Consider the following 57,671-nt stretch of genomic DNA (forward strand, 5'->3'; position numbering starts at 1 on the left):
TTGGCGGGTAAGGGTGAGCACCGGTTCGATATTGGTCATTGTCTGCAAGTATGTCGGCATTGCTAGGAACCAAAGCAGACTTAAGAGCAATGCCAAAGCGTAGCTGACGATACCTGTCCGCTTGACAATAATAGCAAAGCGTCGCCAGTCTTGTCGCCCTGCGGCCTGTCCTGCAAGTGTCTCTGCTGACACCGCTACGCCATCTAAAGCAAAGGCTGAAATACTGAGAACTTGCAGAAGAATAGCGTTAGCGGCCAAAACTAAGTCGCCACTTTGTGCTGACAGTCTTGTGACCCAAGCAAAGCTCAAAGTCAAAATAAGGGTGCGAATAAAAATATCTTTATTTAAAGAAAATAGCCTAAGCATCTTTGAGCGCGTAAAATACTCAGCGTCAGTACTAAATAGAGCTGACCACGACAGTTGTAAATGCTGGCGACTTAGCCAAAGTGCTAGCCCCACTCCTGACCAAAAGGCGATAGTAGTCCCTAAAGCAACACCGACTAATCCCAGCCCCATACCATACACAAAAAACAGCGTCAGTATAATGTTTAATAGCGCAATAAAACCTTGCTGATAGAGCATGTAACGCGTCTTACCTTGCCCTGCGAACCAGCCAATAAAAGCAAAATTCATCAGCTCAGCGATGACGCCCCAGAAGCGCACGTCTAAGTAAGTTTGGGCAGCGACGCCACTAGCAGGATTCGCCGATAACGCTTGCAAACCGTATTCGATCAGCCAAGGTTTTGCTAAGAGTAATAGCGCCCCGATGATAAAGGCGAGTACTAAAGCGCGCTGCAAAATAGAGAGTAGGGCCGAGGCCATTTGCTCTGAGCCTGAGCGGTTACTTGAGCCATTAGCAGTTGTATCCTCAGCTGCCGCACTGGCACTGAGCTGACCCAGAGCCTGAGCCGATAATCCAGAGGAGGCGTACTGCAAAAAGTTAAAACTGACTAATAATAGCGATAAAAGCTGGATTGCAAGTCCCATGCCCGCAAGATTGGCCGCCGCACTCATATTACCAACGACGGCAGTATCAATCAGGCTTTGTAGCGGCATGGCTAGGTTTGCCAACATAACAGGCACGGCGATAGAGATGATACGCCGATAGCGGGTATCGATAGGTTGGGGCGCTGCTGTTGAGGTTGTGGCCATAAAATATCGCTGTTACTGAGATAAAGGCTAAACGCTGTAATACATAATACAAAAATAAAAGCACCCAACACTCATCGATAATGAGTCAGGTGCTTTTATAATAACTTTTTAGCGAATAGCTATGAATAACTATTCGCCAATTCACTTATTTACAATAAACTATTCAAACATTTTTGGGTCATTAAAGCTAACGATCTCTTCTTCAAACTCAGGTTTTACTTTTACCACAAAGTCATCGCGTGATAGACCCATCGCTAGCGGAATAGAGCTTGCAATATAAGTAGAAGAATAAGTACCAGCAAGCAAACCGATAAATAACGCCACTGAGAACCAGTATAAGCCATCACCGCCTAAGAACATCATAGCCAGCACGACTAAGAGCACCGTTGAGATAGTCATGATCGTACGGCGTAAGGTTTCAGTCAATGACAAGTCAATCGTTTGGCGCGGCGTGATACCGCGAACCCGGCGGAAATTCTCACGGATACGGTCATAGACAACGATAGTATCATTCAGCGAGTAACCAATCAGCGCCAGTACCGCCGCCAAAACCGTCAAATCAAATGGGAAGCCAAAGAGTGCAAATACCCCAATTGTCACAATCGCATCATGAAATAATGATAATACCGCCCCTAATGAGAGCTTAAACTGGAAGCGTAGCGCGACGTAACCTAGCATACAGACTAAGGCAAGAGCTAAGGCCATCACTGAGTTCAGATAGACCTCGTTACCCACTTGGCTACCTATAATATTGACGTTGCTAATACTAGCTGGATTATTAGGCAAGTCTAATGCGGTATCCAAGCTAGTATTGAGCCCATCGATATTGTCAGATTGCGGCGGTAGGCGTACTAGCAGCTCTTTATTAGTGCCTAAGTACTGCACGACAGCGTCATCAAAACCGTTATCAGCTAAGGCCTCAACCACAGCCGCTTGCTCAACCGATTGCTCGTAGCTGACATCCGCTGAGACGCCGCCGGTGAAATCAAGACCTAGGTTTAAACCATTAACGGCGATAGCAATGATACTTGCGATAACCATAAAGATAGAGAGTAGGCCCATAGGCTTCTCTAATTTCATAAAGGGGATAATACGCTGATCGCCAATGGCTTTTATACCGCCTTCAGCTGCTGCTGCTGCGTCATCAGCGGCGTCGCCCTCGAAGTGACTAGGATCTACAGCATTAGCTGTTGCTAGGGCTTGTGAGCCTTTAGCATTGTCACGCTGAGCTCCTTTAGGCCTTTTAGTCGTTTTATTTAAATTATTGGTTTGAGTATTGCTACCTTTACCATCACGGCGCGGCTTATTACGGCGGCGACGCTTATTGCCTTGCGAGTTAGTATTCGAGCCGCTGTTACCTGACTGATTGCCTGAGCTGTTCGAGGTCGGCAGGTTGTCTTTATTGTTCGGGTTATTCTGATCGATCGCCATAGTAGTCTCCTAACCGATGCTCAAACGTTTGATAGATTTGCGCTTACCATAAGCGATTTGTACTAGCGCTCGTGTCACCAAAATAGCGGTGAACAGTGAGCTGACAATACCAATCGCTAAAGTAATAGCAAAGCCTTTGATCGGACCGGTACCGATAGCGAATAAGATAAAAGCCACCAGCAGTGTGGTAATGTTAGCATCGAAGATACTACTAAACGCACGATCGAAGCCGGCCACAATGGCGGTTTTTGGCCGCACACCGTTGGCTATCTCTTCACGTATGCGCTCAAATATCAGCACGTTAGCATCGACCGCCATACCTATGGTCAAGACGATACCAGCGATACCAGGCAAGGTAAGAGATGAGCCTAATATCGACATGATTGAGATGATAATGATGACGTTGACAGCTAACGCAACGTTAGCAATGACGCCAAACAAGCGATAGAAAATTATCATAAAGATGAACACGAGTAAGTAACCGACTTGGGTCGAAAATAAACCTTTATCGATATTTTCTTGACCAAGTGAAGGGCCAATAGTGCGCTCTTCGACAAAGTACATCGGCGCCGCTAGCGCCCCTGAGCGTAGTAGCAAAGCAAGCTCGGCCGCCTCAGCGCTACTATCTAAGCCCGTGATACGAAACGAGGAGCCAAGTACCGCTTGGATATTGGCACGGTTGATGACTTTAGTCTCCGCGTAAGGCGTCCGAACTTCAGTCGTCTCACCCGTCACAGGATCTTCTTCATAAGTGATGCGTTGTTTGTTTTCGATAAACAGCACCGCCATTTGCTCACCAACTGAGGTGCGCGTGGCGTTTTGCATGAGTCTACCGCCAGCGCTATCTAAGGTAATATTCACCTCAGGTGTACCGCTCTCATCAACGCCTGTCTGCGCGTTAGTGACTTTGTCACCGGTAACGATAGCTTGACGCTCTAACAGAACCGGCGGGCCATCTAGTGATTGAAAAGGGAAGGCCTCAGTGCCAGCAGGAGGAATACCGCCGGTGTAGTTTTCGGCATCTTTTGCTACCATGCGAAACTCAAGGTTGGCAGTACGGCCAAGCACTCGTTTGGCCTCGGCAGTATCTTGTACGCCCGGTAGCTCCACCACGATACGGCTAGCGCCTTGCGACTGTACTAATGCTTCTGCGACCCCAAGCTCAGCAATCCGGTTACGCAAAGTCGTCAAGTTTTGATTAACGGCGTAACTGTTAATCTCATCGACCATGGCATCGTTATAGGACATGACTAGCGCAGGGCCTTGGTCATCAATGGTTGATTGCACCGTAAAGTCATTACCCATTGACGCTTGTAGGATGTTTTGTGCGCGTCCGCGGGCATCAGTGTCAGAGAAGTGCAGAATGATGCTTTGACCTTCAGTTTTAGTACCGGTCACCGCTACGCGTTCAGCGCGCAGCTCTCGGCGCACGTCACGGCTAGCGCTGCTAAGACGCTGCTCTAGCGCCTTATCCATATCTACTTCTAGTACAAAACGCACCCCGCCGCGAAGATCCAAACCGAGCTTCATAGGCTTAGCGCCGATATCGCGTAACCACTGCGGCGTGGTTTGCGCTAAGTTGAGCGCGACGACATAATCATCGCCTAAGTTTTGGCGCAAGACTTCCTGAGCTTTTAGCTGCTCATCTGGAGTATCTAAGCGTACCAAGGCACTGTTGTCCTCAAAGCTACCATCGTGAAAGTCGATATTGGCTTCACTAAGCAGACGCTCAGACTCCGTTAATACGCTCTCAGACAGCTGAGTACCTGCTGCAGCACTCGTAATCTGCACCGCAGGCTCATCAGGATAAAGGTTTGGAGCCGCGTAAAGACCTGCCACGATAAGCACGACAATGATAACTAGGTATTTCCATGCGGGATATTGCATAATGACTTCTTTATATTGATAAAAGACTGGTGATGCAGACCATGAGTGAATAGATAATAGGGTAGCTAATAGCCAAAAATGACCGCAATTAGTGAACGGTCATTACAATATGTGTGACTATAAATGTGTGACTATAAATAAGTACTATAACCTATAGCTGACTACAATCTAACTCATCGTCAAGCAGCACTAAGGTAAGACTTAAACGCTCTCAATAGTGCCTGCAGGGAGTACTGAGATTACCGATGCGCGTTGCACTTTGACATCTGTATTGTTGTTTAAGCTCACAACAGCATAATCGCCTTCGATTTGCTTGATGCGGCCCATGAGGCCACCGGCGAAGATAACTTCGCTGCCAACGGTAAGCGAGCTTACCATCGCGCGGTGCTCTTTAGTACGCTTAGACTGCGGACGAATAACCAAAAAGTAAAAGATAGCAAAAAAAGCGACTGGCAGTAGTAGCTGACCAAATAGTGACGCGCCACCGGCGGCATCGCCTGCTGCTTCAGCAGCATGGGCTGACTGGATAAATAAGCTCATAATTTCTCTCGATAAGTGAGGTACAAAAATAAAATTAGACGCATAGTAACAAAAAATCTAACACTTAGTAACTGTTAATCATAGCACAAGCGCATTTTTCTTAGCCTGACAATAAGCGTAGCGCTAATGGTAGCAGCTATGACGGTACGCATTAGGGCAGATAAGTGCTTCTAAATACTAGTTTTAGTCTTAGGTTTTAGTCCTATATTGAGACTAACTATCAATGGCTCAAAATAGATAAGCGTTAGTATACCGATAAAACGGCTCATAGGACTGCAAAATTTAAGGCTGAATGGCCCGTGGTTTCATCGTATGAAGACAAAATATTGTGTAACCTGAGTATCAATGATAATATCGAATGCTTATAAAAGTGTTGGCTTTATAGCAGCGCTTTATTTTTCGCTCCACCTTTTATTAAATCATTATTTAGGTTACCCGACTTGCTGCTTACCTCTTTGGTTACTTCTCGTTTATATCGCTTACGCGCTTGTCGTAAACAAGCTTCAGCGGAGCCTCCCCCTATAAAAAACTCTAGCTCTTATCACTGGATTTTATCGGTTTGCACTGCCATATTCAGTGCGACATTGCTTTTGTTGCCGACATCTGTACTAGCAGCGAGCTCAGCTGCAGCGACAGAGGTCGCAGCACAAGCTACAGCAAGTAGTGTGCTACTACTAGTGCTGTTTGTACTCTTAGCAATTGGTGTCTCGTTTGTCTGCTCGCTTGCAGAGTCAGCGCTACTGACTATGACACCCTCTTACATCGCTGATGTACAAGAGAGGAACCCCAACAAAGCGGCCATGCTCAAACGTCTTAAGGTCGATAACATCGATCAGTCGCTGGCGGCTATTTTGACTTTAAATACCGTAGCGCATACCGTCGGTTCTATTGGCGCCGGTGCGCAAGCCACGATTGTCTTTGGTAGTGCTTGGTTTGGTGTGTTCTCAGCGTTTATGACATTGGCTATTTTGTTTATATCTGAGATTATCCCCAAAACCTTAGGGACCGTTTATTGGCGTCAGCTTAGCGGTGTAGTAGCGTACTTCGTTCGCGGTATTATTATGCTTTTATATCCGCTGATATGGATATCTGAGCGTATCACTAAGCTGCTGGTCAGAAGCAAAGAGACCGATGTCTTTAGTCGCCGTGAGTTTGCCGCTCTTGCTAGTATAGGTGAGGAGGCTGGTCAAATTGACCCGCTAGAGTCGCGTATTATTCGTAATTTGTTAGCCTTTGGGGCGATAAAAGTCGAAGACATCATGACGCCGCGCTCAGTAATGCTCGCTTTTGAACAAAACAAAACCGTCACTGAGCTATTAGCGGATCGCCCTAAGCTGACTTTTTCGCGCCTACCTATTTATGATGGTGATTTGGATAATATTACTGGGTTTGTGCTTAAAACAGATATCTTATTAGCAAAAGTAAATCACGCGACCCATAAGCCTCTGACGCAGTTTCAGCGAGAGATCACTTTTGTTTTCTCCAAGATGAAATTGTTTGACTTGTTAGAGCTGATGCTAAAAAATCGTATTCATATTGCCATTACTGTTGGCGAGTATGGCGAGGTTAAAGGACTTGTGACCTTAGAAGATGTGTTTGAGACCTTATTAGGCCTTGAGATTGTCGATGAGATTGACAGAGTTGAAGATATGCAAGCACTGGCTAGGCAGATGATGGATCGCCGTGTTGAGCGCTTGGGTATGAAACTTAGTGACGATGAGCATGACAATGACGTCAGAGTAGATGAGAGTCATAATACGGACAAATCTAAGTCTTAGTATGTTATCGATATTGTGTTAATGATATTAGGAGTTCGACTCTAGCACTAACAAGGACTTTTTTTAGATCAATCAATAAGATAAGCCTAGCCGATTAGATATGCAATTATCACACAGGGAGTTACATGACTGTGAGAAATTACTGATAGGCTAAAACTTTCAAGATAACCGCTAAGGAAGAAGATGAAACGTTTGGGGAATACACGTTTGGGGAGTACAAGATTACTAGCGTTGATAATCAGAGGCGCTAGTCTCACAGCATTAGCTACCGGCGCAAGTGTAGTCGCTGTTAACGCACAGGCCGCGACGATGAGCGAGGGCTTAGTACAAAACTATGCCAGCTCCATGAAGACGGCGGCGAATAATAAAAACATTAGCCAAGTCTCGCGTTTGGTGTCTGACGATGCGCTTATCTCTTTATCCAGAAAAGGTAAAACGACCAGCCTAGATAAAGAGGCGTATTTAAGACTATTACAAAACAGTTGGAATCAGACCTCAAACTACCGCTACGACATTAATATCGATAATATCGTCATTACTGGAAACCAAGCTAAAGCTAATGTCAACACCACAGAGAGCTGGGTTAAAGATGGTAATAATGTCTCATTCGTGACTAATTCAAGAGTAACCTTAACCTTATCAACGGGTAACGCCATACTATTAAGAGCGGTATCACAAGTGACTATTAATTAGTAGGTAATTAATAGCTAATTAATAAGTAGTCATTAAGTAAATAATTAGTAAGCGCTCATTAATAGATTGTATTTATAGGCTATGGTTTGACTAGTAACTTATGCGCCGTAACTTATAGGTCAAAGATCATAAATTATAAGTCACAAATCATTGTCGTTGTATGATAAGCCATGAATAATAATCAATGAGTTAATATGATTGATTGAGTTATTCGTTCAAGCTTGCGATAGTTATAATGTTTATCTTATGCTGCGTCTTACACTGTAATAGCGACAAGTTATCTTTACCAAAAGTTATCTAAGCTAGGGTGAATCAAGAGGGTAATGCTATGCTCTAATAAATGCTTACTGTTATGTAAAATATAAGCCTTGAGAATTTATTTTCAGTCAACTATTTTTATCCATTGTTATTTTTATCTATTTTTGTTGCTAGGAAGCCGCCATTATCATGTCTATCGTGCCGTCAAACTCTCGTTTACCTATCGCTTTGCCTTTGACCCTTGCCGTATCCGCTCTACTTGTCAGTGCTTGTAGTAATACGTCAGCGGTAAAAAACACTGGGGTTAAAAATACTCGTACGCCTGTGGTCACTAAGCGCCCAACTGCGACCCCGCAAACTCCTGCTAGCGATGACTATTCAACGGCATATTTAGATGAAGAGAGCTTAGATGAGCTCGCGGATTTATTAGAAGCCAGTGACATGGCTATGGTTGAGGGTAATAAACTTGCCATTCAACAATACGGTGATTTATGGAACCGCCTGCGTGCCGGTTATCGGATGAACGCTGGTCGCCCTATCTACAATCAACGTATCGAGGGGCAAAAAGGCTGGTTTACGAGTAGACAAGATTACTTAAACCGTTTGACCGCGCGCGCCAGTCGCTATTTATATCATACTGTGCGCGAAGCGGAGCGCCGCAATATTCCGACCGAGTTGGCATTATTGCCCGTTATCGAAAGCTCGTATGATCCTAGTGGTACGAGTAGTGCGGCGGCTGCAGGCTTGTGGCAGTTTATTCCAAGCACGGGACGCATCTACGGTCTCAATCAAAGCAGTACTTATGACGGTCGCCGCGATGTTATCGAGTCGACGCGCGCCGCTTATGACTTCTTGACGGCGCTGCATAACCAATTTGGCAGTTGGGAGCTGGCTTTAGCAGCTTACAACGCCGGTCCTGGACGGGTACAAAAAGCCATTGACGCGAATGCGGCGCGAGGATTACCAACAGACTATTGGTCGCTAAGACTACCTACTGAGACGATGAACTACGTGCCGCGCTTTTTGGCAGTTGCTGAGATCGTCGCTAACCCCTCACAGTTTGGGGTTTATCTACCAGCTATCGCCAACCGTCAGCATTTTCGTAGTGTTCCTGCCAACTACGGCGTCAGTCTGGCTGAAGTCTCACAGCTTACAGGCGTCAGCTACGACGAGCTTGAAAGATTAAACACCGCTCTCACTTCTGGCCGTATTGACGCCTCAGGCCCACAGCGAGTCATTATCCCGAACGATGTCGATGTCAACATCGACGCCAAACTCAGTGCACTGCGAGGTAATGGCAGTAGTAATGTCATCGCCTCTAGCACATCTGCTACGCCAAGTACCTCAGGATCAACATCTTATAATAACAAGCCCTATAGCAGCGGCTCCCTACCTTCAACGGGAAGTGGTCTAGCTGAATATGCGGCTAGTGCTAGTGTGCCGCAGCAAACGACCAGTTATATCTCTCCAGCTGCTACGCCGTCTAGTAGCTCAGTGTATAGCAGTAATAACAATGCCAGAACTGAGCCGCCTATTACTAGTAGTGAAACGCAAAAAATCAATGCGGAGCTAAAAAGCAGCAACAGCTTACCGACGACTTCTGCGCAGATCACAGGTAACAATACTATCGTACAAGAGCCGCCACTGAGCCAAGAAGAGCGCGACTTTATTGCTAGACAGATTCAATCACAGACTCCAGATCAGCGAGAGGTGGTCAGCGCGGTCGATGGTAATATTAAACTGTCCGCTGTACAGACACAGCAATCTGTGTTGGAGGCTAGCGGTAGAGAGAAAAAGCTTAGTTTTGCAACCAGCGCTAATAGCAAGGCAAAACCACAAGGCAAACGCAGCACCTATACCGTAAAACGTGGCGACACTTTGTCTAATATCGCTAGCCGAGCAGGGGTGAGCTGGCGTGAAATCGCCGAGTGGAACCAGATAGATCCTAAGGCTAACTTACTCTCTGGCAGTACTCTGTACTTGTATAATGCTAAACCTATCGAGCCTTTAAAGAGTAGCAATACGCCAGCTCAACCCGAAAGCTATGTGGTACAAAGCGGTGATACATTGATAGGTACAGCAAATCGTTTCGGCTTATCAGTCACTCAGCTAGCGACTTATAATAATCTCAGTAGCCGCGCTGATTTGCTGCGCGGTCAAAAGCTGTGGTTAGTGCCAGGTAAGGTTACTGCGCCTGCGGTGACTCCTGCTGCTCCTTCGCGTAAACGTGCACAGTCAACTACCGCTACTAAGAGCTACAAAGTCCAATCAGGTGACGGTCTCATCGCCCTTGCCAAACAGTTTAGTATCTCAACCCAAGCTTTAGCCGATCTCAATGGTATCGGTAGTACAGATTCGCTGTACGTCGGTCAGACGTTAAAGATACCAGCAGATGCCAATACGACATCTTCATCAAATAGCTCAGCTAGTCGTTCCAGTAGCTCGGCTGTAACCAGTAATTACAAAGTAAAATCTGGGGAGACGCTCATAGGTATTGCCAATAGTTTGGGTGTGAGCGCGGCGCAAGTAGCAGCGGTTAACAGTAGCTTTGATGAAAGAGCTCGCCTACAACGCGGTCAAACCATTAAGGTACCTGTCTCAGCGTCACAAGTGGACAATAAACTCAATGACAAACCCATCAGCTATAAGATCCGCTCTGGTGATACGTTAATTGGGGTAGCCAACCGCTACAAAATCGGCGTTAGTGACTTGGCTGCAGCCAATAATCTAAGCACTAACTCGAACCTTATCTTAGGACGTAGTTTGACGATTCCAGCAGCGGGTAATCGCTCTACTGCTACGAGCGCAACTAGCACGAGCAGCGCTGCATCAACGAGTACTACTAGTACAGGTAAAAAGCTAGACAACACTGAGAATTATAGAGTACAGTCAGGCGATGGCCTAATTGCGTTAGCTCGCCGCTTCGGAGTATCTGTATCCGATCTAGCAGCCACAAACAATCTATCGACTAAAGCGCAGCTACAGCGCGGTCAGACGCTTAAAGTGCCAAAAATGACGGTTAGCTACCAAGTGGCTTCTGGAGATAGTTTGATTGGCTTAGCGCGCAAATACGGCGTCTCGACAAAAGAGCTGGCTGATATGAATGATATCGCCCCTGATACGATGTTACAACGCGGTCAGCGCTTAACCGTGCCTAATCGCTAAGCATAATTTCAGTGAGTCCGTTAAGCTGATTGATGGCTCACTGAGCTAATGCGCATAGAATAAAAAGCTGCTCTTAATACTAAGAGCAGCTTTTTATTGCTAAATACATTTTAAATCAGATGCTTTATAAGCTAAACATCCTAGTTATTACACACTATAGGTCTTGATGGTTTCAAGATAGCTTCTGATATTACTGACGTAATGCATAGCTTGACCGTAGCGGCTATTCGAAGCTCTATTGTCTGATAAATAAGCATATACGTTCGCCCAGCTCTTATCATCGATGCCTTGCTCACGCAGTTTACGCTGAATACGTTTGACTGCATTAGGCCCCATATTATAGCCGGCAAGTGCGAACCAAATCCGATCCGACTTTGGCACATCAGCAAAGTCCGCTTTTACTTGCTCCAAGTAGCGAGCACCGCCGCCGATGCTTTGATACGGATCAACGCGATCAGAGACGCCCATCGCTTTTGCCGTGCTATTGGTCAGCATCATGATGCCGCGTACCCCAGTAGGGGAGACAGCGTTAGCATCGAGATGCGATTCTTGATAGCCCATTGCAACCAGCAGCTCCCAATCGTGATTATAGTTCTGAGCTTGCTGCTCGAACTGCGTCTGATAATCGGGTAGCTTCTCTGTCAGCGTCTGCTGAAAGTGATTTTGACTATAAGCATCTTTTAGCAGTTTTTGATTATAAAAAGCCGCTAATTTCTGGGTATTATTGATTTTGATATTATCACACAGATAGCTACTAGCCGTTTGTGACAGCAGATCACTGGAGTCCTTAAACGTCCAGCTCACTTTCGGGTTTAGACCGTTATTAGTCAAACTAGTATCATAACCACAGCTTAGATTCACTGAGGCAAGATTGAGCTGATTGGTAAGCTGAGTACTAGCCGTAGTCAAGGCCATATCAGCCTCACCATTTTTTAGTGCCGCAAGTGCTGTCTCTTCTGTTGCATAAGCTTTTAGGTCGATAGTAACGCCAAGCTCATCAGCATAGCTACGCACTAAATCATAACCAAAACCGTGCTGAAAACCATCAGTAGCAAAATAAGTACTATCACCAGGCACAGCGGCTATGGTTAAAGTCTTATCTAGCATGACCTGATCATAGGCCGGTACTGGTACCTCCATAGTGGTAAGACTTCTAGCAGGCAAAGATAATAATGCGATACTAGATACTTGGGCAATTTTTTTGGATTTGGCAAAACGAGTTACTTTAGCCGATGGAACGATCTTACTTTTGGTGCTAAGTGTGCGATTGGCTGGACGTAATAAGTATGAAATACGACGTCTAGCCCCTTGCGCGGATACTTTTACACGATAAGTAATACGCTGCATGGATGTCTCCTAATTGTAGCCATCCTACTTACCCTTAGACTGACATTCATACGCAAAGACATCTGTCTTTATATAAATGTCGATCTTTGACACTTTTATACTCATCGCTAAGATACTAGTTCAATTATAGTAGCTCGATAAGCAAAGTGTCGTTTGCTACCTATACAAGATAGTCGACTGAATAAGATTGTCGAAACTGCTGGTTAGAGCAGCACTATCGCTAGCCATTGATACCCCTAAGTTTCAAAACGCACTAAAATGGATGAAGAGAGTAACTTGGTATAGTTTCTTCACCAGTCGCTAAATACTTAGGTATCAAGACTAAAGGTACTAAGGTAAGGTCATGAAAAAGTTATTGCGATAACAGCAAGGGCGATAAAGTAAATTAAAAGTAAAGTCGTAAATAAACTTTTAACCAGTATCGCCTTATATAAGTAGCAGCTAATAGTATTGCGCTTGCTACCTATAAGCTCTTATCCAGCGGTGAGGCAAGCTCTTTATTAACGATAATCTACCCAAATAGACTATCTTCAAAGAACTGGCATCTCATGCAACATTGGGATGAATACCTATATTGCTATTAAAATAGTATAACAAAAAGTTAAAACGGTACTCAGCCAACGTCATAACCGGAGGCTATATTAATGGAAAGTCTCATGACAAAACATTCTCTTACAATTATACTTTATGAGGAATATATAGCAATTATTCAAGTTACGTTAACAAAGCAGTAATAAAACTTAACGCTCATGCAGGGTTGACAATATCGACAAAAGTAACCGGTAAATTAAACTGTTCAGAAACTAATTCTCCTAGCGCTTGTATACCGCCGCGTTCAGTCGCATGGTGACCACAAGCGAAGTAGTCAATACCCAATTCACGAGCACTGTGCGTGGTACGTTCAGATATTTCTCCTGAAATATAAGCGTCGCAATCCATAAGCGCGGCTTGCTCAATCATATCCTGCGCGCCCCCCGTACATATAGCGATACGCTCAATATGCTTGGACGCAGTTGTTACTGCAGAGGTAGTGTATATCTGCTGGTTTTCTTTACTAGAGATAAGTGACTGATAAGTATCGCTGCCAGAAAGCAAAAAGTCACTTGCAATATGCAGAGGTTTACGCTCTAGAGTCTGAGTAATCGTCTCTATCAGATCTGCTGCACTTTGCGGCTTGCCAATGGCTATATTGCCAACGGGATGCGTCTCATTAGGGTAGAGAGCACCAGTGATGGTGAGTCCTAAACTTTCGGCAAGCTTAGCGTTATTGCCTACGATTGGATGCGCGTCAAGGGGTAGATGATAAGCGATTAAAGAGATACCATGCTGCATAAGCTTGCGGATACGCTTGCCTTTCATTCCGGTGATAGGCTCAGGCTCACCTTTCCAAAAATAACCATGATGGACCATAATGGCGTCAGCGTCAGCATCAATGGCTGCATCTATTAGCGCTTCACAAGCGGTCACGCCCGTGATAATACGCTGAATAGGCCGTCCGCCGTCGACTTGTAGACCATTAGGGCAGTAGTCTTTAAATGCATTGGCGTCTAGATAATCATCACAAAATTTGGCTAAGGCCTGTGCGCTTATCGATGGCGCTGCACTAGAACTACTGTGATTAGTAGCCGGGCTAGTCGTTTCTAAATTATGCTTTTGGTTCTTTTGGTTCATGGGTTCTCCTTATTACTTTTTTATGCTTACTTTATTGCTTAAATTTTTAGTGGTTTGTCTTCTTTATATAAGTAGGACAGAGGTTTTATGTTGTAGCTGAAATGAGGCACTTAAATGAGGCTTAGTTTATCATATTGCTATTAAGCCAATTTATTACGCTTAGTTGGAGCAGCTAACTGAGCTGATAACTGAGCTGATAACTGAGCTAATAGTGTGATAGTGAATGTAGTGAGTATATTGAGTACTCATAGTTAGTTTAAGGTCTCATAAAACTACCTTTGAGCATAATAACTGAAAGGCTACACGATGCCGCAGTACTGTATAATAAGCCCAGTTATAATTGGTGAGCGCAGCTATGTCAGTAGATAGGTTCTATAGCTTAATTTCGTTAAGCTCTTGCCTTTAAAAAATTTTATTGCAGCCCTATCTAAACTATAATATTTACTAGCGCTTTATTCATTAGCATAACATTTACAGAGGTTCTCTATGTCGTCTTCCCCAAACGCCAATAACAAGGCATCGCTATGGCAGTGGTTGCCTTGGGTTTTATTAATAGTAGTAATTGCAGCGTTTGTTTGGCTATTTATGAGTATGAAGACGCCATCAGAGGCGACATGGGAGCCGCCAAGGACTCCGCCAGCTGAGCAAGAGGCCTCAGCGCCAGTTGCTGATACGCCAGAGCCGATCTCTTCTTATCATAATGCAGTAGCGCGCGCCTCCCAGTCAGTAGTGAACATTTATACGACGCAGGCGATGGCAGAGCATCCTTACATCGATGATCCAGTACTGCGCCGATTCTTTGAGAACCATGGTGACCAGCAGCAAGGCCCAGGATCTACTAATTTAGGCTCAGGCGTTATTGTCTCTGAGGATGGGTATATCGTGACTAATGCGCACGTGGTCGAAAAAGCCGATGAAATCACCGTTGCCTTTAGCGATGGGCGTAAAAGCCGCGCTAAGGTCATCGGTACCGATCCAGATAGTGATTTAGCAGTGATTCGCGTCGATATGACTGGGCTTACGCCATTAGGGTTTCGTGAAGAGCCTATTCGCGTTGGCGATCTTGCGCTAGCGATAGGTAACCCCTTTGGCGTGGGTCAAACGGTGACGCAAGGTATTATCTCAGCCACAGGTCGTACGGGCCTTGGTGTCAATAAGTTTGAGGACTTTATCCAAACCGACGCCGCTATCAACCCAGGTAACTCAGGCGGTGCGCTAGTCGATGCGAGCGGTGAGCTGGTCGGTATTAATACTGTGATTTTCTCGCGCTCAGGCGGCTCAATGGGTATCGGCTTTGCTATTCCAACCGCGCTTGTTGAGCAAGTGATGAACGCGCTGATCAAAGATGGCCGCGTCAGCCGTGGCTGGCTTGGCATTGAGATTCAGTCGCAGCTTCGTGATCCGACTCAGCTTGAGACCTCAACTGGTGTCGAAGTGCTTAATGTGGTTCCGCAAGGTCCTGCCGCGATTAGTGGCCTAAAGACCGGCGATATTATTTTGACTATTGATGGCGTTGAGATGACCGATGCCAATACGCTGATTCAGTATGTCGCACGCAAACCGCCCAACACGGTGCTCAATACTCAAATACTACGCAATGGTAAGCACGCTGAAGTTCCTGTAACCTTAGCTGAGCGCCCGTCACAAGAAGTCGTACAACGTCCCGTTATTATGGAGGGTGGCCCTGAACAGAACTATCACGGCGAGTCACAAGAGCGACCGATGATGAGTGAGGAGGAGCGTGACCGTATGCGCGAAGAGCTGATGAAGCTATTTGAAAACAATGGCGCACCTCAATAACCGCTTGCGTTACTTCAACGCTATTGTCTATGTAGCATTAACTAATAGCAACATGACTGAACATCAAAAAACGCGCTGTCTTTCAAAGACAGCGCGTTTTTTATGAACGAATTGTTTATGCACCACTCAGTCTTTTACCAGTTCATGATCGATATAGATAACACCTTGAACCCGGCAGCAGCAGGGCAGTATCTCATTATCCTCAATCATCGCAAGGGGAGCAAAAGGATACTCCACCACATGCGAGCTGGCGATACGACGTACGCGGCAGCTACCGCAGTAGCCTTCACGGCACTGATAGTTGATATCGTGCCCAGTACGCAGTAAGCCGTCTAGCAAGGTCTCGCTATCATGCAAATAAAAGCGCTGTTTGCTGGTCACTACCCACGTCATTGCCCAAGCTCCTGATGGTCATTTTTATTGGTGTTTTTTGCCTTGATGATAGCGCGCCTACATGACAGCGATATGTCATCGACGCGCTAATAACATCTAAAAATTACAGCTCAAAGTCATCAAAGTCGCTATCGGACAAGTCTGAATTGATCTGACCGACCAGATACGAGCTGATCTCAGTCTCTTGCGGCGCGACTTGCACGTTATCAGAGGACAGCCAAGTGTTAATCCAAGGAATCGGATTAGACTTCGAATTCGGAAACGCAGACGGCAGGCCAACCGCTTCCATACGCAAGTTGGTGATGTACTCGATATATTGGCAAAGGATATCTTTATTAAGTCCGATCATTGAGCCGTCTTTAAATAAGTATCCCGCCCATTCTTTTTCTTGCTCAGCGGCCTTACGGAAGATCTCAATGCCTTGCTCATGACATTCCTCGGCAATCTCGACCATCTCAGGATCATCTTTGCCATTACGCATGAGGTTCAGCATATGCTGTGTACCAGTCAGATGCAGTGCTTCATCACGAGCAATCAGTTTAATAATCTTGGCATTACCTTCCATCAGCTTGCGCTCGGCAAAGGCAAACGAGCAAGCAAACGACACATAAAAACGAATCGCCTCAAGCACGTTGACCGCCATGATGCACAGATAGAGCTGCTTCTTTAATGAGCGCAAATCAACACTGATCTCTTCGCCATTGACCTTATGCGTGCCGGCACCGTACAAGCTATACAGCTGCGAGTTACGATACAGCTCATCATAGTAGCCTGCGATGTCAGAGGCGCGCTCTAGAATATGCTCGTTCTGCATGATATCGTCGAAGACAAGGCCCGGATCATTAACGATATTACGAATGATATGCGTGTAGCTGCGCGAGTGAATGGTCTCAGAGAATGACCACGTCTCAATCCACGTTTCAAGCTCCGGTATCGACACCAGTGGCAGCAGCACGATGTTGGGGCTACGACCTTGAATGGAATCGAGTAGGGTCTGATACTTGAGGTTACTTAAGAATATATGCTGCTCGTGCGAGGATAAGTTACTAAAGTCGATACGGTCTTTTGAGACATCGACTTCCTCAGGACGCCAAAAAAACGACAGCTGCTTTTCAATCAGTTGCTCAAAGATAGGGTGCTTTTGTTGATCGTAGCGGGCGACATTGACCGGCTGACCAAAAAACATCGGCTCTGTAAGCGCATTATTCGGGGTTTGATTAAAGATTGAATAAGTCATGAAACTGCCTTTTTAAATATCTAGTTGATTGATATATTGATATAAACGTTAAATACATTCTATAGGGTGTCTTACCCAATAACCTACAAGTTCTCCAAAGAGATCTGCCCTTCGTTAACATAAGCTTTGAGCATTTCGCTGAGCTCACCGTCATCCAAAGCTTCCAATTCATCGATAGCGCTTTTACGCTGCGGGCTTAACCCTTCGTCTTGAAATTGTTTTGCCGCTGTTTTTTTAGTGACACGCATTACTGGTTTTTTCGCAGCTTTTGCGACCTCTTTTTTTGCGCTTTCTTGATTTGAGGCAACGCTTGGGTTCAATTGCTCGCGCACCGCTTCGATATCGACTTCTATTTGTACGATGTGCGAGCTACCGTCATTAATATCTGAAAATACGTTAGGGATAAACAAACCACCGTCTTTGATGATTGCGGTATAGTGCACGTCTATGACCTCCGTCATTTTTATTCTTTATGTGTTGCGATTATAGCGGTAAAGTTAAAGGGTTTTTTTTGATTATACTTGAGCTATGGTTGGCGTACTGCAAGGCTCTCATATACCTTATTGTTTTCTCTTTTGCCTACGGCTAGTACATAAACGACCACTACATCATCTTTGACGCTATAGACCAAACGATAGCCTACAGCACGCAATTTGATTTTATAGGTATCTGGATGCCCTGAGAGTTTTGACGCAGGCACACGCGGATTTGCTAGTCGCTGCTGCAGCTTTTTTTTAAATTGCTGCTGAATACTGGGCGCTAGCTTTTTCCATTCTTTTAATGCCAAAGGATGAAACTCAAGACTATAAGTCATCCAATGTAACCTTTATCGGTGTCTGCCCGTCATTCATGCGAGCATTAGCGGTTTGGCTAAGTGCCATATCGTCCATCGCTTCCATCATGCGCTCGTACATGTCTGTGGAAACTAAGTAAGCCACGGGCTTATTGTGGTTTAAAATGGCAATCGACTCACCATCTGACTGTTTAATCAAGGCGGAAGGATTGTTTTTTAGCTCTGAGATACTGGCTGTCTGTGTCGCAAATATCGGTTGCATGATTCATTCTCCCGCTAAAATTATGGCTCTAAATATAGGGCTAATTTTAGCACGAAAATTAGGTCTTATTTGTTAATCTATTAAACTTAACTATTTAGGTAGCCAATCCCGCCTTCCGCTTGTATCTGCCTAGCCGCTGGCGTGCAGTCTAGGGTGTCTGGTAGCGTTCCAACGTTCGAGCGACCGCTTCCAGCCACAGACTGCATCGCCATCGTCGTCAGCAGGATACCGCTATAGTCGCGGCTAAAAATCCTTGTTGTAGCAAGGTTCGTTTTTTTTAATAACTTTATCTTTTGAGCTTGGTCTGTAGGCTGGGTTAAAAACCCAGCCTACAAGGACTAAATATTTTTATCTTCCAAGATTTTACTTAGTGCTTCTGCTTTATTAGAGATTTCGAAATTAGATTTGCGAATAACAGAAGCTTGTTTTAACAGTTCCTTTAAGATCTGTTCTAAATCTGTTCTATTCAATTCGTCACTATTTTCTGAAGTCAGTCTTTCAATTATGCTATTTATTAAGGTTTCACTGCTTTTTAACAGCTCATATGGAGTATTCAAACCTTCACTGTATGTATGGTTTTCGCCTTCAATTACTGGACTTTCTAGATTCATTCCATATTTCTGAAGACCTTTTTCAAACTTTTCGAGAATCTCTTTTCGATAGCGAGTTTTAAAAATATTAATTTCTTCTTCATATTTAAAAGCCGTTTCTAAAACTCTAAGTTGCAAATTATATTTAGCTAATTCGTTACTATCTTGCCTTTGATTGTTAGCAATTAAAATCTGCTTCTTTGCGTATAGTGCTGCTTTGATACCAACTGAAATAGCTAAAACACTCAAGATAAACTGTAGCTGATTTGAGTTTTCACCCATACCTACCCATAGATCCATCAGCACATGCATAGTAAAATTCCATTAAATAGGACTGAAATATAGAAACATAGTATTAGCAACAAATTGCGTTTTGTTTAACCGATTCTACGCCTAGCTTATCTATGTCATTGGTGCGCTAAGCATACCCTATCAAAACCAAGTACTTTATTTTTTATAAAGATCATTCAAAGAATGTTTAAACTTATTATTACGAGTAATTTGATGAAACTCTATAGGAGTGGTTGGTTCAAAACTCATTGCATATTGATAGCAAACGTCTACCCATTGATGATTCTTATAGAAGGCTATAACAATCGCCTTTACTGTTTGATATCCAATCGCAAACTCATCCCGTAATTCATGTTCAAATTTACTCCAAACTATTTTTGATTTTGAATCAATAAGCTGGTCGTACTTTTGGAATATATCATGAGCTCTGTCAATTTGTTTTTCATTCCAGTTCATATTCAGTATTAAACTTTCTACTGGGTGTTCATCAGAGTCAATACAGTTTGCAAGGAGTTGCAAATGATACTGTAATAAGTTGACTTGATTTTCTAATTCATTCAAGTCCATTATTTTTCTCCAATGCTGTAAAGGGTTGTATTTGAAATAGATATAGAGTCTTGAATAAATGATCTGATTTCTAACAATTCATTGCTATTTACTCTACCTTGCGTGTAAGAAATTTCGTAAGAATGAAGTGTTGTTTGAGCTTTTACAAGATTTTCACGAATTTTATTATCTGCCCCAATTGTGCTTAAAACACCTATTGAATTGTCTAGTTGACTCTTAATATCTTTGATAGTGTTAGATACCTTATTGCCCCTAGGCATTTTTTTTGGATCAATTGGTAATTGATTGCATGTGTCTAAAATACCTTCCATGTCTCGAGTACATTTAGCTAAGCTAATTTTTCTGACATCAGCTCTTATCTGTTCCCTATAATTTTTAGCACTTGATGCTTGTTTTATTGCAACAAACATAGAAATCAAAGTGACTATAGTACCTACTAGTGTAATTATACTATCCGTAGTCACTTTTACTCCTTATCCTGTACTAAATTTTAGTAGCTTACGCTAATGTTTTATCGACGTTCTATATATTAACACTAACCTAAATCTTACATGCACCACCAGCACAATCATCTTCCATATCCGCTTGCGCATCGTTCGCACCATCACGAGTGTTATGGTAGTACAACGTCTTCACTCCAAGCTTATAGGCGTTGAGTAAATCTTTAAGCAATATTTTCATCGGTACACGGCCGCCTTCATAACGCACCGGATCGTAGTTGGTATTGGCAGAGATACTTTGATCGACGAACTTTTGCATGATAGCGATAAGCTTGAGGTAGCCATCGTTATTTGGCATTTGCCATAGTAGCTCGTACTGATCTTTTAGCTTATCAATCTCAGGCACGACTTGCTTTAGAATGCCATCTTTTGACGCTTTGATAGAGACCAGACCACGTGGTGGCTCGATACCGTTAGTGGCGTTAGCGATCTGGCTTGAGGTCTCAGACGGCATCAGCGCGGTTAGGGTAGAGTTGCGTAAACCGTGCTCGGTAATCTCTTGACGCAAGCTTTCCCAATCCAAGTGCAGTGGCTCTTGGCAGATGTTATCCAAGTCAGACTTATAAGTATCGATCGGCAAAATACCTTGCGAGTAAGTGGTCTCATTAAAGGCAGGGCACGCGCCTTGCTCTTTGGCAAGTTTGTTTGACGCTTTTAAGAGATAGTACTGTAGTGCTTCAAAGGTTTGATGTGTCAGACCCAATGCTGAGTCATCTGAGTAGCGCACGCCATTCTTTGCAAGATAATAAGCATAGTTGATGACGCCAACGCCAAGAGTACGGCGGCGCATACTGCCATTTTCAGCGGCCTTAACTGGATAGTCTTGATAGTCGAGTAGGGCATCAAGGGCGCGGACGATCAGCTCTGCGGGCTCTTCGATATCGCTGACGCTCTCGACTTTACCTAAATTGACCGCTGATAGCGTACATAGGGCGATTTCACCTTCTTCGTCATTGATATTATCAAGCGGCTTAGTCGGTAGCGCAATCTCCATACACAGGTTGGACTGGCGAATCGGTGCAACGCTGGCATCGAACGGGCTATGAGTATTGCAATGATCGACGTTTTGGATGTAGATACGGCCGGTGCTGGCACGCTCTTGCATCATCAGGCTGAACAGATCTGCCGCTGGAATCTGGCGCTGACGTACAGAAGGGTCGCCTTCGTACTTGGTGTAGAGCGCTTCAAACTTTTCTTGATCTTCAAAGAAAGCATCATACAAGCCTGGGACATCCGAGGGCGAGAATAGGGTGATGTCTTGCCCTTTGATCAGGCGAGTGTATAGCGTTTTGTTGATTTGTACGCCGTAATCCATGTGACGCACACGGTTGTCTTCGACGCCGCGATTGTTTTTGAGTACAAGGAGTGATTCAACTTCTAAATGCCATAATGGATAGAAGAGAGTCGCGGCCCCACCGCGCACGCCACCTTGTGAGCAGCATTTCACCGCCGTTTGGAACAGTTTGTAGAATGGGATACAGCCAGTATGCTGCGCTTCACCGCCGCGGATAGGGCTACCCAAAGCGCGGATACGACCTGCGTTGATGCCGATACCAGCGCGCTGTGACACGTAGCGTACGATGGCGCTGGTGGTCGCGTTGATTGAGTCGAGGCTGTCACCGCATTCGATAAGTACGCACGAGCTAAACTGACGCGATGGCGTACGTACACCCGACATGATAGGCGTCGGTAGTGAGATTTTAAATTGTGAGGTCGCGTCATAAAAGCGTTTGACGTAACTTAAGCGCTCAGCTTTGTCGTAATTGGCAAATAGACACATACCCACGAGCATATAAAGGAACTGCGGGCTTTCATAAACGCGCTTGGTGACGCGATCTTGTACGAGGTATTTACCTGCCATTTGCTCAACAGCGGCATAAGCAAGGTTCATATCGCGCCAGTGATCGAGATAGGCGTCTAGCTCATCAAACTCGCTACGGCTGTAGTCGGCTAGGATATGCTCGTCGTATTTGCCTGCTTCAGTTAGAGTTGTAACATGATCGAATAGGTGCGGCGGCTCAAACTGGTTATAGGCAATCTTACGCAGATGGAAGATAGCAAGGCGCGCGGCGAGATACTGATAGTCAGGCGTGTCCTCTGAGATGAGATCGGCAGCTGACTTGATGATAGTCTCGTGGATATCACGGGTTTTGATGCCTTCATAGAACTGAATGTGCGATTTAAGCTCCACTTGTGACACTGACACATTATCTAAATCGTGCGCGGCCCATTCGATTACCTTATGGATTTTATCCAAATCTATAGGCTCTAGGCGTCCGTCGCGTTTGGTTACTTGAATATTGTCAATATGTGTCATACCGCCCTCGTAAATTATCAATAGTTAGTCGTATTACTCAGTCAAAACTGTCCTATAGTGTTATCGACTTCTTTTATTAAGCAAGCTATAACCAGAAAGCTTTTGTGCTTTTTTTAGGCAAAAGAATACCGAAGGCTCTAGTCAGGTAAAAAACCACTGAGCACTACATATAGCGTATTTGTTAGTAAGTAGACACAATATAGCGGGAATAATTTGAAAATGCTATATTGATTTTAGATTGAATTTATGTTGTTGAGGCGCTAAATTTCAGCAAAGAGCGATGGCATAAGGCCTAGAAGATATGTAAAGAATCATAAATTTTTTTATAAAAAACAGCTTGCTTTTCACTTTTGCCAATTTGATATCTTTGCTACTGATAATAGCAGTGGGAAGCGTAAAATAGCGGCACAAATTGTACCCGATAAGCACGGTCAATGCCATAAAAAATCGTCACCTAAACAGTGACGATTTTGGTTGTACTTTTCGATGTATTAAGAGGTAAGACTCGCCAAATAACAGCTTAGATAGAGCGCTGACTCGTTTTAGCCGCTTCTAGCAAGAGGTTTGCTGCTTATACCACCATACGTACTGTTTGCGCGTTATCAAGCGCGGCATAAAGCTCATTCACTTGCTCAGCGCTAGTCAGATACAGATTCACCCGCGCTGAATGAAAGCGGTTGGTCTTTGAAGGCTTAACTTCAATAGAGGCTAAGTCGAACTCAGGGAACTGACTGCCCAAAATGAGTTTTAGCTCATTGAGCAATGTTTCGTGTTCGCCTTCATGACCGATCACACTCATCGGATAGTTCATGGGAAATTCCCACAGCTCTGGGTTTTGAATATCCGTTTTTTTACCTTTTAAGATGCCGTTATTAGCGATTAATTCGGTGACTTTGACGTCTCTTTTGCTGGCTTGTTGATCGTTAGAGTTGTTTTTTGGATCGTTACTCATAATGAAACCTTTGTTGTTTTTTCAATATTAATGCTAGAGCCGCACACAAAAAAGCTGAGACTCGCTCAGCTTTTTTACTTATTGCCTGCTACTGTCTTGCCTCCTTTATGAGGCTAAAATAGCGTTTTTTCAAGCTGCTATATCAATCATTCTCAAGGAATGAACGCAAGTGTTCAGAGCGCGAAGGGTGGCGCAATTTACGCAGCGCTTTGGCTTCGATCTGACGGATACGCTCACGAGTGACGTCGAACTGCTTACCGACTTCCTCTAGCGTATGATCGGTTGGCATATCGATACCGAAGCGCATTTTGAGCACACGCGCCTCACGTTCGGTCAAATTGCCTAATACATCACGCGTCGCTTCACGCAAACCTGCAGATGTTGCATCATCGACAGGGCTTGAGATCGTCCCATCTTCGATAAAATCGCCTAAGTGCGAGTCTTCATCATCACCGATAGGCGTTTCCATAGAGATCGGCTCTTTGGCGATTTTTAGCACTTTACGGACTTTGACTTCGTCCATCTCGAGACGTTCGCCTAACTCTTCAGGCGTAGGCTCACGCCCCATCTCTTGCAAGAGCTGACGCGAAACGCGGTTTATTTTGTTAATCGTCTCAATCATATGCACCGGGATACGGATGGTGCGCGCTTGGTCAGCGATTGAGCGGGTAATCGCCTGACGGATCCACCAAGTGGCGTAAGTTGAGAACTTATAACCGCGGCGATACTCAAACTTATCGACCGCTTTCATCAGACCAATGTTACCTTCTTGAATGAGATCCAAGAACTGTAGACCACGGTTGGTGTATTTTTTGGCGATTGAGATAACCAGACGTAAGTTAGCCTCGACCATCTCTTTTTTGGCACGGCGGGCTTTGGCTTCACCAACTGCCATACGGCGCGCGACATCTTTCATATCAACGATTTCCATGTCGAGCTGCTGCTCGTAGTCGCGGATTTTACGCTGCAGTAGAATCACATCATCAGTGACTTTTTCTAAAGTTTCGGCAAAGGCTGGCTTGCCTTTTAGGCGCTCTGTGAGCCAATCGACGTTAGTCTCGTTACTTGGGAAGGTCTTACGAAACTCGCTACGCGGCATACGGCCACGGCGAATGACCAGGCGCATAATTTGGCGCTCTTGCTTACGCACATCATCATAGACATCGTGCATGATGGCCATGACTTGATCGGACATGCGATTGTTCAGTTTGAGCATCATAAAGCGCTCAGCGAGTAGAGCATAAGCGGCTTTTGCTTGCTCGCTACCACGGCCATATTCAACTAAGGCTTCTTTAGCAGTAACAAATAAGTCTTCGATCTCCTCGATACGCAGGCGTACGGCTTCTGGGTCGATACCGCCGCTTTCTTCTTCAGCTTCTTCTTCCTCGACGTCATCTTCGTCTTCGTCTTCATCGTCTTCGTCATCGAGCTTACTCTTATCTTTAGCTTTGAGGACAGGTGCTTTTTCTTTCTCCTCACGGGCCTTTTCTTTTTCTTCTTTAACGCGATCTTTTTCTTCTTTAGCTGCCAGACGATCTTCTTCAGTTTCAGGATCTAAAAAGCCGGTAATCACATCAGAGAGTTTTTTCTCACCCTCTTGAACCTTTTGGTATTCATCAAGCACAAACTGTACCGTACCAGGCCAGTAGGCCATCGCATGCTGCACATCGCGGATACCTTCTTCGATACGTTTAGCGATAGCGATCTCGCCTTCACGAGTCAGTAGATCAACAGTACCCATCTCACGCATATACATACGTACAGGGTCAGTGGTGCGTCCAGGTTCTGTCTCAACAGAAGCGAGTACGGCTGCTGCTTCATCCGCTGCCATATCATCATCGCTTGAATCATCGCTCATCAAGATATCATCAGCATCAGGAGCAGATTCAAAGATTTTGATCCCAACGTCCGTCAGCATCTGCACGATATCTTCGATCTGATCGCTTTCGGTAATAGAGTCTGGAAGTTGATCATTCACCTCAGCATAGGTGAGATACCCTTGCTCCTTACCCATCTGGATTAGGGTAGCTAGCTGGGAGGTGGAATTAGATAAGGACTTATCGTTCATAATTACTCGCTTGCATCGGGCATTGTCATAACAGATATAAAGGCTAAATGCTTGGATTGACCTATAAGCTTAGCGATTAGTCATCCTCTACTATGACAATGAGTTGATATGAATAAGGGCTCAAAAGCATCAATGCTATAAATAAACTACAATTCAAAATAGCAAAAAAATAAAAAATTGGTTCAAATTGCTCAAATCAAGCTGATAACGGCGTAGTTTAACACAGACCTATGAAAACAGAATACGGCTAATCAGCGCAGATACTAGAATCTCTTGTTTTTTTAACCGCTGATTTGAAAGCTTATTGAGCATTATCATAGATGATGGGGTCAGCTGCTAGGGTTTTAAAGGGTTTGGCTAGGATAAAAAATAAATTAAGCCCGTCCTAGATCATTTGTAGCGCCAGACTCGTCGCACCATCTACTTAGCTGCCCATCATTTGCGCGGATTGTTCGGCTTGCTGGGCCCGCATCCAATCATTGAGGTGCTGGGTTTGTTTTCTAACGATGGCGAGTTTGACATGATTGGGGTTTTTTATCAGCTCTTGGGTCTTTTTTTGCATATGCAGCTGTAGTAGCTGCATAACTAGTGTCTCAATCAGCGCATCCAAGCTTAAGATATTTCTGGCGTGTAAGGTCTTATAAAAAGGACCCCAGCTACGACTCAGCGACTCTTGGGTACTCGCGGTAAGATTAGATAATATAAAATGCGCTGCCGCATTGGGGTCTTTTGGCAAGTAATTGATACAGCGCTTGATGGTACTGACTACATCTATCAAAGGAGCATCTTGCAAATCCTCCCAAACCAAAGCGCGCATGGCGTCAGCCGAGGCTTTTTGCTTGATATGGGCAGGCAGGGATAAGCTTGTGAGCCCTGCTTGCTGCCAAATCATCTCAATCGGATCTTCGCTTAACGCTAAGGGCTGAAACAAAAAGCACAGCTGCAGCTGCTGACTGATGGTCATATCACCATCAAAGTCTAACAAGGCATCTTTAGCTTCACTGTTTTGACTGCGTTTGCCGCCCAGCTTTTGATAGATATCATTGTTGAGCAGATAACGAAAGCTACTGCCTTTTGGCAAAGAAGCTGTCAGTGTTCGCACTTGCGACATCAGCTTCGCTTTGCCTTCTGCTAAGCTCATATCATAACGCTCACTTAAGTAAGCGAAGATATATTGCGACAGCGGCATGGCGTTTTTGATCTGCTCGCGCATAGCTTCATTGCCGTGCGCTTTAATAAAAGTGTCGGGATCATGGTTGTTCGGTAAGGTCAAAAACCTAAGCTCTTTGTCATCGGCGAGTACCGGTAGCGCCACCTCAAGCGTGCGCCAAGCCGCTTTTTGTCCGGCGCTATCGCCATCAAAGCTTAAGGTGAGCGTCGGGTTCAAGGTCAAAAGTCTTGAGATTTGACTCTCATTAATCGCTGTACCCATAGAGGCCACCGCGCCATAAATGCCTGCTTGATACAGCGCGATGACATCCATATAGCCTTCAACGACGAGCCAATCATTAGCCCGCTGCTGGCGCGACTCATAATAACCATAGAGCACATGCTGCTTGTGAAAGACGGGCGAGTCTGAGGAATTAATATACTTTGGCTTGACCTCATCATCGAGCGCGCGGCCACCAAAGCCAATCGTGCGTCCTTGATTGTCACGAATCGGGAAGATGACGCGATCACGCAATAGATCATAATCACGACCTGACTCTGACTGGCGCACAAGCCCTAGCGCCTTTAGCCCTTCTATATCTTGAGGAAACTCATGCTCAAGGTGCTGCCAGCCAAAAGGCGCGTAGCCTAAACCAAAATCCTCAAGACTTTGCTCAGTGATACCGCGGGCGGCAAAGTAATGCTTGGCATGCGGATGCGTGTGCAGATTACGCTGATAAAATTGCTGAATCTGCGTCAACAGCTCGTATAAGTTGCCGTCTTGCTCACTGGCACTATCAGCATCGATTGGCATTGAGTAGTCATCAGCCATAAGCCAATCTGGCGGCTGTTGGTCATCGATAGGGTTGTAATCAGGATAATCCATAGCCGCGGACAAGTCGCTAGTATAGTTATCAAAATAATCACTACTTGCGTGGCTGGCATAGAATGCATCATCATTATGATAGTCAGGCGCGGTATCAGAAGTTTGCTGCACCGGCGAAGATGTGTTGTCCACTACCTTTGGAGGCATAGGCTGAGCAGTAGACCTCGGCTTGCTGCGCTGGTAGCTGACGTTTTTTTGCTCGTCTTTCGGGACTTCGATGCCGGTCTGCTTAGACAGCTCGTCAACCGCTTCCATAAAAGTGAGGTTTTCATAATCGCGCAAAAAACTAATCGCATTGCCGCCGACGCTACAACCAAAGCAGTGGTAGATGTTTTTTTGTGGATTGACATAAAAAGAAGGCGACTTTTCACCATGAAAAGGGCAGCAGCCTTTAAACTCGCTACCTGCTCGTTTGAGCGTAGTATGCCGACCAATCATGCTGATTAAGTCAGCTTGGCTATTTAATTGCTCGAGAATATGGTTAGGAATACTCATAAGGATAAATATTTTAGCACAGAGACTGAGCAAGGTTATGCTCAGCTTTTAATTTTGGTGAAATATTTAGAGGTGGCTTTACTGATACCTCATCATGAAGCGCGCTAGTATTTAATATTAGTTTAAAATAAATAAGGCCAACGATAGCGTTGACCTTATTTATTTGCATTTTTATCTACTGACATCGTACTTTGATACAGTATTAGTCAGCTGATTATATCAGTAAGCCGACTATTCAGTGTCTTCTTCAATGACATCCGTATCGGCAGGCGTGAGCTGAATACGCTCGCTAGTATTGTCATCAGGTAGGGTTGCGCGGCGCACAGGATTGGTGGTTTGCGGATTAACAATAGCGGATCTGGCAGTAGAGCCGGTGCTTGCTTGGTCAGTGATGCGCTCGCTTTCATTTTCAGGCAGACCTAGACCGATATTGACACCGCGATTGTCGCCGGTGACTAGGTTGCTTGAAGAAGCATTAGCATTGCTGGCAGCAGCATTGTCGCTTGGCAGGCGTAGCTGAGTGGCGCTACGAATGATCTGCTCTTTGGTTGCGCCAGTATATTGATCCGTCGCTATCGAGGACTCGCTAATACCTGCGCGACCAAGCTTACCAAAGGTTAGCTTGTTTAACCAAGAGCTATCACGTTTGGTATTGAGCTTAACGCGGCCATCATTGGTCAGCCAGTTTGGATAGTTAATCTGTAGGAGCGTTTGGTACTCTTGGGCCAGATCAGTGATACCAAGCTTTTGATGCGCGTAAGCTAAGATAGCTAGCGCTTCAGGAACAGACTCACTCAATGGATAATATTGTACGACCCATTTGGCACGGTTGACGGCCGCGACATAAGCTTCGCGCTCGATATACCAGTTAGCCGCTGTCAGCTCACTTTGTGCAAACTGATTGTAGATAAAGGTCATACGCTGAGCAGCATCAGGAGAGTAGGGGCTATTGGGGTACTTATTGACCAGCTCTTGGAAGTTGGCAAAGGCAAGACGTAAATAGGCTGTATCACGCTCTGCTTGATTGACTTTAAAGATTTTTAGGCCATCAGATGAGCCTTCCATATTGGCCACGCCGCGTACATAATAGGCGTAACTGACTTGCGGATTAGAAGGATAAAGACGAATGAACTGCTCGGCACTGGCAGCAGCGAGCTCATAGCTGCCACTAGCGTACTGGGCATACATCACATCGAGCAGTGCTTGCTCTGCATAAGGACCGGTAGGATAAAAAGTGCGCAAGTTATTTAAGTCTTCGATGGCTTGGTTGTAACGACCTTTGTCGATTTCTGCAATCGCATCATTATAATAAGCTTGTTCAGACTTTTCGGCCGTCTCGACGGCGTCTACGTCATCGCCTGTTAGGTTTTTAAAAGTCTGGCAGCCAGCCAAGCTCACACTTAAGGTAAGCAAGGTCATTGAAGATAGTTTGATAAACGTGTTGCCTACAGGGCGCATACTTCTCTCCGCACAAAAGGCATAATAGCAGCGACGCTACTATGCAACATAACAGGTTAATAATAAAAGTCAGTAGTAGCACCAATCGATAAGCTACTAGCAAAAGTTCTGCCTACTTTATAGAATAATGCAAGCTTCGTCTATTTTTTCACGGTTTATTTTCGCAAGCTGAGCGATTTTGCTGACTATAAAGTTGGCTCTAAACCATACTCGGCTCCAAATAAACTACAGCAAAGCGATTATCAATTATATCACTAAGTTTAATTTAAAACAGATAACTGAGTGATGCTGTAGGGTCTGAGCATTTGCCATGCTACAATATAGCCCTAGGGCGTGTTGAACATTCGACCATGGCACTGACAGAGACTATTTTTTAGCTGATTTGCAGATAAAAATGGTAAGTTTAGTCGTTCTAAGCGTCTATTTTTATCAATAAAGCGGCAAAAAATAGTCCTGTCCCTGTTGTTGTAGTTAGGGCTGATGCTAAAATCGCCCTAGTCGTTGTGAAAATCTAGCCAATGCAATAAGCATTACCTGCAATTTTCACTTAGACTAGAACTATTTTAGCGATCAGCAGTGCGCATTTGTGAATGTTCAACACGCCCTAATTAACGGATACTTTATTTTGATAGCCAGCGCGCTAAATTATCAAATAACTGTCTACATTTCTATAAAGTGCACTATGGTGACTTTACGACGACTGAATATGCTATGAATGATAATGCCACAAGTACAACACTAAATGCCGATAATGAGATGATTGAAAACGAAGCAGCGTTAGCAGAATTCGATGAGGACTCTCTTGCTGATGATGGTCTTATGGATGAAGAAATAGAAGACGATGATGAATCAGGCGATGAGGATCAAAGCTCTCAACTGCCAGGTCAACGCGTATTAGAGGTCATCGATGTGACGCATACCGTGACTGAAAAAGAGTCAGGCCTACGTATCGATAAGCTTGCTTCACAAGTCTTCACTGATTTCTCGCGCGGGCAGCTTCAAGGCTGGATCGCTGACGGTAGCTTACTGTGCAATGGCAAAGTAGAAAGGCCCAAATACCGCGTTAAGACTGCTGATGTATTGCATTTGTCCACGACGCTGCAGCAGCATAGTGAAGATCAGCCAGAGAATATCGCCATCGAAGTCGTCTATGAGGATGAGGCGGTACTCGTCATCAATAAGCCGGTTGGTATGGTGGTGCATCCAGGCGCTGGTAATCAAACCGGCACGTTAGTGAACGCATTATTATATCACTACCCGCAGCAGCACCATTTGCCGCGCGCAGGACTTGTGCACCGTATCGACAAGGATACCTCAGGGCTGCTATTGATCGGTAAAACAAAACCGGCACAAATGGCGCTAATGGAGCAGCTCAAAGATAAAAGTGTCTATCGCCATTACCAATGTGTGGTTGCCGGAGATCAAGCCAGTTTAAGGCGGCATCAAAGGATCGATGCACCTATCGGGCGTCACCGCAATCAGCGTACCAAAATGACGGTGATGACCGCTGGACGCGAAGCGGTCACCCATCTATTGAAGATTACCCCGCTCAATGAAAACTACTGCTTATTGGATGTCGGCCTTGAGACCGGACGCACGCACCAAATCCGAGTGCATTTAAGTCATATAGGTCATCCTATCGTCGGTGATCGCGTCTATGGCGGCCGTCGTCAGCTTCGTGCAGGCTTAAGCGAAGAGCAGCGCCAAACTATCGGCAACTTCCCGCGTCAAGCTTTGCATGCTTATGCCTTAGGGTTTGTGCATCCGATAACTGATGAAGACATCGAAGTCACCGTGCCGATACCAGAAGATATGCAGCGGCTCATAGCGGTGCTAAGCGACGATTATGATTTGGAATAATCGCTGAGCTGATTTTTGAGCCAATGTGCTGTGTCAATTTAGAGTAATGTCAGTTTGGACTTATATTAACTTAGACTTAGGTGAAGCGCAGAATATGACGAATAGGACAGCTGCTTTAGGCAAGCCACCAGTGCGATTAATCGCTCAGCTCGATGGTGTCTCTATTTTTCAGACAACAGCGCTGACAAAGACGATTGATAGTGATGATGGCGAAGCAGTTGCTGCAAGCAAGCAACAACTGCAAAAAGGGCAGGCAAGCTACGGCGAGTTTAATCTTGGCTTACATGTCAATGATGCTAGCCTGACGGTGTTGATGAACCGTATGCGTTTATTGAGCGCAATTAACGATCAGTTAAACGCACAACAGGCAAGCGCGCAACCTCTAATGGTTGAGCGCGTACATTGGCTCAATCAAGTGCATGGTAAGCATGTCTATGACGTTGAGCATAGCACTGATGAGGCGCATCGTAACGCCAAGCTGAGTATGCGCCCAGTAGATGCTGATGCGATGATTAGCCGGCAAACTGGTACGGCTTTAGCGATTATGACCGCAGACTGCGTGCCTATTGTTTTGTACCAGCCGGCGACTGAGCAGATTGCAGCGATTCATGCGGGCTGGCAAGGGCTGTCTTGCGGTGTTATCAAAGCAACTACTGAGCGTTTCGATAGCGATGCCCCTATCATCGCTTGGATAGGGGCTTGTATTAGCCAAGCCAATTATGAAGTCGGTCGCCCAGTATTAGAAAAATTAGTAGCAGGCTGCACTGATAATCAGTTACTAGACTCGGCAACTCTAAATGATTTTGACGCTTTATTTAGTTGCTCAGCTTTAATGGAAGGCGAGATAAGTAAAGACAGTAACTCAAAGCATAAGGTCGGTCGTGATGATTTACACAATAGCGAATTACATAAGAGCTATAAGAGCCATAAGAGAATTGATAAATTATCAAACCACGCTACTCTAAGCACAGAGAATATATCTGCGAATAAAGTCATGCTCAACTTACCGAAGCTCGCTGCTGCACAGCTCGAGCATTTAGGGGTAAATGTGGCGAATAACACCGCTATTGATTGTAGCTATGACGATATAAACTACTACTCTTATCGTCGTCAGACCCATCTACAACAGCCAGCGACTGGGCGTATGGCTTTACTCATTGTCCGCAGCAGCTATGGTTAAGCGAAAATAAAACTGTCATAAATTGAAAGGCACTACGGGTATAAATTTTCCTTGCGTGCTGCGTCCTTTCGATGCTGCGCAAAATTCATTCCCGTAGCGCTACAACATTTTTATATTGAATCTACTATAAGTGCTACGGAATCCATAAACCAATTTATTATTAGAGCTCGTATGACTACATCTATAGCCGCGACGGCAAATCTCGATAGAACATCTAACTTATCCATAGCGGTTGTTTATCACAGTAATTATGGACACACCAAGCGCGTTGCTGAAGCCATTGTTACAGGTGCTCGTCAGCAGTTAGCAGAGACACAAGTAAAAGCTATCGATGTCCATGATGTCGATTGGGACTTTTTGGATCAAGCCGATCTCATTGTGTTTGGTAGTGCGGTGTATATGGGCAGCTTGACTGCTGGACTCAAGATATTTATGGAAGAGACCTCAAAGCGTTGGTTCCATCGTGAGTGGGAAGGCAAGTGGGCAGCAGGCTTTGCCAACTCTGGTGGACTGAGCGGCGATAAGCTTGCGGTACTACAACAAATCAATCTATATTGTATGCAGCATGGGATGAATTGGATTGGCTTGCCGCTTATGCCGACAGGACACGGTGAGAATGATCTAAACCGTCTATCGAGCTATTTGGGCTTAATGACGCAATCTGCTGATGGGCCACCGGAGGAAACGCCTGGCAAGGGTGATATAGATACTGCGATATGGTTTGGCAACCACTTAGCCAAAACTATTATCAAGCACCAACCGGCAAATGATTGATAATAAATAACAGCCCACCACGCGGCTAGACAAACAAGAAGGCGGATATCTCATTGATATCCGCCTTCTTGTTTGTGACGCTTGTGACGTTTATGCCATTTATGCCAATGTCTAAGAAGTGGTTTTGAGCAATTGTCTAAAATTTAGGTTAAAGCGCTAAGCTAAAGTTATGGCTGAGCGTAGGCATTGTAAGAGATGACAGGAATGGGGCTAGCACCGAACTGCATAGACTGGCAACCGCTTTGCAGCGCTGCAGATACAACGACCGCACTTAGGGTAAGCGCGCGGATAGCGGTGGCTTTGAAGATCGCTTTCAAAATAATGAGTCTCTTAAAATTTAACAACAATAGATAAAGTATACCTGATAGCAGTAGATATGGGGTATTTGCTATTAAAACAAAACGTTTGTACAGAGATGGACTATATAAACTAGTCTAACTTTTGTAAAGTATTTAAACGAATACGTTAATAAACTAGCAATACTGCAGAAATAATATAAAGTTGAATCATAAGGTATTAAATAACGTTGACACGGCTCAGTATGCAAATGCGATAGCTTTTAAGAGCATTGTATTCAAAGCATCATATTGACAACCCTGTGCTGCTTCATCAACGCAAAACAACGAATTAAAAATCAAGCTGCTAGCTATACGAGGATATTATGAAGCCACTTTATCTGATGCTATCGATGTTTGCTATCGGTCTCACTTCTACCGCCGCATTAGCTGAAGCTACAAGTATTCCTGATGCTGCAAGCCTACCTAATGTTAGCCCTGCCAACAGCGATCTAGTCAACCGCGGTGCGTATATTGCCCGCGCTGCTGATTGTATGGCCTGCCACGGCGATGACTACGTCGGCGGTAACGCGATTGAAACGCCGATGGGTGATATTTATTCCACTAATATTACGCCCTCAAAACAGTATGGTATCGGTAAATATACTGAAAAAGATCTAAAAAATGCGCTGAAAAAAGGCCGCGCGCCTAATCATATGATTTATCCTGCTATGCCATATCCTTCTTATAGCGGCATGACGGATGAAGACATCAGCGCCTTATTCGCTTATCTACAAACCGTACCAGCTTATGATGAAGCCCCTGATTATAAAACCAGTTTGCCTTTTCCCTTTAACTTTCGCTTCTTAATGCTCGGCTGGAATGTACTCAATGTGCCTTCTACTGAAAATCGTGAAGGTCTGAGCGCAACCCAAGAGCGCGGTGAGTATTTGGTTAATAACCTTGGTCACTGCGGTACCTGTCATACGCCGCGTAACAGTACCATGGGCTTTGATAAAGATAACTACTTATCTGGTGCCGAGCTTGGCAATTGGTATGCGCCTAATATTACGCCGGATGAGTCAAGCGGTATCGGTAGCTGGAGTGAGCAAGATATTGTCACTTATCTGCGCACCGGTCAGCTGGATCAGCGCGCTTATGCTGGCGGGCCGATGGCCGAAGTAGTCGCCCATAGTACTCGCTACCTAAAAGATGAAGATCTAGGGGCTATTGCTTCTTATCTAAAAGCAGTACCTGCTGTACAAACGGAAGATAAAGTGCGCCCAGTTGATGCCTCGCGTTTACCAAGCCCAATCAATGAGTCTATTACTCATGATTTGCTCGCTCAAGATGACTATTTGACTCAAGCCAAAGCAGAAGTTACGGGCGGTAGTAACTCTCCTGAAGCGTTATATTTAGCAGAATGTGCAAGCTGTCATGGCGTCAATGGTTATGCCCAGCCAGATGCTCGCTACGCGCCTATCGTCGGTCTTAGCAGTATTCGCAGTGATAATCCTGATGCTTTGATTAATGTTATCGTGCACGGCGCAGAGGGCGCATCCGACACTACGCCTAAGATGCCAGGATTTGAAGAAGAGCTCAGTAGTGAGCAAATTGCTAATATTGCCAACTACGTCCGAGTTAAATTTGGCAGCTTGCCTAGTAGTGACTTGACTGCAGCTGATATTGATCGAGTGATCACTGCTGAGCCTGAGCAGCCTTTTTTAATCAAATACGCTGGATGGTTGGCTGCTCTGGGCATCATCGTTGCTATCGTGATTATTTTCTTTATTATTCGAGCCATTATACGCTCAAGACGTAGTCGCTAAGATGGACTTCGATGCTCAGTAAATGGTTTTATTGAGCTGACGAGGACAAGCTGCCACTGAGCTTATCGACACTGAGCGTCTGAATTATCGCAAGACTGCTATTAGGCTCTCAATACTCGCTCAATATTAACTCGCTTAACATTATGAGTAATACTGCAAATATTAAGAGATTCGTACCTCTATTCTCGTATTTAAAAACAATAATAGGGTAAATGACAAAGTAATAACTGATTTAGATACACTCACTTGATCTCTCATACACCCTTATAACCTTGAGATTATTGAGCTTATAAAGTAGGAGTATCAATCAGCTATGAGACAGTATGACCGTCATACCAAAAGGACAACATCATGAAAGATATGCTTCAATCACCAACCCGTCGCCAACTGCTCTCAATGATCGGCAAGACTGCTGGAGCCACGGCTATGTATCAGGCCATGACTACGTTAGGGTTTGCCTCAGAGTCTAGTTTTAAAGAAACGGTTGATCTCAAAGGCGCGCCTCCGGGCGCGAGTATCGTCATCCTTGGAGCCGGTCTTGGCGGCCTGACCGCAGCTTACGAGTTACGTAAAGCCGGTTATGATGTCAAAGTACTCGAATATCAAAATCGCGGCGGTGGCCGGAGTTGGACGCTGCATAGCGGTGATAAATATACAGAACTTGGCGGTGAAGAGGTGACTTGTGATTTTGCAGAGGGCAACTATTTTAATGGCGGACCTTGGCGTCTGCCTAGTCACCATTATGCCGTCTTTCATTATTGCAAAGAGTTTGGCGTAGAGATGCAGCCCTTTATTCAGACCAATGATCGTGCTTATCTACATCGTACGACTCATTTTAATGGTGCACCGCAGCGTCTGGGCGATGTAAAAAACGATATTCAAGGTAATTTGGCAGAACTACTATCAAAATCAGTGAATGTCGGCGGCCTTGATCGCTCAGTGAATACAGAAGATAAAGAGAAACTGCTTGAGGGTCTAAAGGGTTGGGGCGTGCTTGATAAAGACTATCGCTACCGTCCTAGTCATGCGACCACTAAGCATCGCGGCTATAGCGTCTTTCCAGGTGGCGGTTTGATGCCTAATGCCCAGCCCTCAAAGCCTTTACCTATCACTGAGATATTAGACTCAGGTATGTGGGCAGATATTTATAGTAACCACATGACTTACGGCCATCAGCCAACGATGTTTCAGCCTGTAGGCGGTATGGGCAAAATCGGCGATGCTTTTACTCGCGAATGCCGCGATATGATCGAATTCAATGCCAAAGTCACTAAGATTAACCAAGACGACACTGGGGTGACTGTAGATTATGTCGATAGTAATAGCCCTGATGGCGCTATCAAATCGGTACGCGCAGACTGGTGTATCTGTAATATACCGCTTACGGTATTGACTCAGCTCGATATCAATGTCTCACAGCCTATGAAACAGGCGATGGCAGCGGTACCTTATGAGACGTCTTATAAAGTTGGTTTGGAGTTTAATCGCCGCTTTTGGGAAGAAGATGAGTGGATCTATGGCGGTCTAACTTATACCGATATGCCTATTGCACAGATTGCTTATCCTTCAGAAGATATGTTCAAAGATGGCCCTGGCGTACTACTTGGAGCGTATGGCTATGGTCCAACTTCTTATAAGTTCAACACCCTAACGCCAAAAGAGCGTATCAATGTCGCGCTAGCCTACGGCAAATACATTCATCCTCAGTATCCTGAAGAGTTTAAAGCAGGGACGTCAGTCGTTTGGCACCGTATCCCTTGGACTTTGGGTTGCTATGGTATCTGGAATGAATCGACTCGTCGCCAGCATTACGACACTCTGTGCAGTATTGATAACCGTATTGTACTAACGGGCGAGCATTGCTCACATATTCCAGCATGGCAAGAAGGCGCTATATTATCTGGTATGGATGCTGCCAAGCGTCTTCATAAAAAAGCAAAAATGTTAGCGTAAATACATTAATGTTGGCGTAAATGCATTATTAACATAAACGTATTACTAGCGTAGACGCATTATTAGCATAAATACAATATAAGGCTAGATACTAGGTCAATGTGGATAACTATAAAAATTCAGAGGCAATCATGGACAATGCAATCGTGAAAACAACCATCATGAAAAACATGACACCTAAGCTGCTGACTGTGATGTTGCTGAGTGTAATAAGCAGTACAGCACTTCTAGGCTGTAGCCAGCAGTCAGACGATGTGGAGACTATAGCTAGTGAACAAGAGCAAGACTCTATCACGACTAATGACTATCAAGCAAGCCGTAACACGGGTGCTTGGGGCGCAGTGTATATGAGCCGTGAGGAGCTAACTGAACCTAACGTCAATATCGTCGATGTCAGCTCGCTTCCTAACATGGAGAACGACCCTAGCATTGCAAAGTGGGAGGCGAAGTTTGAGGGAGAAAATGCTTTTATCACCACTGATGGCAAAAAACTATACCACGACTCTTGTGCAGCTTGTCATATGCACAAAGGCGAAGGGGCTTATGGCGCAGGCTATTATCCGCCACTAGCTGATAACAGCAAAATGCAGTCAAAATATTATATTATTGATATCTTGATCAATGGCTTTCGTGGTATGCCATCTTTTCATGGCATGATGAATGATGAACAGATGGCCGCAGTGACACAATACATCGTTAATGATTTAAATGGTTTTAATGAGATAGTGACTGCTGAAGACGTCGCGCAGCTAAGACATGAAAAGCCACCAGCGAGTGATCCAAGTGATGAGTAGGGGCTAATTATTTAACTTATGCCGTCTAAGTATAAAGTTTAGTATATTTATGACGACAAGCTTTTTATCTGTTTGAGCTCAAACAACAAAGCGCCTAATAAACCATTAGGCGCTTTGTTGTTTTTAGGGTTATGAACCTGTAGAGCGAACGCTCATTTGCTATTTGATCCATCCGCTATTTCGGACTGGCTGACCAAACAGGTGAGCGCACGGTGCCACTACTAGGTACGTTTATAGCGCTACCACCAGCGAGAGACTTAATCGTCAACATGCCTTTGCCGCCTTGTCTTGAAGCATAGACCACGCGCTTGCCATTGGGTGAAAAGCTAGGTGCTTCATCGATACCGGTGTTGCCTAAATTTGCGGTGACCGCACCGCCACTATTCATAATAGCTGCAGAGCTGCCGTTCAAAAAGGCAATTTGTGAGCCGTCACTACTGAACTGTGGGCTTGTCGCGTAGCTGCTGTTAGAGACTTTAGTGACGCGCCCTGAGCCAAACTCATAACGATAGATTTGCGGTCTGTTAAAACCTGCTTTGTCGGAGACAAAAACAAACGATTGACCATCAGGAGCGTAGCTTGGCTGTACTTCGCTGCTCGGCCAACTGACAAGCTTTTGAAGGTTGCCGCCATTAGCGCTTATCTGATAGATATCCGCGCTACCCTCAAAGCTGCTAGAGAAGAGGATTTTGCTCCCATCAGGAGAGAAGGAGGGGCTTAGATTGCTACCTTGATAGTTAGCTACCGCAGTAGCGCCGCCGCCACTTACGTTTTGAACATAGATGATGGGATAGGACTTCTCGCGCTGGATGGAGTAAGCGATACGGTTGCCATCAGGGGACCAAGCTGGCGAGAAGATAGAGCCTTTTACCTCTGTCATGACTCTCGCATTCTCACCATCAGCGTCCATGACTTTTAAACGTGAGATTTTGTCACTGCCAACGCCAGTCTCTTCGATATAAGCAATACGGCCCGAAAAGTCACCTGGCGTACCAGTGATAAGCTCGTAGATTTTGTCAGCTATCACGTGACCGGCATAGCGCATACTCTGCGCGTCATTGTTAGCCGTCAAGCTTTGTTTGCCTTGGATGATACGACCAGACTTAACATCGATAACCTCATAATCTGTGATCACTTGACCGCGATTGCTGCGAGTACTACCGACGACTAAATAAGGGATACCTAAGCTTTGCCATACTGGCAGAGTGCCTGCAAGCTCACCACTATTACGTGGCTGCTGCGGTAAGCCTTGGCTGGTGACCTTTAATTCGGTTCGGCTCAAATCATTTAAGATAATAGAAGATAAGACATTGTCACCAGCAAAGGGGACAAAGGCGACTTGGTTTTGTTGTCTTGGCGCAACCACCGTGACGTCGATCTCCATAGGTGCAGCAGTAGCAGAATATAAAGGAGCGAACAGCAATGGCGTAACCAATAGCGAAGCCGAAGCTAGGTTTAACGCGGAGAAGGTAGTGAGCTTTGAGGTTGGTAGCTTTAAAGATAATAGTTTCATAGGTGAATACCCTAAGTTAAAAATTTTAAAATAATCGGCGGTATGAGATAAATATCAGAAAGCTCCAGTGTTGCCTTCTTTGACACTAGGCTTTAAATCCTTTTTACCTTAATCTATTGAACCATAACGTTGATAGTTAAAGCCGCAAATCTGGCAGGGTTGGTCAAATCAATAGGTAGAGGGCTTGCGGCAAAAGCGGCTTGTTCTGCCGCATCATTAACCGCACTATTAGCGCCGGTAGCTTTGGCGGATAATACGTTACCTTGATTATCTAATCTTAAAGCTACTTTAGCAGTAATACCTTGGGTTTCAAGCGGTGCTTTTAAGTTTCTCTGAATTTTAGCAGCTATGCTGTTCTTAAAATCGCCCGCAGAAGCCGAAGCGCTACTACGGGTACTGGCAGGCTTGCTATCAGCTGGTCTGCTATCAGCCGTGGATTGACCGTCTGATAAGTCAAAGGTTTTACCTGCGCTGCTGGGAAGTCCTGTTTCTATCTCTATATTACGATCCGTTTTGCTCGGGCGATTGATTCTAGGGTTTGTCGTATTTTTTTGTTTATCACGATACTCTTTGAGTCGTTCACGCTCTTTTGCGTCATCTTCTTGCTGACGTTGTTCGACTTGCTCAAGTCTCTCGCTCGCTAATGCCTCTGCCTGAGCGTTCCACTCTGCTAGGTTGCGCTCGTAAGCGGCCGATTGCTCAGCCAATCGTTGCTGCTGATTTTCGCTCATCAGTATAGGCTCATCGGCAGCGTCATCAGAGCGCATAAAAACAGGTACCCTTTGTGAGCTTGACGTCGCAGACTCTGAGGGGGCTGTAGGCGGGGTGCTAGCCGTACTAGCTGTACTTTCAGAGGTTTCAGCGGGTAAGATGCTGTTCGCTTGACTGGCCGCTTGGGCTGCTGCGCGGTTACTCAATATCTGAGCCTGCATCTCAGCTAACTGCTCAGGCGATACCATAGTGGTCTCAATCGCGCCGCTTGTCTCTAGACTTGGCTGCTGATAGGTGTAGATCAGCAGGCCGATCACTATACCGTGCGCCAGCAAGCTGAGCAGCGTAGGCAAGGTTAGCCCATCACTGTCAGGCGGAGTAGGTATATAGACGAGAGGTGCATTATTCATAAGTATGAGTAGTCATGTGAGCTTGAAGGTAGATATCTAGAACAATTCAGATCAGGCTAAAAAGTAGCCGTATAGACCATTATTATAAAGGATAACGGTAGCATTTACTTATTGCGGCTTCTTACTGCGGCATAGGTAAAGGCGGGCCGGTGAGTAGTCCGACTTTTTCAATACCCGCTTGCTGCAAGCTTGCCATGAGTGCCACGATAGCGCCGTATTGATTGTTTTGATCGGCATTGATCATAATCTGTATGGGCTGGCCTGTTTCATTATTACTTTGAGTTTGTAGATTGAATAAAGTGTTAATCAGCTCAGGCTCACTGACAGGCACATCTACATTATCCTCATAACTGATAAAAATCTCACCATTATCAGTTAAAGAGACGATAATTGGCAGCTGGTTTTGGCTCATGTTTGCTGCTTGCTCTTTGGGTAAGTCTACTTCTACACCTGTGGTCAGCATCGGCGCTGTCACCATAAAAATCACTAACAGTACGAGCATCACATCGATATAAGGCACGACGTTCATCTCGCTGTTGAGCGTGGCATTTTGGCGCTTATAAGGACTTGGCTTCATAGCGGATTGCTCTGATTAATGTGCGCAGTACGAGGAGTCGCGATTTGACTTTCGGTACTGGTTTCGCGCTGTAGCATGCCGGTCATCTCATCACAAAATAAGGCACGCGACTCGTAAAGCCGTGCTGACTTAGCCGTGAAGTGATTGAAAGCTAACACTGCTGGAATCGCGGCAAATAGCCCCATAGCAGTGGCAATCAATGCCTCAGCGATACCGGGTGCGACAGAGGCGAGGGTAGCTTGCTCGGTTTGTGATAAACCTAAAAAAGCATTCATAATACCCCAAACGGTACCAAATAAACCGACATAGGGCGCGACCGAGCCGATACTTGCCAGCGTAGTCAGACCTGACTCTAAGAGCTGCTGCTGACGGCCAAGACCAACGCGCAGCTTACGCTCAACGCCGTCGATAATATCGTCTTTAGGTTGGCGCTTTTTGTGCATTCTTAGATATTCAGAGAACCCCACATAAAAAATCTGCTCAAGGCCTTGTCGATCAGGCGAGCCTTGAACGCCTTGGTAGAGCTTTGCTAGATCTTCGCCTGACCAAAACCAAGTCTCAAACTGCTCATCGAAGCGTTTGGCACTGCCTAAACGTGCGCTGAGCCGAAAGATAACCACCCAACTGAGCAGTGAAGCCAATAACAACAAAGCCATCACGATCTGTACCAGCAGGCTCGCTTGGGTGATAAGGTCGATAATATTTAAAGATTCAGGCATCTAATGGACTCGCATAATGGACGATAGCTAGCAATATAAAACAATAGTATTGACGATATAAAGCAAGTTCAGGCAATAAAGCCAAAAACAATCAGCATGAAAAGGCTTCTAAGTCATCTTCACTCGTTAGTGTACGTTTAAATGATAAAAAGGTCATTATTAATGTGTTTAATAATTGCTAATGATTGATTTTTCCAAATAACGAGTGACAAGAAGTCGTAAATATAATAGAGTTTCGCTTGCAGGTTGAATTGTAGTTTTAACTTACTAAATTGTCACAGAGTATGTTTTTTTATATACTAGGCCGTGAGGCAAGTTATCACTAATTTTTAAACGTGTTTATTCTACAAAGTACCACTGCCGATAGCGACAACCTTGTCATAGCTAAAGCACTGTAAAACGCAAAACCGGAGGTATCACCAAAGGTTTTGTCACTGAGAATGAGATCATAATGACGTCAACTTTATCTTAAAGACGGAGGCGAGACTTCTAAAGACGTTACGCTATCAACTCATTCGGCTAGAATGACTAAACTAGATAAGCTTCTTCTCGTATCGCTTAAAAACCATTCTACACCCCATCATGCATTAGCAGCATGATGATAAAGCATGTTTAAAAATACCTTCTCTGGGTTAACAGTACCAAAACAGTTTTTGGTAGAGATAACGCCTTGATTGACCTGTTAAACACTAAGGTTTTAGTTTGGATGCGATACTTAATTAATGCAACTGGGAAGCGACACTATGAACGCAATTAAAAGATATTATGGAATCACAGGTGACAACACCACCATAAAAACAGAACTACTCGCCGGTTTAACTACCTTTTTGACCATGGCTTATATTATCTTTGTCAACCCGAACGTCTTAGCAGATGCGGGTATGGATAAAGGTGCGGTCTTTGTCGCGACGTGCTTAGCTGCGGCGATTGGTTGTTTTATTATGGGTATTTATGCCAAGCTGCCAGTCGCGCTAGCTCCGGGCATGGGTCTTAACGCCTTTTTTACTTACGGCGTAGTGCTTGGTATGGGCTATACTTGGCAGATCGCACTTGGCGCGGTATTCTTATCTGGGTGTATCTTTGTACTTTTGAGTCTGTTTAAGATACGCGAAATCATTATCAACTCCATACCCAACTCACTAAAGCAAGGAGTGGTCGCTGGTATTGGCGCGTTTTTAGCTTTTATCGCGCTACAAAGTGCTGGCGTCATCGTCAATAACGATGCCACTTTGGTTGGCCTAGGGGATATGACGACCTTCTCTCCTGCTATGGCAGCTTTTGGTTTTATTGTTATTATCGCTTTGGCTTATAAAAAAGTACCAGGCGCGGTAACTATTGGTATTTTACTCGTCGCGCTTATTAGCCTATTAACTGGCAATACTCAATTCACCAGTATTGTCTCAGCGCCGCCTTCTATGGCACCGACTTTTATGCAAATTGATATTGCAGGCGCTCTAAACGTTGGCATGATCAGTGTTATCTTTGCTTTTTTATTCGTTGATTTATTCGATACTGCAGGGACTTTGATTGCGACTACCAGTCAAGCCGGCTTGGTCGATAAAAATGGTAAGATTCCTAATATGGGCAAGGCACTGTTAGCGGATTCTACAGCGACAGTTGCTGGTGCGGCGCTAGGTACTTCATCGACAACCAGCTACGTTGAGAGTGTCTCTGGTATTGCAGCGGGTGGTCGTACGGGCTTAGTTGCGGTGACGGTCGGGGTGCTATTTTTACTGAGTACCTTCTTTGCACCACTTGCTGGTATGATTCCCGCTTATGCTACTGCCGGCGCTATCTTTTATGTCGCAGTACTGATGCTAGCTACGCTAAAAGACGTAGAATGGGTAGATTTAACTGAGGCTGGACCCGTCGTTGTCGTACTACTATTTACGCCTTTAACGTATTCTATCGCCGATGGTATCGCGCTTGGATTTATCACTTACACGGCTGCTAAGGCGTTAACCGGTAAGTTTGCTGATATTAGTATAGCGGTCTGGATCTTAACGATAGTACTGCTTGCGAAGATTATCTTTGTTTAGAGTCTAGCGAGTCATTATAATTTTATAAACTTATAACTCTATCAAAGCGTTATCATTATCTAACCCTTTTTATCAGATCTTGATAAGAAGGGTTTTTTTATGCAGCTTTGAAGGCTTTTTTTTGAGAGGTTTACCGGATGAAACGCACTGATTTATAAGGTACAGTTGTCGTTTATTAGCCATAAACTGTCTGATTATGAAAATGGGTATAGACACAGAGTAGTCAAAGAGTAAATAGAAAAGGGTACCTTAAGCGTCAATAGCAAGATGAATATGGTATCTAACTGTTTTTAAAGGTAATAATGGTTGAAAATAAATGTTGGTTAGGCATAGTTTGAAAATTTTTTTCGTGATAATATGGCGACGTTAAGCGCATCACCTCAAGCAACGCCGTAGAGGTTTTTCTTACAGTGAATTGGCGACACCCTGATCATGTTTTTGCTGCTATTAGACCCATCCGCTCAGACTATGATCGCACTCCTTCACTACCGACAAGAAGAAGGCACTAATGCCGCTTAACGTTAATTTGCCTTTGTATTGTTAACGTAGTCCGTTTAACACGCAACGATCTACTTAACCGCATCCAGCTTTTGCTGGATTTGCTCGTTTTGTGATAGCGCTGTCTGATCTTTTATAATTTGGTTTTTTTGTCTTTATCTATAGCTATTTTACAGATCGCTTTTGGAGAGTTATTTATCTTCTCTATATAAGCGGATAGTTATATTTTATAACGTTTTAAATAACTAAAAATACCAGTATAAAGATATGAGATTATAAAAATCCTGACGCTCTATTTATCATAGTTTTTAGACGATAATTATGGAGTTGGTATGCACCCAATAGATCAGTTTACCCCGCAAGAGCCTATACTATTTCAGCCAACAGAGCTGCTTTCACCTGATTATATTAAGCAATCAAGCGATGAGCTGTATGCGCGTATCTCGCCATTATACAGTGTCGATGAAGAGCGCTGGCTATCAGAGCTACTACCTTTGGCAAAGCCGACCGAGGCTGAGCGCGATGCAGCAAGTGAGCAGACGCGCAAGCTCGTTGAGTATGTGCGCCGTGATAGTAAGTCAGTCAAGATGGTGGACTCGCTTTTATTAGAGTACAGCTTAGATACGCAAGAAGGTATCTTGCTGATGAGCTTGGCTGAAGCCTTAATTCGTGTACCAGATAACTATACGGCTGACGCGCTGATTCGCGACAAGATGAGCGTGGCCGATTGGAAAAAACATCTCAAAGATAATAATGGCATGATGGTCAACGCCTCGACTTGGGGGCTGATGATGACCGGGCGGGTGGTTAGTATAGATAGCAGTACGACCGCGTCAGGGTTTTTGGATCGCATGACCAAAAAGATGGGCGAACCTATGATTCGCGCGGCCATGCAAAAAGCGATGCGCATTATGGGTTATCAGTTCGTGCTTGGCGAGACGATTGAGGAGGCGAATCGTAATAGTCAGCCTTATCGTAATAAAGGCTATACCTATTCATTCGATATGCTCGGTGAAGCGGCCATTACCAATAAAGATGCTGAAAAGTACTTCAATGATTATCTGCATGCGATTAAATCTACGGCGAATATCAAAGTAAAGGAGGGCATGCCTAAGCCTTCGGTTTCTATCAAGCTATCCGCACTACACCCGCGTTATGAGGCAACTCAAGAATCACAGGTGTTTGGACGCTTGCGTCAGCGCTGCCTGCTACTCATTGAGGCGGCACGCGAAGTCAGTGTTGATTTGAGTATTGATGCCGAAGAAGCCGATCGCTTAGAGATCTCTTTAAAGCTCTTTGAATCCCTATACCGCGATCCTATCACTGCTGGCTGGGACGGTCTGGGTCTTGTGGTACAGGGCTACTCAAAACGTGCCATCGCAATATTTGCTTGGCTTGCGCGCTTAGCGACTGAGGTTGGCGACCGTATTCCGCTACGTCTGGTTAAAGGCGCTTATTGGGATACTGAGATCAAGCTTGCGCAACAAAAAGGCCTATCAGGCTATCCGGTATGGACACGTAAAGAAGGTACAGATACTGCATATTTAGCCTGCGCACGTTTTTTACTCTCAGATCATCTGCGTGGTTTGATTTGGCCGCAGTTTGCCACTCATAATGCGCATACTCTGGCGTCTGTCATGACTATGAGTAGCCACAGAGACTTCGAGTTCCAGCGTCTACATGGTATGGGCGACGCACTCTATGATCATATTTTACAAACCTATCAGATACCAGTACGTATTTATGCCCCAGTCGGCGCGCATCAAGACTTGCTGCCGTACTTAGTGAGACGTTTACTAGAAAATGGTGCCAATAGCTCATTTGTACACCAGCTATTAGATAAGTCTTATCCGATCGATAAGCTCACTGTGCATCCGTATGATAAGCTCGTAGCGAATGAGCACTTACACAACCCAGAGATTCCCTTACCGCTAGAGATATATGGCGAGCGTGAAGCGAGCTATGGCCCTAATATATTTGTCGACTCCCAGTGGCAGCCTTTTGATGCGGCGATTGCTGAACAGCGCAAAAAGACTTGGACAGCGACCTCAATCATTGATGGTCAAGCGATTAGCGAATATACAAAAGAGGGCGCTACTCATCAGCTCGAGAGTCAAAATGTCCTTGCGCCTTGGAATCATAATGTAAAAGCTGGCGAGGTTCAGTATGCCAATGCTGAGATTGCCAATCAAGCCATTGAGGCAGCCGTTGCCGGTCAAGCCGCTTGGCAAGCGGTTCCTGCCGCAAGACGCGCTGAGATACTACGAAAGACGGCAGACTTGTATGAAGAAAACTACGCGGAGCTGATGGCGCTTTGTCAGCTCGAAGCGGGTAAAACTATGCAAGATAGTATCGATGAGATCAAAGAGGCGGTGGATTTTTGTCGCTTCTATGCGGATGAAGCCGAGCGTTTAGCAGCTGAGGTCCATGAGATAACTGACTTATCAGGCAAATCGCTTCGTCAAGTCTATAAAGCTCGCGGTACTTTTGTTTGCATTAGCCCATGGAACTTCCCTTTAGCGATTTATACCGGTCAGATAGTTGCCGCGCTCGCTGCGGGTAATACGGTGGTGGCAAAGCCAGCTGAACAGACCAGCTTGATCGCGCATTTCGGCGCTCAGCTCATGTATCAAGCAGGTGTGCCGTTCGAGGCATTACAGTTCGTCGTTGGCGCAGGAGAGGTTGGCGGTGCTTTGACGGCATCAGATCAGATTGCAGGCGTCATCTTTACTGGCTCAACGCAAACTGCTCAGCGCATTAACCAAAGCCTAAACAATCACGCGCAGACCAGTGGTGAGCTGCCGATATTGATTGCCGAAACTGGTGGGCAAAACGCAATGATTGTCGATTCAACCGCATTGCCTGAGCAAGTGGTGACTGACGCAGTATTATCTGCGTTTGGCTCAGCCGGTCAGCGCTGCTCAGCTTGTCGTATCTTATGCGTGCAAGAAGATGTCGCCGATGGCATTATCGAGCTGCTACAGGGGCATATGGCAGAGTTGGTCGTGGGCAATCCGACTTATGTCTCAACCGATGTCGGCCCTGTCATCGATAGTGATGCCAAAAAAGGACTAGAAGCCCATATCGAACGTATGCAGTCTGAGGCGACCGCGACTATCTTGGGGCAGACCCCTATGAGCGCAAGCTCAGTCGTTAGTGAAGATGAGGCAACCTTTGTACTGCCTACCGCGATTGAAGTAAACAGTATCGATGTTATCGGTGGTGAGCACTTTGGCCCGATCTTGCATGTACTACGCTATAAAGCGCGTGACCTTGATAAGCTAATAGATGCAATCAATGGTACAGGCTTTGGTCTGACTTTGGGTATCCATAGCCGTATAGAAAACATCGCCGAGCATATCGAGCGCCGAGTAGTCGTTGGCAACACTTACGTCAACCGTAACCAAATCGGTGCAGTAGTCAACGTTCAGCCTTTTGGTGGTACAGGTCTCTCTGGTACAGGACCTAAAGCTGGCGGACCACATTATGTTGCACGTTTAATGAAGCTTAGCACTGAGCAAGGCGCTGCAGGCAATACTACTCATAGCACAAACACTCAATCAACCACACAGACACAGCTCGCATAAGGAGTAGCAAGATGGCAAATGAATTCAAAAAAAATCATGCTGAGGTTTGTGAAGCTTGGCGATTATTAGGCGCAGTTGAGCGCTCGGTGTACTTAGAAGCTGCGATACCTAAGCTTGCGCTGTTAACAGGTGATGCCAATAAAGCGCGCAAGCTATTTTATCATTTACTTAGCAGCGCGCCGAAGCTTGATGAAGTGCAGCGGATGATCGGCGCTACGGGCGAGTCTAACGATCTATATGTCACCGCTCGCGGCAAAACTATGGTTATCGGCGGCGAATCTGCAAGAGCGATGGCGGTATTAGGTCAGCTCATTGCAGCACTACTGACCGGTAATGAGGTAATTATGCACTGCCCAAGCCAAGTCGATATGTGCGAAGAAGCAGCTAAGTTACTCTACAATGTCGGCATCAGCGATGATGTGCTGAGCGTTGCTAATGACTCACAAACGATCACCTTGTTGTATATTGATCGCCTTGCACAAGTAGCAGTCGCAGGTAGCCAAGCAGAGGTGCAAAGTATCAGTCAGGAGCTTGCCAACACAGATGGTATTTTGACACAAGTGATAGCAGTGACTGATATGGAGGGCTTCTCTGAGATGTTAAGCCTCGATTATCTGCACCGCTTCGTCACTGAGCGTGTTATCACTATTAATACGACCGCTATCGGTGGTAATGCCAGCTTACTTGAGCTTGGTAATGACTAATCGTTTAAAGAAAGGTCTGTAAGTTTAGAGGTTTCGGCCAGCGTTTGTTTATCAGTTGTTTTGATAAATGAGCGCTGGCCTTTTTATGCCTTGACCAATAATAAATGCTAAGCGTCTTAGAGTTTAGGCGTTTTATATGCCAAGCGTTTTAAGTTTTTTAATATAAATGCTGTTTTTGAGTTGTATAATAATTAAAGATAATGCTAACATTACAATGTTAACCAAATAGTCAGCTTTAACAAGTAGCTTTGATTGGTTAATCAAAATACGGAATAGTGATTGGCTACAAGCCAAAGTAAACGGACGTTTTTTCAATCTTCGTAGCTATATAAGCGCTTAAAGTGCATTGATAGATACTGAAGCTCCATCCTCAATAAAGATTAAGTCTGAACCAGTCAGCAGTCTCATAGGCAGTCAGCTTATTCAATACCTGTATAGCTATCAGTATTGATGTAGGTATGATGATCGTCGTCGTATAAATTTTATTATTACAATAATTGAATACTACCTTATGGCAGTGTCGCTGCGTGCGCCTGACCTTTGATATATTGATTGTTAACGTATTATTATCCGATTAAAGATAAATTTTATTTATCTCCTTTTTATCCAGACAGCCGAGTACAGCTATGATTCATTTTTATCTAAATGGCAAGCCGCATCAAGTGCGTGATCTTAACCCTAATACTACCGTGCTTGAGTATTTGCGCTTGCACGAGCGTCAAACCGATACCAAAGAAGGCTGCGGTAGTGGTGATTGCGGGGCTTGTACCATCATGGCTCAGCGCTTGCCGTCGCAAGCGGGTACTGAGAGTGAGCCTTTTTTTACTTTCAACTCTTGTATCACACTACTGTCACTAATGGATGGTCATCATTTATTGACAGCCGCCTACCTAGCAGATAACCCTGAAAACCATCCTGATCGGGCACTATTGCATCCTGCGCAGCAAGCGATGGTTGAATGTCACGGCTCGCAGTGCGGGTTTTGTACGCCAGGCTTTGTGATGTCATTGGCGAACCTATACGAAAACAATCGCCTGCAGACACAGGATAATGCAAACGCCGCTAATTTTAGCTACGATGAGATCGTCGCTTCTATATCTGGCAATCTATGCCGCTGTACCGGCTATCGGCCTATTATCGATGCTGGTTTAAAAATGCAGCAAATCGGTCAACAGCTCGATAGCGCAAATACGCCGTCCAAAGCGCTCACTCTAGCAACAGATGCTATGGCAAGTCATGCTGCTCAGAAAACCGATACTGATAAGGCCGAGTCGAACGCTCAACTACGTACTATAGAGCCTGCCTTGATTGATGGCTCAAAGCAGCTATTTATACCACGTACTGTCAGCGAGCTGAATCAATTACTCGCTGTGTATCCTACTGCCACGATATGGGCGGGAGGTACTGATTTGGGACTGACCGTTACTCAGCGCTTGATGGATCATGAGGTTATTATTCAGCTCTCAGCGCTCGATGAGCTACAGCAGTGGTCGCTCTCAGAGTCTGCCGATAATCAAGAGTTAACGTTCGGCGCGGGCATGACTTATAAGCAAATGCTGCCGATTCTAGAGCAGCACTTTCCTGCTTTTGCTGATTTATTTGCGCGAACGGCCTCACCGCAGATCCGTAATATGGGTACGCTTGGCGGCAATATTGCCAATGCCTCACCGATTGGTGATCTGCCGCCTGTGTTGTTAGCATTAGAGGCGCGAGTGCATCTACGCCACTGTGATGTCATCAATGAAGAGACGGATGCTGATAACGATAGTAAAAAATCATTTGCAGTCTCTGATGAAACCATCTCTTTGGCTGAGTTTTTCCTAGATTATAAAAAAACCAAATTGCGTCCAGGCAGTTATGTAGTCGGGGTGCATATTCCTTTAATGCAAGCGCATCAGCACCTATTTATTCACAAAATTAGTAAACGTTATGAGGACGATATCTCAGCTTGTCTATTGGCAGCGAGAATTGATTTATCAGCAGATAACTCATCGATTGCTAATGCCAAAATCGGTTTAGGCGGTATGGCTGCTATTCCTCTGTTAGCGCAGCATTGCCAAGACGCGCTTATCGGTCAGAAAGTTAACATCGCAAGTTTTAAGATGGCAGCAGATGCCATGCCTTTGGATGTGTCACCCATGACGGATGTTAGAGCTAGCCGCGAATATCGTATGCATGTGGTACAGCGCTTACTAGTCAAGTGCGCCAAGCAGTTAATGACTGAGTTACCAACGCAGGGAGCAGCATAATGAGTCATCATTCAAGCCTTTTTGATAGCTATAAAATTCGCCGAGTACGTCCACCCAAAAACAAAATCGGCAGCTCCGCTAAGCATGATAGTGCCATTAGTCACGTAATGGGAACGGCGACCTACGTCGATGATATCTTAAAGCCGCAAGGTACGCTGCATCTGGCAGTGGGCAAAAGCACGCACGCTCATGCGCGTATTATCAGTATGGACTTAGATGCGGTGAGAGCGGCTGACGGGGTGGTTGATGTTTTAGTGTTTAAAGACTTGCCTGCGGCAACGGATATCGGACCTGTGTTTGATGGTGATCCTTTGATGGTAGATAGCATCACTGAATACGTCGGTCAGACGCTATTTGCAGTAGTGGCAACGAGTCACCGCGCAGCAAAAAAGGCCGTTTTGGAAGCGAAAGTCGAATATGAGCCGTTGCCTGCGATAGTGACGGTTGAGCAAGCGCTTGAGCAAGAGCAGTTTGTACGTCCAAGCCACTTTATGACGCGAGGCGATACGCAGTCAGCTTTAGAGAATGCTCCTAAGCGCTTGCAAGGTCATATCCATATGTTAGGGCAAGAGCACTTCTATCTAGAGGGGCAAGTGTCTTATGTCACACCTTGTGATGATGGCGGCCTTGAGGTTTATACATCCTCTCAGCATCCAAGTGAGGTGCAGCAGCTAGTCGCTGAAGTCACCGATCTGCCTTTTCATGCAGTCAGTACGGTCGTGCGCAGAATGGGTGGCGGCTTTGGCGGTAAAGAGACGCAAGCGGCGGCTTGGTCATGTCTGAGCGCTATCGTTGCCAAACGTCATAATGTGCCTGTGAGTATGCGCTTGGATCGTCAAGACGACATGGTGGTCACCGGTAAGCGTCATGAGTTCTCTAATCGCTACGAGGTCGGTGTTGATGAGTCTGGACAGATCCTAGGCGTCGATATGCAGCTGTCAGGGCTGTGTGGTTATTCGCCAGATCTATCTGACGCTATTGTCGATCGCGCGATGTTCCACTGTGACAATGCTTACTATTATCCTGCGGCAAAAGTTGCCGGCCACCGCTGCAAAACGCATACGGTCTCAAACACCGCTTATCGCGGATTTGGGGGGCCACAAGGTCTAATGACTGCTGAATATATGATGGATCAAATTGCTTATACGTTAGGTAAAGATCCGCTAGAGGTGCGCCTAAATAATCTTTATCAAGATGGTCAAACCACCCATTATGGTCAGCCAATTGAGCATTTTGATTTGGCCACTTTGATGGACAATCTAGCGAAAGACTGTGATTACGATAAGCGTCGTCAGCAGATAATGGCGGCTAACGAAAAGGCTCAGGCTGAAGGTAGCGACAAGCGTTTAGGCATAGCTTTAACGCCTGTCAAATTCGGCATCTCTTTTACCGTGCAGCATCTTAACCAAGCAGGCGCGCTAGTGCACATCTATACCGATGGCACCATTCAAATCAACCATGGCGGTACAGAGATGGGGCAAGGCTTATACATTAAGATTGCCCAGATCGTCGCCAATGAATTCGAAGTGGACTTAGATACGGTCAAGGTCACTGCAACGCGCACTGATAAAGTACCGAATACTTCGCCAACCGCTGCCTCTTCAGGTACGGATATCAATGGTAAAGCCGCACAAAACGCTTGCCTTACCGTGAAAGGGCGCTTAGTTGAGTTTGCCGCTGAGCACTTTGCAGTATCGTCTGATAGTATCAAGTTTGAAAATAATCATGTGCAGATTGGCGATAAAGAGACCTTAACGTTTGCAGAGCTGGTACTCCTTGCCTATCAGCACCGCATTAGCCTCTCTGCTACTGGCTACTATAAAACGCCAAAGATATTTTACGATCGCTCCAAAGCTTGGGGTCGGCCTTTCTTCTACTTTGCCTTGGGCGCGTCTTGTGCAGAAGTAGAGATTGACACTATGACGGGCGAATATAAGGTGCTGCGCTGCGATATCTTGCACGATGTCGGGCAGTCAATTAATCCCGCTATTGATATTGGACAGATTGAAGGCGGTTTCGTACAAGGCATGGGCTGGCTTACCACAGAAGAGCTGACATGGGATGACAAAGGCACGCTAGCTTCGAACAGTCCTGCTAATTATAAAATTCCAACGTCGCATGATCTGCCAAAACAGTGGAGCGTCAAGCTATTCGATCGCAAAAACGAAGAGCAGACTATTTATAACTCAAAAGCGGTAGGCGAGCCGCCCTTTATGCTAGCCGCTAGTGTTTGGTGCGCGATCAACAATGCGGTGGCAAGCTTAGCGGATTATAAAGTAAACCCTGATCTGACTATGCCTGCCACTAGTGAAGCGGTGCTAAAAGCAGTAATGCGATTGCAAGGGGAGGAGTGGGAGATACCTGTAAGAAAAAATCCTACTGATGACATAAATACCGATAGTCACCCAGAAGTCAAAGAGCAGTTCAGCGCCGATGGCAAAGTGAAGATGGATAATAAAGATAAAGCGCAGCCAGTGCCACACGCTGAGGACACCAGTCCCCCTAAATCGGCAGGCGAGCACGATGACGAGCAGCCTGAGGCAATAAAAGATCCTAATGTCTCAGTCGCTAGGGGTCCGGCCCACAGTGAGTAATTTATCTGTATCGGCCATGCCGCCTGAACGTTGGTACGAGGCTCTAGCGCGCTATCAGCAGCAGGGGGCTGCGCATGTATTGGCGACTGTCGTTGCGGTGAACGGTTCAGCGCCAAGGGCGCTGCAGGCGAAGATGGTTGTGACCGGAGATGATTTTAGCGATACGTTAGGCGGCGGCGGTCTTGAGCATGATGTTATCAGCACCGCAAGACAGCTGCTCACTGGCGAGCTTGAAACCGATGTGGGCACAACCGCCAAAACATCACAAAAAGCGCGCTCTGAGAAGGCAAAAGCTGCGCGCCGTGATGCGGTCTACACTAAACACTATCCATTAGGCGCTAAGCTGGCCCAATGCTGCGGTGGTAGTGTGACCGTTATGTTTGAGTGCTTTAATATCACGCCGCCTTTGTCGATACTAGTATTTGGCGGCGGTCATGTGGCAGCGGCTTTGATGACGATATTAGCAGAGCTGCCTTGTCAGGTAGATTGGGTGGATAGCCGAGCTGAGAGGTTCGATCAGTATCTATCGGTTGAGTCTACGATTAAGAGTACACAGAGTGTAGATGAGCCTACTTATCGCTTGCCAAAGCACATTCGCGTACATATCGATGACGAGCCTGTGGATTTTGTTCGCCCTTTTATAGAGCAAGGCGGTAAACGCTTTATGCTGGTTATGACCCATGATCATAATCTTGATTTTGAGTTAGTGCGTGCAGCATTAGACGTACTCAAAGCGGACGACGAGATAACCTTTGAAGACAGCTCAATGCTTGATAAAAATAATACTGAGCTCATAAATAACTCTATCAAAGGATCATCTCCTTATATTGGCTGTATCAGTTCTGCGACTAAGGCTAAGCGCTTTTGTGATCGCTTGCTACAGCGCGGCTATAGTGAGTCATTGGTTAAGAGAATCACTATGCCCATAGGCTTGCCTATAGGGGGTAAAGAGCCGATGGCAGTGGCGGTATCTATCGCTGCACAAATTATGCAGCAGTATCATCAAGCGTGAGCAATCCATATACCACTCCCGGCTGTTTAACTTTACAATCTATCACTACTGAGCTATCTGTAAGTGCCAATTAAGAGTACAACATAGCCATAAAAAGTAACTTTTTAAACGACTTTAATCCTTTTTATACTGATCATAGCCTATGGACATCAGTGCTATGAATAGAGTGGTGAGACTTTTTTATGACTATCCATATTTATCAAGCGCAATTATTACATTACCTGACCCAAGATGATTATGACAAAAGAATAGCACGCACTAATTCTGAGAGCTCGGATGGTCTCGAGACTACAGTTGTCCAAAAAAACATAACGCTATTACCGGTAGTGGCTGGCGTAACCGTCTATCCTGAATATATCGCCAAGGGTGCATTAGTCGTCGATGACGCCACGGGTCTCGTGGTTGATTACGGTCATAAACACGCTATTTTATTGAGTTACGCTAATGATCAAGAAGGTCAGGAACCCGTAAAAATCCATGATTATCAAGATAAGCTAATCATGCCAGGTTTTATTGATACTCACGTACATTATCCGCAGATAGACATGATTGCGTCTTACGGTGAACAGTTGCTTGATTGGCTCAATAACTATACGTTTGTCACCGAAGCAAATTTCGGTGATCCAAAAGTTGCACATGATACGGCACAGTTCTTTTTAAATCAGCTTTTTGCTAATGGTACGACGACCGCGCTAGTATTTGCCACAAGCCACCCTGAGTCTGTTGAGGCGTTCTTTTTAGAGAGCGAAAAACTTAAGACACGGATGATTACGGGTAACGTACTGATGGACACCAATGCGCCTGAGCATCTGTGTGTATCTACAGAGCAGGGTATCCGCAATAGCCAAGATATCATCGATAAGTGGCATAATCGTGGTCGTCAGCATGTCGCTATTACTCCAAGGTTTGCGATTACCTCAACGCCTAGACAGCTGCAAATGGCAGGCGAGCTTTACGCCAGCTATGATGACGTGTACTTACAAACCCACCTAGCCGAAAACCGTGATGAAGTCGCTTTTGTCCGTGAGCTGTATCCCAATCACAAGGGCTACCTCGATGTCTATGCGGATATGTCACTATTAGGCCGCTATACGACGCTGGCACACGGTATCTATCTTGAGACATCGGAGTACGAAGTGCTGCGCGATACTGGCACTCAGATCGCTCACTGCCCAACGTCCAATTTGTTTTTAGGTAGTGGGCTATTTGATTTACCAAAGACGTTGAGCTACACCGGAGTCAGTATCGCCACCGACGTCGGCGCGGGCACCAGTCTATCAATGCTGACGACGTTAAATGAAGCCTATAAAGTCCAGCAACTCCAGAGCAATCCGCTATCCGCGCATCAAGGCTTGTATCAGATTACTTTAGGTAACGCGCAGTCACTAGTACTAGACGATAAAATTGGTAACTTTATGCCGAATAAAGAAGCCGATTTCGTGGTGATTGACTTAGCAGGCACAGCGTTATTAGAGCGCCGCATGAGTCAGACGAAAACTCTTGAGGAGCAGTTATTTGTCTTGATGATGCTAGGCGATGACCGAGTGATTGATGAGACTATCATTGCTGGGGTGAGTCGATATAAAAAGCTTAGCGCTTAAAAGGCGACTTTAGAGATAGGGTTTGGCATAGCGCTATAATTTGATATAGTCAGAGTATGTTTACTAGGGCGTGTTGAACATTCGCAAATAGGCACTGCTGATCGCTAAAATTGTTCCAGACAAGGCACAAAGCGACGATAATGCAGATGCCTTAACGAGACTTGTAACGCAGTATGGGGCAATTTTAGCATCAGCCCTCACGACAACAACAGGGACAGGACTCTTTTTTGCCGCTTCATCGTTAAAAATAAGCGCTTAGAATGACTAAACTTATTATTTTTAACATCGAAACGCCTAAAAAATAGTCGCTGTCAGTGCCATGGTCGAATGTTCAACACGCCCTAATCTACTTAGTAAATATGCTCTGGCTTTTTTGTATTTATAAGCTTGAAATTAGCTTTTTTCAAAGCGGTACTTTGTCTCAAATGACGGTCTCAAATGACGGTCTCAAATGACGGTCTCAAATGACGCCTAATCTACTAAATTTAATGAGTATCTATTAAATGCAAAAACGCTTAGTCAAAATTCTACTATTTGCTATTCTAGCCTCAGGCATTTCACTGGCTGTATTGATAGCCGTTTATTGGGCATCTGACAAAAGCGTTAAAGCGCTTAAAAAATGGCAACTGCCTAACAGCGAGTTTATCAAAATCGATGGCATGCAAGTTCATGTACTGCGATCGGCTAAATGCGCTAATGCAGATACCGCAGAGACTATCGTCTTACTACACGGTACTTCGGCGAGCTTACATACTTGGCAAGGCTGGATGGATGAGCTTAGTGATGAGTACTGTGTGGTGAGCATGGACTTGCCAGGATTTGGGTTGACCGGTCCTTATGCCAATGACGCCACCCAATACACTAGCGCCAATTATGCTGATTTTGTGATACAAGTTTTAGACCAGTTAAATGTAGATAAGGTAATCTTAGCGGGTAATTCTTTAGGCGGCAAAATCGCTTGGCGTACGGCAGCGCTTTATCCTGAGCGCGTTGATACCCTTATTTTAGTCGATGCCGTTGGTTATCGGACCACTCCCAAAAGCATTCCTATTGGCTTTAGGCTCGCCGCTTATCCTATCCTAAAACCTATTTTGAGCAATATTTTACCGCGC

Annotated in this window: 42 protein-coding genes (1 of these 42 only partly in view); 18 read left to right on the forward strand and 24 right to left on the reverse strand. The window is 45.2% G+C overall.

Annotated features, from left to right (window positions below; all coding sequences use genetic code 11):
- From W234_RS13590 to yajC, 4 genes are all read right to left on the reverse strand, one after another.
- The coding region (locus W234_RS13590; protein ID WP_227501982.1) for an MATE family efflux transporter at positions 1–1,152 on the reverse strand (1,152 nt) is incomplete at its 3' end.
- 159 nt (positions 1,153–1,311) lie between these two features.
- Positions 1,312–2,583 (reverse strand): protein translocase subunit SecF, encoded by a 1,272-nt coding sequence (secF, locus tag W234_RS0101825; RefSeq protein WP_025644177.1) that lies wholly within the window; start codon positions 2,581–2,583, stop codon positions 1,312–1,314.
- A gap of 9 nt (positions 2,584–2,592) precedes the next feature.
- Positions 2,593–4,470, reverse strand: a complete 1,878-nt coding sequence (secD, locus tag W234_RS0101830; RefSeq protein WP_025644179.1) for a protein translocase subunit SecD — start codon at positions 4,468–4,470, stop codon at positions 2,593–2,595.
- Positions 4,471–4,671: 201 nt separating this feature from the next.
- Positions 4,672–5,010, reverse strand: a complete 339-nt coding sequence (yajC, locus tag W234_RS0101835; protein ID WP_025644181.1) for a preprotein translocase subunit YajC — start codon at positions 5,008–5,010, stop codon at positions 4,672–4,674.
- A gap of 590 nt (positions 5,011–5,600) precedes the next feature.
- Between yajC and W234_RS0101840 the strand changes: the two genes are divergently transcribed.
- The 3 genes from W234_RS0101840 to W234_RS0101850 all read left to right on the forward strand — a co-directional run bounded on the left by W234_RS0101840 (position 5,601) and on the right by W234_RS0101850 (position 10,904).
- On the forward strand, positions 5,601–6,788 hold the full coding sequence (locus tag W234_RS0101840) for a CNNM domain-containing protein (protein WP_238062403.1): 1,188 nt from the start codon (positions 5,601–5,603) through the stop codon (positions 6,786–6,788).
- Positions 6,789–6,971: 183 nt separating this feature from the next.
- Entirely contained in the window at positions 6,972–7,481 is a 510-nt protein-coding gene (locus W234_RS0101845) for a nuclear transport factor 2 family protein (RefSeq protein ID WP_025644185.1), read from the forward strand.
- Positions 7,482–7,928: 447 nt separating this feature from the next.
- Entirely contained in the window at positions 7,929–10,904 is a 2,976-nt protein-coding gene (locus W234_RS0101850) for a LysM peptidoglycan-binding domain-containing protein (RefSeq protein ID WP_025644187.1), read from the forward strand.
- 147 nt (positions 10,905–11,051) lie between these two features.
- Here W234_RS0101850 and W234_RS0101855 read toward each other — a convergent pair whose 3' ends face one another.
- Together W234_RS0101855 and W234_RS0101860 are read right to left on the reverse strand one after the other, a co-directional pair.
- Positions 11,052–12,251 (reverse strand): transglycosylase SLT domain-containing protein, encoded by a 1,200-nt coding sequence (locus W234_RS0101855; protein WP_025644189.1) that lies wholly within the window; start codon positions 12,249–12,251, stop codon positions 11,052–11,054.
- 747 nt (positions 12,252–12,998) lie between these two features.
- Positions 12,999–13,922: a Nif3-like dinuclear metal center hexameric protein gene (locus W234_RS0101860; RefSeq protein WP_025644191.1), complete on the reverse strand. Its 924-nt coding sequence runs from the start codon at positions 13,920–13,922 to the stop codon at positions 12,999–13,001.
- 486 nt (positions 13,923–14,408) lie between these two features.
- Between W234_RS0101860 and W234_RS0101865 the strand changes: the two genes are divergently transcribed.
- Entirely contained in the window at positions 14,409–15,722 is a 1,314-nt protein-coding gene (locus tag W234_RS0101865; protein ID WP_025644193.1) for a S1C family serine protease, read from the forward strand.
- Positions 15,723–15,848: 126 nt separating this feature from the next.
- Here W234_RS0101865 and yfaE read toward each other — a convergent pair whose 3' ends face one another.
- The 13 genes from yfaE to W234_RS0101930 all read right to left on the reverse strand — a co-directional run bounded on the left by yfaE (position 15,849) and on the right by W234_RS0101930 (position 29,680).
- Complete coding sequence (gene yfaE, locus W234_RS0101870) at positions 15,849–16,115, reverse strand: class I ribonucleotide reductase maintenance protein YfaE (protein WP_025644195.1); 267 nt, start codon at positions 16,113–16,115, stop codon at positions 15,849–15,851.
- 103 nt (positions 16,116–16,218) lie between these two features.
- Complete coding sequence (gene nrdB / locus W234_RS0101875; RefSeq protein WP_025644197.1) at positions 16,219–17,352, reverse strand: class Ia ribonucleoside-diphosphate reductase subunit beta; 1,134 nt, start codon at positions 17,350–17,352, stop codon at positions 16,219–16,221.
- Between the two features lie 83 nt (positions 17,353–17,435).
- Positions 17,436–17,813 (reverse strand): hypothetical protein, encoded by a 378-nt coding sequence (locus W234_RS0101880; protein WP_227501922.1) that lies wholly within the window; start codon positions 17,811–17,813, stop codon positions 17,436–17,438.
- A gap of 65 nt (positions 17,814–17,878) precedes the next feature.
- Positions 17,879–18,166, reverse strand: coding sequence for a type II toxin-antitoxin system RelE family toxin (locus tag W234_RS0101885; protein WP_025644202.1), 288 nt, complete (start codon positions 18,164–18,166; stop codon positions 17,879–17,881).
- The gene (locus W234_RS0101890) at positions 18,156–18,407 is read right to left on the reverse strand and encodes a type II toxin-antitoxin system Phd/YefM family antitoxin (RefSeq protein ID WP_025644203.1); all 252 of its coding nucleotides are present in this window, start codon (positions 18,405–18,407) and stop codon (positions 18,156–18,158) included. The genes W234_RS0101885 and W234_RS0101890 overlap by 11 nt, the downstream gene beginning before the upstream one ends.
- Before the next feature lie 338 nt (positions 18,408–18,745).
- Complete coding sequence (locus W234_RS0101895) at positions 18,746–19,279, reverse strand: hypothetical protein (RefSeq protein WP_156923938.1); 534 nt, start codon at positions 19,277–19,279, stop codon at positions 18,746–18,748.
- A gap of 165 nt (positions 19,280–19,444) precedes the next feature.
- Positions 19,445–19,855 (reverse strand): hypothetical protein, encoded by a 411-nt coding sequence (locus W234_RS0101900; RefSeq protein WP_025644207.1) that lies wholly within the window; start codon positions 19,853–19,855, stop codon positions 19,445–19,447.
- On the reverse strand, positions 19,855–20,319 hold the full coding sequence (locus W234_RS0101905; protein WP_025644209.1) for a hypothetical protein: 465 nt from the start codon (positions 20,317–20,319) through the stop codon (positions 19,855–19,857). The genes W234_RS0101900 and W234_RS0101905 overlap by 1 nt, the downstream gene beginning before the upstream one ends.
- A 76-nt stretch (positions 20,320–20,395) precedes the next feature.
- On the reverse strand, positions 20,396–22,672 hold the full coding sequence (nrdA, locus tag W234_RS0101910; RefSeq protein ID WP_025644210.1) for a class 1a ribonucleoside-diphosphate reductase subunit alpha: 2,277 nt from the start codon (positions 22,670–22,672) through the stop codon (positions 20,396–20,398).
- Between the two features lie 571 nt (positions 22,673–23,243).
- Positions 23,244–23,624, reverse strand: a complete 381-nt coding sequence (locus W234_RS13595; RefSeq protein ID WP_025644212.1) for a YbeD family protein — start codon at positions 23,622–23,624, stop codon at positions 23,244–23,246.
- Between the two features lie 142 nt (positions 23,625–23,766).
- Entirely contained in the window at positions 23,767–25,692 is a 1,926-nt protein-coding gene (rpoD, locus tag W234_RS0101920) for an RNA polymerase sigma factor RpoD (RefSeq protein ID WP_025644214.1), read from the reverse strand.
- A gap of 424 nt (positions 25,693–26,116) precedes the next feature.
- Positions 26,117–28,222 carry a DNA primase gene (locus W234_RS0101925; protein WP_025644216.1) on the reverse strand — a complete coding sequence of 702 codons (2,106 nt, stop codon included), beginning with the start codon at positions 28,220–28,222 and terminating at the stop codon, positions 26,117–26,119.
- A 231-nt stretch (positions 28,223–28,453) separates the two neighbouring features.
- Complete coding sequence (locus W234_RS0101930; protein ID WP_025644217.1) at positions 28,454–29,680, reverse strand: outer membrane protein assembly factor BamD; 1,227 nt, start codon at positions 29,678–29,680, stop codon at positions 28,454–28,456.
- Between the two features lie 756 nt (positions 29,681–30,436).
- On the opposite strand from W234_RS0101930, the gene W234_RS0101935 reads away from it, so the two are divergent.
- The 3 genes from W234_RS0101935 to W234_RS0101945 all read left to right on the forward strand — a co-directional run bounded on the left by W234_RS0101935 (position 30,437) and on the right by W234_RS0101945 (position 33,494).
- Entirely contained in the window at positions 30,437–31,540 is a 1,104-nt protein-coding gene (locus tag W234_RS0101935) for an RluA family pseudouridine synthase (protein ID WP_227501924.1), read from the forward strand.
- A 94-nt stretch (positions 31,541–31,634) separates the two neighbouring features.
- Positions 31,635–32,720 carry a polyphenol oxidase family protein gene (locus W234_RS0101940; RefSeq protein WP_037058701.1) on the forward strand — a complete coding sequence of 362 codons (1,086 nt, stop codon included), beginning with the start codon at positions 31,635–31,637 and terminating at the stop codon, positions 32,718–32,720.
- A 171-nt stretch (positions 32,721–32,891) separates the two neighbouring features.
- Positions 32,892–33,494: a flavodoxin family protein gene (locus W234_RS0101945; protein WP_025644223.1), complete on the forward strand. Its 603-nt coding sequence runs from the start codon at positions 32,892–32,894 to the stop codon at positions 33,492–33,494.
- Positions 33,495–33,661: 167 nt separating this feature from the next.
- Here the strand turns inward: W234_RS0101945 and W234_RS14430 are convergent, their stop codons facing one another.
- Positions 33,662–33,811 (reverse strand): hypothetical protein, encoded by a 150-nt coding sequence (locus W234_RS14430; protein WP_156923939.1) that lies wholly within the window; start codon positions 33,809–33,811, stop codon positions 33,662–33,664.
- Positions 33,812–34,155: 344 nt separating this feature from the next.
- Between W234_RS14430 and W234_RS0101955 the strand changes: the two genes are divergently transcribed.
- From W234_RS0101955 to W234_RS0101965, 3 genes are all read left to right on the forward strand, one after another.
- Positions 34,156–35,598: a cytochrome c gene (locus tag W234_RS0101955; RefSeq protein ID WP_025644225.1), complete on the forward strand. Its 1,443-nt coding sequence runs from the start codon at positions 34,156–34,158 to the stop codon at positions 35,596–35,598.
- A 351-nt stretch (positions 35,599–35,949) separates the two neighbouring features.
- Positions 35,950–37,551 (forward strand): flavin monoamine oxidase family protein, encoded by a 1,602-nt coding sequence (locus W234_RS0101960; protein ID WP_025644227.1) that lies wholly within the window; start codon positions 35,950–35,952, stop codon positions 37,549–37,551.
- Between the two features lie 131 nt (positions 37,552–37,682).
- Positions 37,683–38,345, forward strand: coding sequence for a c-type cytochrome (locus tag W234_RS0101965; RefSeq protein WP_037058670.1), 663 nt, complete (start codon positions 37,683–37,685; stop codon positions 38,343–38,345).
- A gap of 175 nt (positions 38,346–38,520) precedes the next feature.
- Here W234_RS0101965 and W234_RS0101970 read toward each other — a convergent pair whose 3' ends face one another.
- The 4 genes from W234_RS0101970 to tolQ form a co-directional block, all read right to left on the reverse strand.
- Positions 38,521–39,858: a PD40 domain-containing protein gene (locus W234_RS0101970; RefSeq protein ID WP_025644231.1), complete on the reverse strand. Its 1,338-nt coding sequence runs from the start codon at positions 39,856–39,858 to the stop codon at positions 38,521–38,523.
- Positions 39,859–39,971: 113 nt separating this feature from the next.
- Positions 39,972–40,979: a TonB C-terminal domain-containing protein gene (locus W234_RS0101975; RefSeq protein WP_025644233.1), complete on the reverse strand. Its 1,008-nt coding sequence runs from the start codon at positions 40,977–40,979 to the stop codon at positions 39,972–39,974.
- Positions 40,980–41,100: 121 nt separating this feature from the next.
- Positions 41,101–41,556, reverse strand: a complete 456-nt coding sequence (gene tolR, locus W234_RS0101980; RefSeq protein ID WP_025644235.1) for a protein TolR — start codon at positions 41,554–41,556, stop codon at positions 41,101–41,103.
- Positions 41,553–42,275 carry a protein TolQ gene (gene tolQ / locus W234_RS0101985; protein ID WP_025644237.1) on the reverse strand — a complete coding sequence of 241 codons (723 nt, stop codon included), beginning with the start codon at positions 42,273–42,275 and terminating at the stop codon, positions 41,553–41,555. Before tolQ ends, tolR begins: the two co-directional genes overlap by 4 nt.
- Positions 42,276–43,018: 743 nt before the next feature.
- Between tolQ and W234_RS0101990 the strand changes: the two genes are divergently transcribed.
- From W234_RS0101990 to W234_RS0102025, 8 genes are all read left to right on the forward strand, one after another.
- Positions 43,019–44,314: an NCS2 family permease gene (locus W234_RS0101990; RefSeq protein WP_025644240.1), complete on the forward strand. Its 1,296-nt coding sequence runs from the start codon at positions 43,019–43,021 to the stop codon at positions 44,312–44,314.
- 830 nt (positions 44,315–45,144) lie between these two features.
- The gene (gene putA / locus W234_RS0101995) at positions 45,145–48,399 is read left to right on the forward strand and encodes a bifunctional proline dehydrogenase/L-glutamate gamma-semialdehyde dehydrogenase PutA (RefSeq protein ID WP_025644241.1); all 3,255 of its coding nucleotides are present in this window, start codon (positions 45,145–45,147) and stop codon (positions 48,397–48,399) included.
- A gap of 11 nt (positions 48,400–48,410) precedes the next feature.
- On the forward strand, positions 48,411–49,103 hold the full coding sequence (locus tag W234_RS0102000) for a 1-pyrroline-5-carboxylate dehydrogenase (RefSeq protein ID WP_025644242.1): 693 nt from the start codon (positions 48,411–48,413) through the stop codon (positions 49,101–49,103).
- Positions 49,104–49,729: 626 nt separating this feature from the next.
- Positions 49,730–51,352: a xanthine dehydrogenase small subunit gene (gene xdhA / locus W234_RS0102005; RefSeq protein ID WP_025644244.1), complete on the forward strand. Its 1,623-nt coding sequence runs from the start codon at positions 49,730–49,732 to the stop codon at positions 51,350–51,352.
- A complete protein-coding gene (gene xdhB, locus W234_RS0102010) occupies positions 51,352–53,946 on the forward strand; it encodes a xanthine dehydrogenase molybdopterin binding subunit (RefSeq protein WP_025644247.1) in 2,595 nt (864 codons plus the stop codon). The genes xdhA and xdhB overlap by 1 nt, the downstream gene beginning before the upstream one ends.
- Positions 53,939–54,958, forward strand: coding sequence for an XdhC family protein (locus tag W234_RS0102015; protein ID WP_025644249.1), 1,020 nt, complete (start codon positions 53,939–53,941; stop codon positions 54,956–54,958). Before xdhB ends, W234_RS0102015 begins: the two co-directional genes overlap by 8 nt.
- A gap of 182 nt (positions 54,959–55,140) precedes the next feature.
- A complete protein-coding gene (gene guaD, locus W234_RS0102020; protein ID WP_025644251.1) occupies positions 55,141–56,559 on the forward strand; it encodes a guanine deaminase in 1,419 nt (472 codons plus the stop codon).
- A gap of 503 nt (positions 56,560–57,062) precedes the next feature.
- Positions 57,063–57,671, forward strand: the 5' portion of a protein-coding gene (locus tag W234_RS0102025) for an alpha/beta fold hydrolase (protein WP_025644253.1). It continues 360 nt past the right edge of the window; 609 of the gene's 969 nt are visible here — the first part of the coding sequence; its start codon is at positions 57,063–57,065; its stop codon lies beyond the right edge, outside the window.

It is taken from the genome of Psychrobacter sp. TB15, assembly GCF_000511655.1.
GTDB classification, from domain to species: Bacteria; Pseudomonadota; Gammaproteobacteria; order Pseudomonadales; family Moraxellaceae; genus Psychrobacter; species Psychrobacter submarinus.

Coding starts and splice junctions, on each gene's coding strand:
- tolR (WP_025644235.1), bottom strand. CDS start 41,556: ATGAAGCCAAGTCCTTATAAGCGCCAAAATGCCACGCTCAACAGCGAG.
- W234_RS0101955 (WP_025644225.1), top strand. CDS start 34,156: ATGAAGCCACTTTATCTGATGCTATCGATGTTTGCTATCGGTCTCACT.
- W234_RS13595 (WP_025644212.1), bottom strand. CDS start 23,624: ATGAGTAACGATCCAAAAAACAACTCTAACGATCAACAAGCCAGCAAA.
- W234_RS0101850 (WP_025644187.1), top strand. CDS start 7,929: ATGTCTATCGTGCCGTCAAACTCTCGTTTACCTATCGCTTTGCCTTTG.
- W234_RS0101965 (WP_037058670.1), top strand. CDS start 37,683: ATGGACAATGCAATCGTGAAAACAACCATCATGAAAAACATGACACCT.
- xdhA (WP_025644244.1), top strand. CDS start 49,730: ATGATTCATTTTTATCTAAATGGCAAGCCGCATCAAGTGCGTGATCTT.
- nrdB (WP_025644197.1), bottom strand. CDS start 17,352: ATGACTTATTCAATCTTTAATCAAACCCCGAATAATGCGCTTACAGAG.
- W234_RS0101890 (WP_025644203.1), bottom strand. CDS start 18,407: ATGCAACCGATATTTGCGACACAGACAGCCAGTATCTCAGAGCTAAAA.
- putA (WP_025644241.1), top strand. CDS start 45,145: ATGCACCCAATAGATCAGTTTACCCCGCAAGAGCCTATACTATTTCAG.
- xdhB (WP_025644247.1), top strand. CDS start 51,352: ATGAGTCATCATTCAAGCCTTTTTGATAGCTATAAAATTCGCCGAGTA.
- guaD (WP_025644251.1), top strand. CDS start 55,141: ATGACTATCCATATTTATCAAGCGCAATTATTACATTACCTGACCCAA.
- tolQ (WP_025644237.1), bottom strand. CDS start 42,275: ATGCCTGAATCTTTAAATATTATCGACCTTATCACCCAAGCGAGCCTG.
- yajC (WP_025644181.1), bottom strand. CDS start 5,010: ATGAGCTTATTTATCCAGTCAGCCCATGCTGCTGAAGCAGCAGGCGAT.
- W234_RS0102000 (WP_025644242.1), top strand. CDS start 48,411: ATGGCAAATGAATTCAAAAAAAATCATGCTGAGGTTTGTGAAGCTTGG.
- rpoD (WP_025644214.1), bottom strand. CDS start 25,692: ATGAACGATAAGTCCTTATCTAATTCCACCTCCCAGCTAGCTACCCTA.
- secD (WP_025644179.1), bottom strand. CDS start 4,470: ATGCAATATCCCGCATGGAAATACCTAGTTATCATTGTCGTGCTTATC.
- W234_RS0101940 (WP_037058701.1), top strand. CDS start 31,635: ATGACGAATAGGACAGCTGCTTTAGGCAAGCCACCAGTGCGATTAATC.
- nrdA (WP_025644210.1), bottom strand. CDS start 22,672: ATGACACATATTGACAATATTCAAGTAACCAAACGCGACGGACGCCTA.
- W234_RS0101860 (WP_025644191.1), bottom strand. CDS start 13,922: ATGAACCAAAAGAACCAAAAGCATAATTTAGAAACGACTAGCCCGGCT.
- W234_RS0101935 (WP_227501924.1), top strand. CDS start 30,437: ATGATTGAAAACGAAGCAGCGTTAGCAGAATTCGATGAGGACTCTCTT.
- W234_RS0101930 (WP_025644217.1), bottom strand. CDS start 29,680: ATGCGCCCTGTAGGCAACACGTTTATCAAACTATCTTCAATGACCTTG.
- W234_RS0101885 (WP_025644202.1), bottom strand. CDS start 18,166: ATGACTTATAGTCTTGAGTTTCATCCTTTGGCATTAAAAGAATGGAAA.
- W234_RS0101845 (WP_025644185.1), top strand. CDS start 6,972: ATGAAACGTTTGGGGAATACACGTTTGGGGAGTACAAGATTACTAGCG.
- W234_RS0101865 (WP_025644193.1), top strand. CDS start 14,409: ATGTCGTCTTCCCCAAACGCCAATAACAAGGCATCGCTATGGCAGTGG.
- W234_RS0101970 (WP_025644231.1), bottom strand. CDS start 39,858: ATGAAACTATTATCTTTAAAGCTACCAACCTCAAAGCTCACTACCTTC.
- W234_RS0101945 (WP_025644223.1), top strand. CDS start 32,892: ATGACTACATCTATAGCCGCGACGGCAAATCTCGATAGAACATCTAAC.
- W234_RS0101990 (WP_025644240.1), top strand. CDS start 43,019: ATGAACGCAATTAAAAGATATTATGGAATCACAGGTGACAACACCACC.
- W234_RS0101900 (WP_025644207.1), bottom strand. CDS start 19,855: ATGGACTTGAATGAATTAGAAAATCAAGTCAACTTATTACAGTATCAT.
- W234_RS0101855 (WP_025644189.1), bottom strand. CDS start 12,251: ATGCAGCGTATTACTTATCGTGTAAAAGTATCCGCGCAAGGGGCTAGA.
- W234_RS0101880 (WP_227501922.1), bottom strand. CDS start 17,813: ATGACGGAGGTCATAGACGTGCACTATACCGCAATCATCAAAGACGGT.
- W234_RS0101895 (WP_156923938.1), bottom strand. CDS start 19,279: ATGGGTGAAAACTCAAATCAGCTACAGTTTATCTTGAGTGTTTTAGCT.
- W234_RS0101925 (WP_025644216.1), bottom strand. CDS start 28,222: ATGAGTATTCCTAACCATATTCTCGAGCAATTAAATAGCCAAGCTGAC.
- yfaE (WP_025644195.1), bottom strand. CDS start 16,115: ATGACGTGGGTAGTGACCAGCAAACAGCGCTTTTATTTGCATGATAGC.
- secF (WP_025644177.1), bottom strand. CDS start 2,583: ATGGCGATCGATCAGAATAACCCGAACAATAAAGACAACCTGCCGACC.
- W234_RS0101960 (WP_025644227.1), top strand. CDS start 35,950: ATGAAAGATATGCTTCAATCACCAACCCGTCGCCAACTGCTCTCAATG.
- W234_RS0101975 (WP_025644233.1), bottom strand. CDS start 40,979: ATGAATAATGCACCTCTCGTCTATATACCTACTCCGCCTGACAGTGAT.